52 protein-coding genes and 1 tRNA gene (1 of these 53 running past the window's edge) are annotated in these 57,671 nt (G+C 57.9%); 13 read left to right on the top strand and 40 right to left on the bottom strand.

Annotation, left to right across the window (positions count from 1 at the left end; translation table 11 throughout):
- The 6 genes in view from QP868_RS07505 to QP868_RS07480 are tightly spaced (at most 32 nt apart) and all read right to left on the bottom strand, a layout consistent with a single transcriptional unit that may run on beyond the window.
- Positions 1 to 981: the 5' portion of a SufS family cysteine desulfurase gene (locus QP868_RS07505; protein WP_284925971.1), read on the bottom strand. It extends 264 nt beyond the left edge of the window; the window shows 981 of its 1,245 coding nt (coding positions 1–981); it begins with the start codon at positions 979 to 981; its stop codon lies off the left edge, out of view.
- Positions 981 to 1,730 carry a Fe-S cluster assembly ATPase SufC gene (gene sufC, locus QP868_RS07500; RefSeq protein WP_284925970.1) on the bottom strand — a complete coding sequence of 250 codons (750 nt, stop codon included), beginning with the start codon at positions 1,728 to 1,730 and terminating at the stop codon, positions 981 to 983. Before sufC ends, QP868_RS07505 begins: the two co-directional genes overlap by 1 nt.
- 15 nt (positions 1,731 to 1,745) lie before the next feature.
- Entirely contained in the window at positions 1,746 to 2,048 is a 303-nt protein-coding gene (locus tag QP868_RS07495) for a non-heme iron oxygenase ferredoxin subunit (RefSeq protein WP_005883374.1), read from the bottom strand.
- Positions 2,045 to 3,184, bottom strand: a complete 1,140-nt coding sequence (gene sufD / locus QP868_RS07490) for a Fe-S cluster assembly protein SufD (RefSeq protein ID WP_284925969.1) — start codon at positions 3,182 to 3,184, stop codon at positions 2,045 to 2,047. The genes QP868_RS07495 and sufD overlap by 4 nt, the downstream gene beginning before the upstream one ends.
- 20 nt (positions 3,185 to 3,204) lie before the next feature.
- On the bottom strand, positions 3,205 to 4,605 hold the full coding sequence (gene sufB / locus QP868_RS07485) for a Fe-S cluster assembly protein SufB (RefSeq protein ID WP_473964636.1): 1,401 nt from the start codon (positions 4,603 to 4,605) through the stop codon (positions 3,205 to 3,207).
- A 32-nt stretch (positions 4,606 to 4,637) separates the two neighbouring features.
- The gene (locus QP868_RS07480) at positions 4,638 to 5,363 is read right to left on the bottom strand and encodes a helix-turn-helix transcriptional regulator (RefSeq protein WP_284925967.1); all 726 of its coding nucleotides are present in this window, start codon (positions 5,361 to 5,363) and stop codon (positions 4,638 to 4,640) included.
- Positions 5,364 to 5,483: 120 nt separating this feature from the next.
- Here QP868_RS07480 and QP868_RS07475 point away from each other — a divergent pair, with 120 nt between their 5' ends.
- From QP868_RS07475 to QP868_RS07455, 5 genes are read left to right on the top strand one after another with little or no spacing between them, the layout of a single operon-like run.
- The gene (locus QP868_RS07475; RefSeq protein ID WP_284925966.1) at positions 5,484 to 6,404 is read left to right on the top strand and encodes an ABC transporter ATP-binding protein; all 921 of its coding nucleotides are present in this window, start codon (positions 5,484 to 5,486) and stop codon (positions 6,402 to 6,404) included.
- Positions 6,401 to 7,168 (top strand): ABC transporter permease, encoded by a 768-nt coding sequence (locus QP868_RS07470; RefSeq protein ID WP_284925965.1) that lies wholly within the window; start codon positions 6,401 to 6,403, stop codon positions 7,166 to 7,168. The genes QP868_RS07475 and QP868_RS07470 overlap by 4 nt, the downstream gene beginning before the upstream one ends.
- Position 7,169: 1 nt before the next feature.
- Positions 7,170 to 8,111 carry a COX15/CtaA family protein gene (locus QP868_RS07465; RefSeq protein ID WP_284925963.1) on the top strand — a complete coding sequence of 314 codons (942 nt, stop codon included), beginning with the start codon at positions 7,170 to 7,172 and terminating at the stop codon, positions 8,109 to 8,111.
- A 9-nt stretch (positions 8,112 to 8,120) separates the two neighbouring features.
- Positions 8,121 to 9,845: an ABC transporter ATP-binding protein gene (locus QP868_RS07460; RefSeq protein WP_284925962.1), complete on the top strand. Its 1,725-nt coding sequence runs from the start codon at positions 8,121 to 8,123 to the stop codon at positions 9,843 to 9,845.
- A complete protein-coding gene (locus QP868_RS07455; RefSeq protein ID WP_284925961.1) occupies positions 9,842 to 11,626 on the top strand; it encodes an ABC transporter ATP-binding protein in 1,785 nt (594 codons plus the stop codon). The genes QP868_RS07460 and QP868_RS07455 overlap by 4 nt, the downstream gene beginning before the upstream one ends.
- Here QP868_RS07455 and QP868_RS07450 read toward each other — a convergent pair.
- Positions 11,623 to 12,615, bottom strand: coding sequence for a heme o synthase (locus QP868_RS07450; RefSeq protein ID WP_284925960.1), 993 nt, complete (start codon positions 12,613 to 12,615; stop codon positions 11,623 to 11,625). The two genes, QP868_RS07455 and QP868_RS07450, sit on opposite strands and share 4 nt — an antisense overlap.
- A gap of 170 nt (positions 12,616 to 12,785) precedes the next feature.
- Here QP868_RS07450 and tkt point away from each other — a divergent pair, with 170 nt between their 5' ends.
- Genes tkt through QP868_RS07435 form a run of 3 tightly spaced genes read left to right on the top strand, consistent with a single transcriptional unit; the run spans position 12,786 to position 17,535 of the window.
- Positions 12,786 to 14,864: a transketolase gene (tkt, locus tag QP868_RS07445; protein WP_284925959.1), complete on the top strand. Its 2,079-nt coding sequence runs from the start codon at positions 12,786 to 12,788 to the stop codon at positions 14,862 to 14,864.
- Between the two features lie 29 nt (positions 14,865 to 14,893).
- Positions 14,894 to 16,018, top strand: a complete 1,125-nt coding sequence (tal, locus tag QP868_RS07440; protein ID WP_284925958.1) for a transaldolase — start codon at positions 14,894 to 14,896, stop codon at positions 16,016 to 16,018.
- Complete coding sequence (locus QP868_RS07435; RefSeq protein WP_284925957.1) at positions 16,015 to 17,535, top strand: glucose-6-phosphate isomerase; 1,521 nt, start codon at positions 16,015 to 16,017, stop codon at positions 17,533 to 17,535. Before tal ends, QP868_RS07435 begins: the two co-directional genes overlap by 4 nt.
- Positions 17,536 to 17,575: 40 nt before the next feature.
- Here the strand turns inward: QP868_RS07435 and secG are convergent, their stop codons facing one another.
- The 10 genes from secG to QP868_RS07385 form a co-directional block, all read right to left on the bottom strand.
- Positions 17,576 to 17,821 carry a preprotein translocase subunit SecG gene (secG, locus tag QP868_RS07430; protein ID WP_005883401.1) on the bottom strand — a complete coding sequence of 82 codons (246 nt, stop codon included), beginning with the start codon at positions 17,819 to 17,821 and terminating at the stop codon, positions 17,576 to 17,578.
- Between the two features lie 25 nt (positions 17,822 to 17,846).
- Complete coding sequence (tpiA, locus tag QP868_RS07425) at positions 17,847 to 18,626, bottom strand: triose-phosphate isomerase (RefSeq protein WP_284925956.1); 780 nt, start codon at positions 18,624 to 18,626, stop codon at positions 17,847 to 17,849.
- Positions 18,627 to 18,652: 26 nt separating this feature from the next.
- On the bottom strand, positions 18,653 to 19,873 hold the full coding sequence (locus tag QP868_RS07420) for a phosphoglycerate kinase (RefSeq protein WP_284925955.1): 1,221 nt from the start codon (positions 19,871 to 19,873) through the stop codon (positions 18,653 to 18,655).
- Complete coding sequence (gap, locus tag QP868_RS07415) at positions 19,874 to 20,881, bottom strand: type I glyceraldehyde-3-phosphate dehydrogenase (RefSeq protein WP_284925954.1); 1,008 nt, start codon at positions 20,879 to 20,881, stop codon at positions 19,874 to 19,876.
- Positions 20,882 to 20,956: 75 nt separating this feature from the next.
- Positions 20,957 to 21,940, bottom strand: a complete 984-nt coding sequence (gene whiA, locus QP868_RS07410) for a DNA-binding protein WhiA (RefSeq protein ID WP_284925953.1) — start codon at positions 21,938 to 21,940, stop codon at positions 20,957 to 20,959.
- Between the two features lie 11 nt (positions 21,941 to 21,951).
- The gene (locus QP868_RS07405) at positions 21,952 to 22,956 is read right to left on the bottom strand and encodes a gluconeogenesis factor YvcK family protein (protein WP_284925952.1); all 1,005 of its coding nucleotides are present in this window, start codon (positions 22,954 to 22,956) and stop codon (positions 21,952 to 21,954) included.
- Entirely contained in the window at positions 22,957 to 23,850 is an 894-nt protein-coding gene (rapZ, locus tag QP868_RS07400; protein WP_284925951.1) for an RNase adapter RapZ, read from the bottom strand.
- Positions 23,843 to 25,756 (bottom strand): excinuclease ABC subunit UvrC, encoded by a 1,914-nt coding sequence (gene uvrC, locus QP868_RS07395; protein WP_284925950.1) that lies wholly within the window; start codon positions 25,754 to 25,756, stop codon positions 23,843 to 23,845. The genes rapZ and uvrC overlap by 8 nt, the downstream gene beginning before the upstream one ends.
- The gene (gene uvrA / locus QP868_RS07390; RefSeq protein WP_284925949.1) at positions 25,756 to 28,623 is read right to left on the bottom strand and encodes an excinuclease ABC subunit UvrA; all 2,868 of its coding nucleotides are present in this window, start codon (positions 28,621 to 28,623) and stop codon (positions 25,756 to 25,758) included. Before uvrA ends, uvrC begins: the two co-directional genes overlap by 1 nt.
- 84 nt (positions 28,624 to 28,707) lie before the next feature.
- Positions 28,708 to 31,221, bottom strand: coding sequence for a DEAD/DEAH box helicase (locus QP868_RS07385; protein WP_284925948.1), 2,514 nt, complete (start codon positions 31,219 to 31,221; stop codon positions 28,708 to 28,710).
- Between the two features lie 47 nt (positions 31,222 to 31,268).
- On the opposite strand from QP868_RS07385, the gene QP868_RS07380 reads away from it, so the two are divergent.
- Complete coding sequence (locus QP868_RS07380; RefSeq protein ID WP_284925947.1) at positions 31,269 to 31,559, top strand: YciI family protein; 291 nt, start codon at positions 31,269 to 31,271, stop codon at positions 31,557 to 31,559.
- On the opposite strand, the gene QP868_RS07375 is transcribed toward QP868_RS07380, so the two are convergent.
- The 3 genes from QP868_RS07375 to QP868_RS07365 all read right to left on the bottom strand — a co-directional run bounded on the left by QP868_RS07375 (position 31,556) and on the right by QP868_RS07365 (position 35,141).
- Positions 31,556 to 32,548, bottom strand: coding sequence for a TerC family protein (locus QP868_RS07375; RefSeq protein WP_284925946.1), 993 nt, complete (start codon positions 32,546 to 32,548; stop codon positions 31,556 to 31,558). The two genes, QP868_RS07380 and QP868_RS07375, sit on opposite strands and share 4 nt — an antisense overlap.
- A 136-nt stretch (positions 32,549 to 32,684) precedes the next feature.
- Complete coding sequence (gene uvrB, locus QP868_RS07370; RefSeq protein ID WP_284925945.1) at positions 32,685 to 34,814, bottom strand: excinuclease ABC subunit UvrB; 2,130 nt, start codon at positions 34,812 to 34,814, stop codon at positions 32,685 to 32,687.
- A 54-nt stretch (positions 34,815 to 34,868) separates the two neighbouring features.
- Positions 34,869 to 35,141 carry a hypothetical protein gene (locus QP868_RS07365; RefSeq protein WP_284925944.1) on the bottom strand — a complete coding sequence of 91 codons (273 nt, stop codon included), beginning with the start codon at positions 35,139 to 35,141 and terminating at the stop codon, positions 34,869 to 34,871.
- A gap of 81 nt (positions 35,142 to 35,222) precedes the next feature.
- Between QP868_RS07365 and QP868_RS07360 the strand changes: the two genes are divergently transcribed.
- Positions 35,223 to 35,654 carry an OsmC family peroxiredoxin gene (locus QP868_RS07360; RefSeq protein ID WP_005883424.1) on the top strand — a complete coding sequence of 144 codons (432 nt, stop codon included), beginning with the start codon at positions 35,223 to 35,225 and terminating at the stop codon, positions 35,652 to 35,654.
- Here the strand turns inward: QP868_RS07360 and coaE are convergent.
- The 3 genes from coaE to rpsA all read right to left on the bottom strand — a co-directional run bounded on the left by coaE (position 35,643) and on the right by rpsA (position 39,596).
- Complete coding sequence (gene coaE / locus QP868_RS07355) at positions 35,643 to 36,242, bottom strand: dephospho-CoA kinase (RefSeq protein WP_284925943.1); 600 nt, start codon at positions 36,240 to 36,242, stop codon at positions 35,643 to 35,645. The genes QP868_RS07360 and coaE overlap by 12 nt on opposite strands.
- Positions 36,243 to 36,269: 27 nt before the next feature.
- Positions 36,270 to 38,039, bottom strand: coding sequence for a hypothetical protein (locus tag QP868_RS07350; RefSeq protein ID WP_284925942.1), 1,770 nt, complete (start codon positions 38,037 to 38,039; stop codon positions 36,270 to 36,272).
- Positions 38,040 to 38,129: 90 nt separating this feature from the next.
- Complete coding sequence (gene rpsA / locus QP868_RS07345) at positions 38,130 to 39,596, bottom strand: 30S ribosomal protein S1 (protein ID WP_284925941.1); 1,467 nt, start codon at positions 39,594 to 39,596, stop codon at positions 38,130 to 38,132.
- A gap of 217 nt (positions 39,597 to 39,813) precedes the next feature.
- Here rpsA and QP868_RS07340 point away from each other — a divergent pair, with 217 nt between their 5' ends.
- Positions 39,814 to 40,647, top strand: coding sequence for a class I SAM-dependent methyltransferase (locus QP868_RS07340; protein ID WP_284925940.1), 834 nt, complete (start codon positions 39,814 to 39,816; stop codon positions 40,645 to 40,647).
- A gap of 10 nt (positions 40,648 to 40,657) precedes the next feature.
- On the opposite strand, the gene polA is transcribed toward QP868_RS07340, so the two are convergent.
- Positions 40,658 to 43,261, bottom strand: a complete 2,604-nt coding sequence (polA, locus tag QP868_RS07335; protein ID WP_473964635.1) for a DNA polymerase I — start codon at positions 43,259 to 43,261, stop codon at positions 40,658 to 40,660.
- A 31-nt stretch (positions 43,262 to 43,292) separates the two neighbouring features.
- Between polA and QP868_RS07330 the strand changes: the two genes are divergently transcribed.
- Entirely contained in the window at positions 43,293 to 43,733 is a 441-nt protein-coding gene (locus QP868_RS07330) for a PaaI family thioesterase (protein WP_284925939.1), read from the top strand.
- Here the strand turns inward: QP868_RS07330 and QP868_RS07325 are convergent.
- Complete coding sequence (locus QP868_RS07325) at positions 43,730 to 44,350, bottom strand: ANTAR domain-containing response regulator (protein ID WP_005883436.1); 621 nt, start codon at positions 44,348 to 44,350, stop codon at positions 43,730 to 43,732. The two genes, QP868_RS07330 and QP868_RS07325, sit on opposite strands and share 4 nt — an antisense overlap.
- Positions 44,351 to 44,419: 69 nt before the next feature.
- On the opposite strand from QP868_RS07325, the gene QP868_RS07320 reads away from it, so the two are divergent.
- Positions 44,420 to 44,501 (top strand) — tRNA-Leu (locus QP868_RS07320).
- 43 nt (positions 44,502 to 44,544) lie between these two features.
- Here the strand turns inward: QP868_RS07320 and pyk are convergent.
- The 15 genes from pyk to QP868_RS07245 all read right to left on the bottom strand — a co-directional run bounded on the left by pyk (position 44,545) and on the right by QP868_RS07245 (position 57,605).
- Positions 44,545 to 46,071 carry a pyruvate kinase gene (pyk, locus tag QP868_RS07315; protein WP_284925938.1) on the bottom strand — a complete coding sequence of 509 codons (1,527 nt, stop codon included), beginning with the start codon at positions 46,069 to 46,071 and terminating at the stop codon, positions 44,545 to 44,547.
- Between the two features lie 29 nt (positions 46,072 to 46,100).
- Complete coding sequence (gene lgt / locus QP868_RS07310; RefSeq protein WP_284925937.1) at positions 46,101 to 47,171, bottom strand: prolipoprotein diacylglyceryl transferase; 1,071 nt, start codon at positions 47,169 to 47,171, stop codon at positions 46,101 to 46,103.
- Complete coding sequence (gene trpA, locus QP868_RS07305) at positions 47,168 to 47,962, bottom strand: tryptophan synthase subunit alpha (protein WP_284925936.1); 795 nt, start codon at positions 47,960 to 47,962, stop codon at positions 47,168 to 47,170. The genes lgt and trpA overlap by 4 nt, the downstream gene beginning before the upstream one ends.
- Positions 47,959 to 49,152: a tryptophan synthase subunit beta gene (gene trpB / locus QP868_RS07300; RefSeq protein WP_284925935.1), complete on the bottom strand. Its 1,194-nt coding sequence runs from the start codon at positions 49,150 to 49,152 to the stop codon at positions 47,959 to 47,961. The genes trpA and trpB overlap by 4 nt, the downstream gene beginning before the upstream one ends.
- Before the next feature lie 25 nt (positions 49,153 to 49,177).
- Complete coding sequence (gene trpC, locus QP868_RS07295) at positions 49,178 to 49,954, bottom strand: indole-3-glycerol phosphate synthase TrpC (RefSeq protein ID WP_284925934.1); 777 nt, start codon at positions 49,952 to 49,954, stop codon at positions 49,178 to 49,180.
- Positions 49,951 to 50,229 (bottom strand): HGxxPAAW family protein, encoded by a 279-nt coding sequence (locus QP868_RS07290; protein WP_005885923.1) that lies wholly within the window; start codon positions 50,227 to 50,229, stop codon positions 49,951 to 49,953. The genes trpC and QP868_RS07290 overlap by 4 nt, the downstream gene beginning before the upstream one ends.
- 72 nt (positions 50,230 to 50,301) lie before the next feature.
- On the bottom strand, positions 50,302 to 50,775 hold the full coding sequence (locus QP868_RS07285; protein WP_284925933.1) for a Trp biosynthesis-associated membrane protein: 474 nt from the start codon (positions 50,773 to 50,775) through the stop codon (positions 50,302 to 50,304).
- Entirely contained in the window at positions 50,772 to 52,301 is a 1,530-nt protein-coding gene (trpE, locus tag QP868_RS07280) for an anthranilate synthase component I (protein WP_284925932.1), read from the bottom strand. The genes QP868_RS07285 and trpE overlap by 4 nt, the downstream gene beginning before the upstream one ends.
- Positions 52,279 to 52,617, bottom strand: a complete 339-nt coding sequence (hisI, locus tag QP868_RS07275) for a phosphoribosyl-AMP cyclohydrolase (protein ID WP_005885926.1) — start codon at positions 52,615 to 52,617, stop codon at positions 52,279 to 52,281. Before hisI ends, trpE begins: the two co-directional genes overlap by 23 nt.
- Positions 52,614 to 53,375 carry an imidazole glycerol phosphate synthase subunit HisF gene (gene hisF / locus QP868_RS07270; RefSeq protein WP_284925931.1) on the bottom strand — a complete coding sequence of 254 codons (762 nt, stop codon included), beginning with the start codon at positions 53,373 to 53,375 and terminating at the stop codon, positions 52,614 to 52,616. The genes hisI and hisF overlap by 4 nt, the downstream gene beginning before the upstream one ends.
- Positions 53,375 to 54,877: a carboxyl transferase domain-containing protein gene (locus tag QP868_RS07265; RefSeq protein ID WP_284925930.1), complete on the bottom strand. Its 1,503-nt coding sequence runs from the start codon at positions 54,875 to 54,877 to the stop codon at positions 53,375 to 53,377. The genes hisF and QP868_RS07265 overlap by 1 nt, the downstream gene beginning before the upstream one ends.
- Positions 54,874 to 56,052: a CaiB/BaiF CoA transferase family protein gene (locus QP868_RS07260; protein ID WP_284925929.1), complete on the bottom strand. Its 1,179-nt coding sequence runs from the start codon at positions 56,050 to 56,052 to the stop codon at positions 54,874 to 54,876. Before QP868_RS07260 ends, QP868_RS07265 begins: the two co-directional genes overlap by 4 nt.
- On the bottom strand, positions 56,049 to 56,456 hold the full coding sequence (locus QP868_RS07255) for a PH domain-containing protein (protein WP_284925928.1): 408 nt from the start codon (positions 56,454 to 56,456) through the stop codon (positions 56,049 to 56,051). Before QP868_RS07255 ends, QP868_RS07260 begins: the two co-directional genes overlap by 4 nt.
- 19 nt (positions 56,457 to 56,475) lie before the next feature.
- Positions 56,476 to 57,330 (bottom strand): ATP phosphoribosyltransferase, encoded by an 855-nt coding sequence (gene hisG / locus QP868_RS07250; RefSeq protein WP_284925927.1) that lies wholly within the window; start codon positions 57,328 to 57,330, stop codon positions 56,476 to 56,478.
- Positions 57,331 to 57,341: 11 nt separating this feature from the next.
- Positions 57,342 to 57,605, bottom strand: a complete 264-nt coding sequence (locus tag QP868_RS07245; protein ID WP_284925926.1) for a phosphoribosyl-ATP diphosphatase — start codon at positions 57,603 to 57,605, stop codon at positions 57,342 to 57,344.
- Positions 57,606 to 57,671: the final 66 nt, after the last annotated feature.

The following is a 57,671-nucleotide window of genomic DNA, read 5'->3' as shown; positions in this document are numbered from 1 at the left end:
CACGCCCGGAATCTTCGTCACGCCTTCAACCAACAGCTGAGCCAGTTCGTGCTCATGCTCAGCGATTCGATCCATTCCCACATGCGACAAGTAGTCAGCAGCTGCGCCAAGGCCCACCGCCTGCGCGACCGGCTGAGTTCCAGCCTCAAACCTCTGCGGTGCAGGCAAGAACGTCGACTCCTCCATGGTGACGGTCTCGATCATTGACCCACCCGTCAACACCGGAGGCAACGCGTTGAGCGCGTCCTGCTTACCGTAGAGCACACCAATTCCGGAAGGCCCCAGCATCTTGTGCCCGGAAAACGCAGCAAAGTCCACGTCCAACGCGGGGAAATCCACCTGCATATGTGGAACGGACTGGCACGCGTCAAGCACGGTGACCGCACCAATCTTCTTAGCGTGTTCAACCAACTGCTCAACAGGGTTCACCGTGGCCAGCACGTTCGACACGTGCGTAAACGCCATCACCTTGGTTGAGGCATCAGCGATCGAGTCCAAGTCACTCAGGTCCAGCGTGCCTTCGTCGGTAATCGGAATGTACCGAAGTTCAGCACCCGTCCGAAGTGCTACCTGCTGCCACGGCACCAGGTTGGCGTGGTGCTCCATTTGGGTGATGACAATCGAGTCCCCCGGACCCAATGCGTATGGGCCTTCAGTGGCAAATCCCATCCCCATGGCCACAATGTTGAGTGCTTCTGTCGCGTTCTTTACCCAGCTCACCTGGGATGGTTTCGCACCAACAAAGGCCGCAACCTTGGCGCGAGCATTTTCGAATGCGTCAGTCGCCTCGGTAGCCAAGGTGTGCGCGCCACGGTGAACCGCTGAGTTGTGACGCGTGTTGAACTCCTGTTCAGCGTCAATCACGCACTCGGGCTTCTGAGAAGTCGCACCGGAGTCCAGATACGCCAGCGGTGAACCGGCGACCTCCCGCTTCAAGAGCGGGAAGTCGCTACGCAAACGAGTAAATTCCTGCGTCGTCATCACTTCTGGAAACGGTCGTAGCCTTCAGCTTCGAGCTGGTTCGCAAGCTCTGGGCCACCTTCTTCAGCAACCCGACCGTCAACCAGCACGTGCACGAAGTCAGGTTTGATGTACTGCAGGATTCGCGTGTAGTGCGTAATGAGAAGAACACCTACATCGGTGTTGCTCTGCGCACGGTTGACGCCTTCAGAAACGATGCGCAACGCGTCAACGTCGAGCCCCGAGTCAGTTTCGTCCAGAATCGCGAAACGAGGCTTAAGCAGTTCCATCTGCAGGATCTCGTGGCGCTTCTTCTCACCACCGGAGAATCCTTCATTGACGTTACGTGACGCGAACTCGGGGTCCACTTTCAATTCGCTCATCGCCTGGTTGAGTTCTTTGGCCCACGTGCGCAACTTAGGCGCTTCACCGTCAATCGCGGTCTTAGCAGAACGTAGGAAGTTGGTCACGGTGACACCGGGAACCTCAACTGGGTACTGCATGGCGAGGAACAGGCCGGCACGTGCACGTTCATCCACGCTCAGGTCCAGCATTTCTTCGCCGTCGAGCGTGACGGAGCCACCGTCGATGTGGTACGCCGGGTGTCCTGCAATTGCATATGCGAGGGTCGACTTACCGGAACCGTTTGGCCCCATGATTGCGTGAGTTTCGTTGGACTTGAGTTCCAGGTTCAGGCCCTTAAGGATCTGCTTGGATCCCTTGTCGGTTTCAACGCTGACCTTGAGGTCGCGGATGGAAAGTGTGGACATAAATCTCTTCCTTCTTTAAAGCTTGACGTAGATCTCGCCGTCGCGTTCCGTGCATTCGTACACAGCGACGGGGTCGAAAGCGGGTGGGTTTTGGGGTTCGCCGGTCCGGAGGTCAAACGTGGAGCCATGCAACCAGCATTCGATTGCACACCCCATCACGTCGCCTTCGGACAGTGACACTTCACCGTGGGTGCACAGGTCGTCGATCGCATGCAGTTCGCCGGACTCGGTGCGCGCTACGCACACGTCAATACCGTCAACCTTCACGCGAATCGCGCTCCCCGGTGTCACGTCAGTGGATTTCGCAACCGACTTCACAACACGCTCCGGGAAAGCTCTTCTTCAATCTGTTCAGTGAGCACTTCTTCGATCTGCTCGATGTCGATCTTCTGGATCACTTCGTTGAAGAACCCACGCACCACCAACCGGCGCGCAGTCTTTTCATCGATGCCTCGGCTCATGAGGTAGAACAGGTGTTCTTCGTCGAACCGTCCGGTCGACGACGCGTGTCCTGCTCCCTCAATTTCCCCGGTCTCAATTTCGAGGTTTGGCACGGAGTCCGCGCGCGCTCCCTCAGTGAGCACCAGGTTGCGGTTGAGTTCGTAGGTGTCGATTCCCTTTGCTTCTGGGCGGATGAGAACGTCCCCAATCCACACACTGCGCGCGTCCTTGCCTTGAAGCGCGCCTTTATAAAGCACGTCCGAGGTGGCATTCGGCGTGTTGTGGTCCACGTACGTGCGGTGTTCCAAGTGTTGCCCGGCATCGGCGAAGTACAGCCCCAGCATCTGGGCCTCTCCTCCTGGACCGTCGTAGGACACATTCGAGTTCAGACGCACAATCTTGCCGCCCAAGGTGATAGCGATGTGCGTGAACTGCGCGTCCTTACCAACAACAGCGTCGTGCTGACCGAGGTGCACCGCGTCGTCGTCCCACAGCTGCAGGGTGACGAGCTTCACGCGTGCTCCCGGCCCCACGATCACGCTGAGAAGTTCAGACAGTTGTGCGTTACCAGTGTGCTTGATGACGATGGTTGCGCTCGCGTGAGCTCCTACCGTCACCACCGTGTGATTGTGAACCGGGTTTTCGTTGCTGGCACCTTCTGTTGTGATGAAGGCTGGTGACTCTAGTTCGACACCTTCGCCGATGTCGTAGCGGGTCACGCTGGAAGCGCGGTTTGCTGCGATAACAGCTGGTAGGTCTTCTGGCGAGGGCACGCCCAACTGGCGTGCTTCGTCCAGGCTGATCTGTGACACGTCTACACCGGTTGGAAGATCACGCGTAACTGAAAGTTCCGCTCCACTTTCCTCATCACTCAGCAGCTGGCTGAGCTGTTTGACCGGGGTGAACCGCCATTCTTCTTCGCGCCCGTTCACCTGCGGGAAGTCCGCCACGTTGAAACTCCGGGTGCGTTCGGAACGCGATTTAGCCGGAACGTGTTCTGTTGCAATTGTCATGTAATGCGTCTCCTCTGCGCTTAACCTACCGCGCCTTCCATCTGAAGCTCGATCAGACGGTTAAGCTCAAGCGCGTATTCCATAGGAAGTTCTCGGGCGATGGGTTCGACGAAGCCGCGCACAATCATCGCCATGGCTTCGGTTTCGTCGAGTCCACGACTCATGAGGTAGAAGAGTTGGTCTTCACTCACCTTTGACACGGTCGCTTCGTGTCCAAGCGCCACATCGTCTTCTCGAATATCGATGTACGGGTACGTGTCGGAACGCGAAATGTTGTCAACCAGTAGCGCGTCACACAGAACCGTGTTCGACGAGCCTTTAGCCCCCGGGTGAACGTGAACGAGTCCACGGTAACCAGCGCGCCCGCCGTTACGGGCCACCGACTTCGACACAATCGAGGACTGCGTGTGAGGTGCAGCGTGCACCATCTTGGCTCCAGTGTCCTGGTGCTGACCGTTTCCAGCGAAGGCGACCGAGAGGGTTTCGCCCTTTGCGTGTTCACCCGTGAGCCAGATCGCTGGGTACTTCATGGTGACCTTCGAACCGATGTTTCCATCGACCCATTCCATGGTCGCGCCTTCTTCAGCGATCGCACGCTTGGTGACCAGGTTGTACACGTTGTTCGACCAGTTCTGGATGGTCGTGTAACGAACGCGCGCGTCCTTCTTCGCGATGATCTCTACGACTGCCGAGTGCAACGAGTCCGACTTGTAGATCGGTGCCGTGCATCCTTCGACGTAGTGCACGTAGGAACCTTCGTCAGCGATGATGAGCGTACGTTCAAACTGCCCCATGTTTTCCGTGTTGATGCGGAAGTACGCTTGCAACGGGATTTCGACGTGAACACCCTTGGGCACGTAGATGAAGGACCCACCAGACCATACGGCCGTGTTGAGGGCAGCGAACTTGTTGTCACCAGATGGGATGACCGTGCCAAAGTACTCTTCGAAAATCTCGGGGTGTTCCTTCAGGCCGGTATCCGTATCGAGGAAGATCACGCCCTGACGTTCGAGCTCTTCGTTGATCTTGTGGTAGACAACCTCGGATTCGTACTGGGCAGCGACACCAGCAACCAGACGCTGCTTTTCTGCCTCGGGAATTCCCAAACGGTCGTACGTGTTCTTAATGTCCTCTGGAAGGTCTTCCCACGACTGGGCTTGGCCTTCGGTGGAACGGACAAAGTACTTGATGTCGTCGAAGTTAATGCCACTGAGGTCTGCTCCCCAGTGCGGCATGGGTTTCTTTTCAAACAACTTAAGAGCGCGGAGGCGACGCTCGAGCATCCATTCCGGCTCCTCTTTCAAAGCAGAAATGTTCCGCACAACGTCTTCGTTCAACCCACGTTGGGCGTCAGCTCCGGCGTCCGTTGTGTCATGCCAGCCATACGCGTAATTTCCAATGTCCTTAAGTTCTGGATTCATCTCCAGAATAGGATTGGATTCGGTGGTGTCAGTCACCTTTCTCCTCCTTTTTTAGGGTTGCTTTTCCCATCTTGGGAGCCAAGCAAGGGGCGATTCAGGGTGGATGTGGGAATGTGCGTGGTGCACACATGCGCCCCGCTAGCCAAAGTAGAAAGACGTCGTACGTCCACACCCAGGATCTCGCCGAACTGTTCGAGTTCAGCTTCACAAAATTCGGGATATTCTTCAGCAACATGCTGAATAGGACAGTGCCCTTGGCACAGTTGCATCGCTTCAAGCGGCGTGCCAACTGCTACTGGTGTCGCTGATGCCGCGTAACCTTCTTTGTCCAGAGCAGCCGCCAAGCCACGTGAGCGTGTGGACACGCTTCCGCCTTCTTCCACACGCGCTTCGAGTTTCTCTCTCAGCTCTTGCGCCCGTGTGCGGGCAAAACGCTCAACGGCTTCCCGGCCCAATTCAGAACTCACAAAGTCAAGCGCTTCGACCGCAACTTGATCGTATGCGTGAGATATCTGGGCGTGACCCGCCGAGGTGACAACGTAGTGGCGCGCGGGACGACCTCGGCCGGCTTTCACTCCCGCCAACTCACGCACCTCGATGGCGTTCTCTTTCTCGAGTGCGTCGAGGTGGCGACGGACTGCCGCCGGAGTCAGGTCGACCATGCGGGCGATACCCGATGCACTAATAGGCCCCTGATCAAGCACGATCGCTAGCACTTGCTGGCGGGTGCGAAGATCTTGTCCTGGGCGTGCGCTCACGTAAGTCCTCTCCGAATGCGGGTCGTTCGCTATTCAACAACACTATTGTGCCCTAAATAATTCCCTGTAAAACCAGGGTCGCCTAAGTTCTCCACTTCGAACTCACTACACTGAGGAGTCGTGACCAATCCAAACCACCCCTTAGCCCTTGACGCAGTGAGCGTTAACTTTGGGAACGTCCGCGCAGTCGACAACGTTTCTCTCACTGTCGAACGCGGCACCGTGCACTCGCTTTTAGGGCCCAACGGCGCAGGGAAATCAACAACCATCGCCGCCTCGGTGGGACTTCTTAAACCGACATCTGGTTACGCTCGAATTTTCGGCTACGACCCAGTCAAGGAACACACGTACTCAAGCGCGCTTGCTGGGGTCATGTTGCAAGATGGCGGACTGCCCATGGCATCGAAGCCACTCAAGATTCTGAAAAACCTTTCGCGCATGTACGCCGATCCTGCGGACTACCACGAACTCGCCGAACGCTTAGGCATCACTGCGTTTGCCGACCGCACGATCCGACGCATGTCAGGCGGGCAAAAGCAACGTGTGGGTATGGCAGCTGCACTGATTGGCAAACCCCAGTTAGTGTTTCTCGACGAGCCCACCGCCGGCCTTGACCCCCAGTCGCGCTTAGCGGTGTTCGCAATCGTCGAAGAACTGCGTGAGCAAGGCGTAGCCGTTGTTCTTACAACACACGACATGGACGACGCCGCTTCTCTGTCCGACTACGTCACCATCATTGACAAGGGACGGGTGATCTCTCACGGGACGGTTGCTGAACTCACCGGCGACGGTAGTTCAGCCCTGACGGTCCGCGCCGAACAGCTCAACGAACAGCTCATCGCCCAATTCCACTCATATGGTGACGTGGACATCGCTAAGGACGGAACCGTCACGATCACCGGTGAATTCACCACTGAAAAAGTGCACGCGATCACCGGGCTTCTCAACGACGCTGACGCTCACATCACGTCCCTGTCTCTAGCGTCACGTTCACTTGACGATGTCTTCCTCGACCTGACTGGAAGGACACTGCGCTCATGACTACTCCGCAGATTGCACCCTTGGCTCAGCGAGTGTGGGCACAGTCGCTCTTCGAGCTACGCACCACCCTGTCCAACGCAGAACAGCTCTTCTTGTCCTTCGCCTTGCCCATCGGCGCGCTCCTCGTGCTGGCAACGACCGACGTCGTCACCGTCTTTGGCTACTCCGAGGACCAACGCAACATTATTGCCGCGTCCGCCGGACTGGGCCTATCAATTGCGGCCTCGGCCTTCACCGGGCAAGCAATCGCTACCGGATTCGACCGTCGCTACGGAGTGCTTCGCCAACTAGCAACAACCCCCCTGGGCAGCACCGGGCTGATCCTTGCAAAGATCATCTCCGTCTACATCGTGACCGCCGTGCAACTACTGGTCATGTTCATTGTCATCGCTGTTCTCCCCGTGAACTTGGAAATCACCGTCTCCCTCCCCCAGCTCCTCGGCATCTTCCTCTCGTGGTTTTTAGGTACTGCCGCCCTGACTGCCCTGGCGCTCGCATTCGCAGGTACTGCCCGGGCCGAGGCCGTGCTTGCTGGATCGAACATCCTCTGGGTTGCAGGCGCCGGAGTAGGCGGGCTCGTCGTCAAACATCCCGGCTTGTGGGGCACAATCGCATCGCTCACCCCTTTTGGCGCAATGGGCGATTCGTTGCGTACGGCACTGGTTTCCGGAGGTGTAGACTGGAGTGCTCAACTCGTCTTGTTGGTCTGGGCTGTGCTCGGTATTATCGCCGGAGCCACATGGTTCTCGTTTGAAAGTAAGTGACATGTCGAAGTCGTCTTGGCAAGCAACCGAAGTCAACCGATACGTGTACTGGCTTGCTGTGGGTCTGTTGTTGTTGCAGGCCCTCATTGTGTTCACCGGTGCCGCTGTCCGCTTGACCGGTTCGGGACTGGGATGCCCTAACTGGCCAATGTGTACGGATTCGTCTCTGACCAACACCCCCGAAATGGGTATTCACGGGTTCATCGAGTTCGGCAACCGTGTCCTGGGTGTCGTCCTTGGCCTGTATTCGCTCTTCGTCGTGATCGCCCTGTGGCCCCTTAGGTCCACCCGCTCTGACCTGTTTCGCATGGCCGTTCTACTGTTTGCAGTCGTTCCGTTCCAGGCCATTCTGGGTGGTGTCACGGTTCGCACCCAGCTCAACCCGTGGATTGTAGCTGCCCACTTCATTCCTTCTGCCCTGGCTGTTGCTCTTTCCGCGTACATGGTTAAGCGCACGCGTGACACTGGAGCCAATCCACGTCCCATCGCTTCGCGAACTCTGGTCACGGTCGCGTGGGCAGTAGGCATCCTCTGCGCAATCGTTGTTGCCATGGGAGTTCTTGTCACTGGCGCCGGCCCACACGCAGGTGACGAAATCAGCGCCCGCAACGGGCTGAACACCTTACTCATGTCACGACTCCACGCAATCCCCGTGTGGCTCATGACGGCTGGCACCATCTACGGCCTTGTCCTCGCGCGCAAAGAGAAACTCGCAAGCGCCACACGTGCATTCACCTTCCTGCTCATCGTCGAAGTCGCACAGGGAATCATCGGTTACACCCAGTTCTTCACCGGCCTTCCCGTTCCACTCGTCATGGCACACATCGCAGGCCTGTGCCTCGTCATCACCGCTGCCGTTTTCGTTGTCGACAGCGTCTACCAACGCGACCCGCTCCCCACCTCGGCAAGTCGCAACGCTCAACCGGAGACCACCTCGGCGTAAACTGACTTTGTGCTTTTTGCGATCTTTAAGCGCTACGTCAGCGCTTATCCGGTAGGGCTCATACTCATTCTGGTTTTTACGCTCGCCCAAGTGATGGGATCACTTCTACTCCCTGCCCTTAACGCGCGCGTGATCGACGACGGCATCGCCCAAGGCAACCTGACACTAGTGTGGCAACTGGGCGGGGTCATGCTCATTGTCGCCCTCGCACAGCTTGCAACCGCAGTCATCGAAGTGGCCGCAGGGTCATACGTATCGATGTCGGTCGCCCGCGACATTCGCCGTGACTTCTTCGCAAAGGTCATGACCTTTGGACACCAAGAAGCCCAGACCTTTGGGGTCTCCAGCCTCATCACCCGGTCAACCAACGATGTACGCCAAGTGCAACAGTTCCTCACCATGGCGATGACCATGATGGTGATGGCCCCGGTCATGGCTTTCGGCGGTCTCATCATGGCGTTCGCACAAGACCCCACCCTGTCGTGGGTGATCGTGGTGACAGTGGTGATTCTGGCGGTTGGCATGGCGCTTGCTGTACGCGGCATGGTGCCGAGTTTCCAAGTCATGCAGCGGCGCATCGATGCGATGGGGTCGGTGCTGTCCCAGCAGCTCTCAGGCACCCGGGTGATTCGCGCCTTTGGCAAAGAGGACGTTGAGAAGAAGCGCTTTGCCCAGACCAACCGCGACATGACGCGCGCGAGCCTCATCGTGGGTCGCTACTTTGTTGCGCTGTACCCCATTGTTTTTATTCTCATTAACGTGGGAACCGCAGCCGTCGTGTGGTTTGGCGCACACGGGGTTGAGGCTGGTACTTCACAGGTGGGCACCGTTGTCGCGTTCATCCAGTACCTCATGCTCATCATGATGGGCGTTCTCATGTTCTCGTTCATGTCCATGATGGTTCCCCGCGCCGAGGTGGCGGCCGGCAGGCTTGTCGACGTCATGGATACGCAGGTCCACCTTGATCGGGACAGTGGGCGCGTTGATGAGCTTCCCAGCCCGGGCACGTTCGAGTTTCGGGACGTGACCTTTTCCTACCCGGGTGCGGAACGGCCCGTTGTGCAGGATGTGAGTTTTTCCGCCGAGGTGGGATCCACGGTCGCTGTTATCGGTGCTACCGGCTCCGGCAAGACCACGCTTGCCAAACTTCTCGTGCGGCTCTTGGAGCCCACCTCGGGCAGGGTATTTGTGGGTGGGGTACCCATCCAGGACATTTCCCGCGACACCCTGGGCACCCAGTTTGGTTATGTTGCGCAGAATCCGTACGTGTTTGGCGCAACGGTCGCCCAGAATCTTCGTTTAGGCAACCCCGCGGCCAGCGATGAGGAACTGTGGAATGCCTTGCACATCGCACAAGCAGACGACTTTGTGCGTGAACTCAACGGGCAGTTGGACTTTGAGATCAACCAAGGTGGAAAGAACCTCTCGGGTGGTCAACGCCAGCGCATCGCAATCGCAATGGCGCTTGCCAGACGCGCACCCGTACTTGTGTTCGATGACTCGTTTTCCGCGCTCGACACGGCAACAGATTTGCAACTGCGACAAGCACTAAGCAATGTAGCTGCAACCAGCCTCATCATTACGCAACGTATCTCTTCAGCCCGAACCGCCGACACCATCGTGGTGCTAGATCGTGGACGTGTCGTTGCACAAGGAACCCACGAGAACCTAATGGAGACCTCACCGGTCTACCGAGAGATCGCAGAATCGCAGGCAACCCAGGAGGCGCTGTGAGCGAAGAACAGGAACCACACGAAAAGGCCCAGAACTTCTGGAAAACCGTTGCCACGCTCACCCGCGAGTTTCGGTATGAGCGCGTGCCCATGATTCTTGGTTTCGTGGGCATCACCGTGGGAACGTGCCTCACGATTGCAGGTCCTTACGTTCTGGGACTTGCCACGGACACCGTGTTCGATGGTTTCACTAGCGACACAGGTATTGATTTTGGGTTGCTCGCAAGACTTTTGCTCATCGTGGTTGTGTTGTACTTAATCGCCGAGTCTTTCACTTTCGCTGGCGGCTGGCTCTTCAACGAGGCCATTCAGCGGGTGCTCTACGCTCTGCGTGAGCGCGTCGAAAACAAGGTCCACCGCCTTCCGCTCAAGTTCTTGGACTCCCAAAAACGCGGAGACCTTCTCTCGAAGCTCAACAACGATCTGGACAACATCAACACTGCTCTCAACCAAAACATGGAAACGATTGTGACGTCCGTCATCACCGTGGTGGGTGTCCTGTCCGTGATGTTCTGGATTTCGTGGGAGCTCACACTCGTAGCGTTGGCCACGATTCCGCTCACGGCCGTTGTCATGGCAATTCTGGGCGTGAGGTCGCAGGCCCAGTTCCGCATCCAGTGGTCGGAAACTGGCAAGCTCAATGCCCACATTGAGGAGTCGATCTCTGGGCACGAACTCTTGGCCATCTACAACGCCACGCCACAGGCCACGGAAACCTTTGCCCGCTCAAACACAGAGGTCTACAACGCTTCACGCAAGGCACAGTTCTTGTCCGGGTCAATGATGCCGGCGATGATGTTTGTTTCGAACCTGGTGTTCGTGGGAATCGCCGTCGTAGGTGCGGTCCGGGTTGCGTCTGGTGCGATGACCTTGGGGTCCGTGCAGGCCTTTATCCAGTACTCACGTCAGTTCTCGCAACCGTTGGCCCAGTTAGGAGGGATTGCGTCACAGCTGCAGTCAGCGGCCGCCAGCGCGGAACGCGTCTACGAGCTCCTCAATCAGCCCGAAGAGGTCGCCGACACTGGTCGCCACCCTGACTTCGCTCTCACTCACGGCAAAGTAGAGTTCCGATCCGTGGACTTTTCCTATGACCCAGAGCAACCATTCATCCGGGACCTCAGCCTCACAGTTGACGGTGGGCAGACGGTTGCGATCGTAGGACATACCGGTTCGGGTAAGACCACTCTGGTCAACCTGCTCTTACGCTTCTATGACGTCACTGGTGGCGCTATTTACCTCGACGGCGTGGATATCCGCGACATCGACCGTCATCAGCTTCGCTCCCCCATTGGCATGGTTCTGCAGGACACGTGGCTGTTTAGCGGAACCATCTACGACAACATCGCGTACGGTCGCGAGGACGCCACACGCGAAGACGTCCTGGCAGCCGGTGAGGCTGCCTATGTGGACAGGTTTGTGGCCCACTTGCCTGACGGCTATGACACGGTGATCGACGAATCCGGTGGCAATGTCTCCGCGGGTGAACGCCAGCTCATCACGATCGCGCGTGCGTTCGTGTCCAACCCTGACATTCTCGTTCTCGACGAGGCGACCTCGTCGGTGGATACCCGCACCGAGGTGTTAGTTCAGGAGGCGATGAACCGTTTGCGTTCCGGTCGCACGAGTTTCGTGATCGCTCACCGGCTTTCAACGATCCGCAACGCGGATCTGATCGTTGTGATGGAAGCCGGGCGCATCGTGGAGTCGGGAACTCATGAAGAGCTCCTTGCCCGAGGTGGTAAGTACGCTGACCTACACGCAGCTTCCGTAGGTGAGGCTTAAACGAACGGGTTGAGGAACGGGTCGATCGCAACGGCAAGGAACAACACCGAAAGGTATGTGATCGACCCGTGGAAAACCTTCATAGCGCGCAGGCGTGTTCCGGACAGCCCCTGCTTGGCGCGACGCACGAACGTGTAGCACTCATAGAGGAACCACGCACCGGCCAGAACTGCAACGCCAATGTAGAGCGGCCCCATGGGTGCAAGAGGGATCAACGCCAGGCTGGAAAGAACCATGGCCCAGGCGTACAGAATGATCTGCTTACCTACCGAGGCCGGGGGTACCTTGGACGGCAACATGGGGACACCGGCAGCGTCGTAGTCCCGCTTGTACTTAATGGCTAGTGGCCAGTAGTGCGGTGGAGTCCAGAAGAAGACAACCAAGAAAAGAATGAACGGTTCAAGCGCCAGCGAACCAGTAACCGCTGACCAGCCGATAAGAACTGGCATACATCCGGCTGCTCCACCCCACACGATGTTCTGTGTGGTGTGACGTTTGAGCATGATGGTGTAAAACACTACGTACAAGAGGATCGCAATGGCTGTCAGGCCGGCTGCGACCCAGTTCGTGAATCCACCCATCCAGAAAATGGACCCGATTCCCAATGCAAACGCAAAGACGAGCGCTTCCCTTGGGGTCACCTCGCCTGTGACGAGCGGACGGTTTTCCGTGCGGTGCATCTTGGCGTCGATGTCACGGTCCAAGTAGCAGTTGAACACGGACGCAGAGGCCGCAGCTGCAGATCCACCGACAAGGGTCGCGAGGATCAGCCACCAGTCAGGGAGACCGCGTTGCGCGAGGAACATGACGGGAGCGGTTGTTACCAGTAGCAGTTCAATAACGCGAGGTTTTGTCAGCGCGATGTATGCCCTGAATTTGCTACGCGGTTTGCTGCCTCGTCGACGTTCGTCGATTACGCGTTGGAGCGGAGCTTCTTCAATTGCTTCGCTTCCGGCGGTCCTGACTACGTCACGGTGATGTGAACTCACCCACAGACTCCCTCCACAAGAAGATATGCACGGTGCGCATAGATAGAACAAGTCTACTCGGTTCTCAGCATATTGCCAGTCATAGCGCTACATGTCGTAGAACATCTCACTGACGGCTCAAACCTTGTACAGTTTGAAGTGAAAACCGCCTACAGGAGGAACGCCCTTTCATGAGCTCGCTCAACTGGTCTGACACTGATCGATTGGCGGTCGACACCGCCCGCCTTTTGGCCGCTGACGCCGTTCAAAACGCCGGCCATGGACACCCAGGAACCGCCATGAGTTTGGCGCCGGTTGCCTACTACTTGTACCAGAACGCTCTGACTCACGACCCTTCTGACTCTCACTGGTTGGGACGAGACCGTTTTGTTCTGTCAGCAGGTCACTCGAGCCTCACTCAGTACATCCAGTTGTTCCTCTCCGGTTACGGACTTGAACTTGACGACCTCAAAGCACTTCGCACATGGGGCTCGCTCACTCCCGGACACCCAGAAGTTGGGCACACCGACGGTGTTGAAATCACTACTGGTCCCTTGGGCTCCGGACTGGCGTCAGCAGTGGGTATGGCGATGGCGTCCCGCCGTGAACGCGGACTCTTGGACCCTGAAACCGCGCCGGGTGAATCCGTTTTTGACCACTTCATCTACGTGGTCGCCGGTGACGGAGACATTCAGGAAGGTGTGTCCGGTGAAGCATCCTCGCTTGCCGGGACTCAGCGCTTGAACAACCTCATTGTCATCTGGGATGACAACCGCATCTCGATTGAAGACAACACGTCGATCGCATTTACCGAAGACGTGACCGCACGCTACGACGCCTACGGTTGGCACACACAGCACGTGAGCTTCCTCGACGAAAACGGCGGTTACACAGAAGACATCGACGCGCTTCACTCAGCAATCGAAGCAGCCAAGAAGGACCCCCGTCCGTCGTTCATTCGTTTGTCCACCATCATTGCGTGGCCAGCACCCAACAAGCAGAACACCGGTGCTTCTCACGGAGCAGCGTTGGGTGACGAAGAAATCCGCGCAACCAAAGAAATTCTGAACTTCCCTGCCGACGAAACCTTTGTCGTTGCCCCTGAGGTTCTTGAACACACACGCGCCGTAGTCGACCGCGGCCGTGCTGCACACGAAGAATGGAACACCCGCTTCGAGGCATGGCGCACCGATAATCCTGAACGTGCGCAACTGTTGGACCGACTTACGGCACGCGAACTTCCGTCAGGATTGGAAGACGTCCTCCCAACGTTCGAAGCGTCAGACAAGGGTGTTGCCACCCGCGCGGCTTCTGGTCAGGTTCTCAACGCAATCGCCCCGCTCATGCCCGAGCTGTGGGGTGGTTCGGCTGACCTCGCCGGATCCAACAACACCCTCATCAAGGGAGAGCCGTCCTTCTTCCCCAAGGACCGCAGCTCAACAGCGTTCGATGGCAACGAGTACGGCCGCAACCTGCACTTTGGTGTCCGTGAGTTTGCCGCAGGGCTTGCGTGCAACGGAATGGCCCTCCACGGTCTCACCCGCCCGTACAACGGAACGTTCTTGGTGTTCTCCGATTACATGCGTCCAGCGGTTCGCCTGGCTGCTCTACAGGAACTTCCCGTCATCTTCGTATGGACCCACGACTCGATTGGCCTGGGCGAAGACGGGCCCACCCACCAGCCGGTTGAGCACTTGAGCTCACTGCGTGCCATTCCTGGCCTGGACGTCGTGCGCCCAGCCGATGCCAACGAAACTGCTGTGTGCTGGCTCGAAATGCTACGCCGCACCGACGGCCCTACCGGACTCGCACTCACCCGCCAGGCAGTCCCCGTGCTCGACCGTACGGAACTTGCGGCCGCCTCGGGCGCGACAAAAGGCGCCTACGTCCTTTCTGATGAGGAGAACTTTGACGTCATCCTCATGGCTTCCGGGTCCGAGGTGGCAATCGCCTTGGACGCAGCACAACAGTTGCGTGCGGAAGGCACTCGCGTGCGCGTTGTGTCGATGCCCAGCCACGAATGGTTCGACAAGCAGGACGACGAATACAAGGAAGCGGTTCTGCCGGTTACTGCGCGTGCACGTGTGAGTATCGAAGCGGGAACGGCGATGAGCTGGCACCGTTACGTGGGAACCGAAGGCCGGTGCATTTCACTCGAACACTTTGGCGCCTCGGCTGATTACCAGACTCTCTACCGTGAGTTTGGGATCACTCCTGGAGCTGTTGTGCAGGCGGCCCACGAATCCATCGCAGCAGTTCAGGCACTCTAGTTTCACCCCCCACCACCCAGAGGTAGGTCATGGCAACTCCAGTTCCGTCCCTTCAAGCACTCAGCCATGCCGGAGTTTCCGTGTGGCTCGACGACCTTTCTCGGACCCGGATTACGTCCGGAAGTCTGAACGACGCAATCGAAACGATGTCGGTGGTGGGGGTGACCACCAACCCCACCATCTTCGCGGCCGCTCTTGCAGGTGACGGCTATGACGAAGCTGTCGCTGAGCTCGCAGCTAAGGGCGTCAGTGTCGATGAAGCAATCGACGTACTGACCACGCAAGACGTTGCGGAAGCGTGTGACATTCTGCTTCCTGTGTACCAGGCAACTGGCGGTGAAGACGGGCGCGTGTCCATTGAGGTGCCTCCGCATTTGGCACACGACACGGAAGGCACGGTTGAGTACGCGAAGAAGCTTCACGCGATGGTCGACCGTGACGGCGTCATGATCAAAATCCCCGCAACCGAAGAAGGTCTTTTAGCGATTACCCGTGTGATTGCCGAAGGCATCAGTGTCAACGTGACCCTGATCTTCTCGCTGGACCGGTACCGCAAGGTCGTCGAGGCCTACGTCAACGGTTTGGAGCGCGCGCGGGAACACGGCCACGACATCAGCAACATTCGGTCCGTCGCTTCGATTTTCGTGTCGCGCGTCGACACCGAGATCGATAACCGGATCGACGAGCTGGTGAACAGTGGCGCTGACAAGGAGCTCTTGGAGCTCAAGGGCAAGGCCGGGCTTGCGAACTGCCACTTGGCTCACCGTATTGCCTCCGAGATCTTCGACTCCGAACGCTTCACCGTGCTGGCTGCCGCCGGTGCTCACAAGCAGCGTCCACTATGGGCATCGACGGGAACCAAAAACCCCCAGTACTCCGACACCATGTACATCGACGGCCTGATCACTGCAGACACAGTGAACACAATGCCAGAAAAGACGATGGTGGCTTTTGCCGACCACGGCGAAGTCAATGGTGACACGGTGTTTGGCCAGTACGAAGAGGCCGACCGGATTCTCGACGCACTGTCCGTTGCCGGCGTCCACTACGGCGACGTCATGGAGAAGCTCGAACGCGAAGGTCTAGAAAAGTTCGACGCCAGCTGGAATGAACTCGTTGAAACCGTGACTACTGCACTGGAGAAGGCTAAGTGACCACCACAGCAACCGTCATGAACGATATTCTCGAGAATCGGGTTGCTTCCCGCATCGCCGCACAGGACGCCACCGTGTGGGGTCCAAAAGCAGAAGACGAAGCGAGCAAGCGTCTGGGGTGGGTCAACCTCCACACCCGCGCTCAGGACATCATCGATCAGGTCACGGGGCTTGCCCAAACGTGTGAGCACGACCGTGTTGTGCTGGCCGGTATGGGAGGTTCATCCCTGGCACCTGAGGTGATGAGCAACGCGTACGGAAAAGACCTCATCGTGTGTGACTCCACGCACCCGGACCAGGTCGCGTACACTGCTCAGGACCTCGACCGCACGCTGGTCATTATCGCGTCGAAGTCCGGCTCCACCGTCGAAACCGATTCGGCTCGCCGGTTCTTTACCCAGAAGTTCCGGGACGCGGGAATCGACCCCAGCTCGCGCCTCATCGCAATTACCGACCCTGGTTCACCCCTTGATCAGCGCGCTCAGGAAGAAGGCTGGCTGGCCGTGTTCCATGCTGATCCAACGGTTGGTGGTCGCTACTCTGCACTCACTCCGTTTGGCCTGGTTCCCGCTGGTCTGGTGGGCGTCGACATTGCTCAAGTTGTTGCTGATGCCGCGTCGATTGCACCGCAGCTCGAACAGGATTCAGAAGAGAACCTGGCAGTCCGCCTGGGTGCGCTTCTAGGAGCTGCCCACGAAAACGGCCACGAGAAGCTCGCCTTGGATCCGCATACCGAACAGTTCCAAGGACTAGGTGTGTGGATCGAGCAGCTCATTGCCGAATCCACCGGCAAGGATGGCAAGGGAATTCTCCCCATTGCCCCACAGGACTGCGAAAACGCAACAACCGTGGCCTTGGGAGCTTCGGATGTTCGCGACGCTGATGCTGTTGTGGACCTCCCGTTGGGTGCCCAGTTCCTCCTGTGGGAGTACGTGACTGCGATCGCGTCCTATGTGATTGGTGTGAACCCGTTCGATCAGCCCAATGTTGAGTCCGCCAAGGCAGCGATGCGTGAGCTTCTGGCCGGTGGAGAACAAACGGGTTCTGCCTTGCCGGTTTCGTTCACGGACGGCGCGCTGACCGTATCGGGTCCTGCTGATCTGGTGGAAGGTGCGGAGTCTGCCGCCGAGGTCGTTGACCGTTTGCGTGCTGTTGTTCCGCAGGGCGGGTATGTGGGTCTGCAAGCGTTTGTTGACAGGATCGGTCGTTCTGACCTTGTGAAGTTGCGGCCTCAGTTCGCTCAACGTCTAGGGGTTGCGACCACGTTTGGTTTTGGGCCCCGCTATTTGCACTCCACGGGCCAATACCACAAGGGTGGCCACGCAAACGGAGTGTTTGTTCAGATCACGGACGAAGCAACCACTGACTTTGACGTGCCAGAGACAGGGTTTACTTTTGGCCAGTTGATTGCTGCACAGTCACGCGGCGATGCGAATGTGCTCCACGATGCTGGGCGACCGGTAATCCGTTTCCACGTCACTGACGAAGACGGTTACGCGCAGTTGTTTGATCTGTAAGCCAGTTACTGGTTTCTCTGTAAGCCAGCTTCGAGCCTGTTTAGGCTTGGAAGCTGGCGATCAGACCAAGCAGAACAATCGACGCTGCCCACACGATTGCGATCAGTGTGGTGTACATGTTGAGGTTCTTTTCGGCGACCCCTGAGGAACCGAGGTTAGCGCTCATACCGCCACCGAACATGTCGGACATTCCGCCACCCTTACCTTTGTGCAAGAGGACAAAGGCAATCAGGATGAAGCTGGTAAGGATGAGCACGCCAGTCAGAATCCACGTCAAAATTTCCACGTCGCCTACCTTAGCATTGTTCGGTTCACAAGCGAACCGACGCGGCGATGAGTCGCGCGAAAGTGTCGGGGTCGAGGCTGGCGCCGCCCACAAGGGCACCATCTACGTGTTCTGACTGCATAATCTCAGACACATTTTCAGGCTTCACGGACCCGCCGTACAGAATTCGCGTCGACTCGGCAACTGATGAATCGTAGCGCTGAGCCAACCACCCACGGATCTCCTGAGCCATCTCGTGCGCATCGTTAGCCGTGGCTGTTTTTCCTGTACCGATCGCCCACACAGGTTCATAGGCAATCACGAGTTCTTCAGGCGTATCGATCTCTGCAAGCGCTTCTTCACACTGGCGAAGTGTGAAGGCAACATGTTCACCGTTTTCCCGCTCAGTCAGTGATTCACCCACGCACAAAATAGGGGTGAGCTCATGGTCTAAGGCAGCCCGCACTTTCCGACCCACCAAGGCGTTGTCTTCGTGGTGGTCGCTTCGCCGTTCGCTGTGCCCCACAACCACAAACTCACAGCCGAGCTGTTGCAAGAAGCGACCACTGATGTCGCCCGTGTGAGCGCCTTCCGCATGTTCGGACAGATCCTGGCCCCCATACGACAGTGGAAGCTTGTCGCCTTGAACGAGGGTCTGCACAGAACGAATGTCGGTAAAGGGCACAAGAACAGCAACCTGGGCTGACTCTTTACTGATCTTTGCGTCGCGCAGAGCCCACGCCAATTTTTGGACAACGGAAATCGCTTCCAAATGGTCGTGGTGCATCTTCCAGTTTCCGGCCAATAGCGGAAGGCGGTTCGTCACGGTGTCTCCTCTGTAAGAGTTCTGCTCTAGTCCAGAACGGTCAGTCCGGGAAGCTCTTTGCCTTCGAGGAATTCTAGACTAGCGCCACCCCCGGTCGAAATGTGACCGAAGTCGTCATCACTAAATCCTAGTGCTCGCACAGCGGCCGCAGAGTCTCCCCCACCGACAACGGTGAGGCGACCCTGGTCGACTCCCCCGTGTGCGGTGGACAGGGCTTCTGCCACAGCTTTGGTGCCTGCTGCGAAAGCTTCGAACTCAAAAACACCCATGGGGCCGTTCCAGAACACGGTCTTAGATTCGGCAATGGTTTTCGCGTACGCCTTGGCGCTCTCGGGCCCAATGTCCAGACCAAGTGCAGACTCGCCTGCCGGCGTGTTCTCCAGTTCGTCAACGCCTACTGTCCAGTGCTGGGCATCAGCGGCAAACTTTTCAGCCATCACGATGTCGGTAGGCAACATGATGGTCACGCCCTTGTTCTGTGCGGTCTCGAGGTAACCCTTGACCGTGTCGATCTGGTCTTCTTCCAGCAACGAAGCACCAACGCCCTTACCCTGAGCCTTGAGGAAGGTGTACACCATGCCACCCCCAATAATCAGAGTGTCCGCACGTTCGAGCAGGGACTCGATAACACCCAGCTTGTCCGAGACTTTGGAACCGCCCAAAACAACCGTGTACGGACGCTGAGGGTCTTCCAGAAGCTGGCGGCTCACACGCACCTCGGCCTCAACGAGACCACCTGCGTAGTGCGGGAGCTTCTTCGCAATGTCGTACACACTGGCCTGCTTACGGTGCACAACACCGAATCCGTCAGACACGAACACGTCTGCCAGGCTGGCCAACTGCTGTGCGAACTCATCACGTTCGGCGTCGTCTTTCGACGTCTCGCCTGGGTTAAAGCGCAGGTTTTCCAGTAGCAGAACCTCACCGTCAGTGAGCTGTTCAGCCTTGGCGCGCGCGTCCTCACCCACGGTGTCAGAGGCGAACTTCACGTCGCGTCCCACTTCTTTTGCGAGCTCTTCAACCACAGGGGCCAACGAAAACTCGGGCTTCACTTCACCCTTGGGGCGACCCAGGTGAGCCATCACGATCACCCGGGCGCCCGCCTCGGCGAGATCACGAATGGTAGGAGCCGACGCCTTGATGCGGCCCGCATCCGTAATTGTGTCGCCGTCCATAGGCACGTTCAGGTCACTGCGCACCAAGACGCGCTTACCGGCAAATTCGCCGAGGTTGTCAAGAGTTTTCATTTACTTCTCCAGTTTCGCTGCTACCAGTTCGACCATTTCAACGAGGCGTTCGGAGTATCCCCATTCGTTGTCGTACCAAGCAATGACTTTAATCTGGTTGCCCACCTTGCGGGTGAGTTCCGCGTCGAAGATCGACGAGTGGCTGGCCATGACAATGTCAGAGGACACGATTGGGTCTTCCGTGTATTCCAGAATGTGCCCGAGGTCGCCGCTGGCTGCTTCCTTCACCGCCGCGTTGACTTCTTCGACCGACACGTCTCGGGACGGAACGAAGGTCAGGTCAACCAACGAACCCGTAGGAACCGGCACGCGCACCGCGAAACCGTCGAGCTTTCCGTCCAGTTGTGGCAACACCTTCCCCACTGCCTTCGCAGCGCCCGTTGTGGTGGGAACGAGGTTAACAGCAGCCGCGCGTCCACGGCGCAAGTCCTTATGCGGACCGTCGACCAAGTTCTGTCCGCCTGTGTATGCGTGAACGGTGGTCATGATTCCCGATTCGATTCCACAGAATTCGTCAAGGACCTTAGCAACCGGAGCCAAGCAGTTGGTGGTGCAGCTCGCGTTGGACACAATGTGCTGGTTTTCCGGGTCGTATTCGTTGTCGTTGACACCCATGACGAACATGCCGTCAACGCCCTTACCAGGCGCGGAAAGCACGACCTTCTTGACCGTTTCACCCAAGTGCAGAGCCGCCTGGTCGCGCTTCTTAAACTTCCCAGTGCACTCGACAACCACCTCGGCGCCGGCAGCTGCCCAATCGATGTCAGCGGGGTCCTTGTGGGCCGAGGCAACGATGCGCTTACCGTTGACGGTCAGCGACTCGTCGTCATATGACACTTCACCGTTAAAGCGACCCCACACGGTGTCGTACTTAAGCAAGTGTGCAAGCTGTCCGTTATCTGTCAGGTCGTTGATTGCCACGACCTCTAAATCCAAGTCATTTTCCAAAACGATGCGGAGAAATGAACGTCCAATACGACCAAAACCATTGATGCCAACGCGAGTCATGTCACTCCTGATGAGAGAGATTGTCGTGCTCTTCTATCCTAGTACGCCACGTGTGCGTGGCAGGTGTGTAAAAGGTTAAACGTCTTCTAACATTTCGGGAGTCAAATTAGCTTCGGTGTCCGGGATCCCCAGCTCAGCAGCCTTCTTATCAGCCGTTGCAAGGAGCCTACGGATTCGCCCAGCGATCGCGTCCTTGGTCATCGGAGGTTCGGCCAGCTGTCCCAGTTCTTCAAGTGACGCTTGCTTGTGTTCGAGACGGAGTTTGCCCGCGTACTTGAGGTGTTCAGGAACTTCGTCGCCCAGGATCTCAAGAGCACGTTCAACCCTGGCACCGGCGGCCACGGCGGCACGTGCGGACCTGCGCAGGTTCGCGTCGTCAAAGTTTGCGAGCCGGTTAGCTGTCGCCCGGACTTCCCGGCGCAGGCGGCGTTCTTCCCACACCAGGCGCGTCTGTTCAGCGCCCATCGAGGTGAGAAGAGCCCCGATCGCTTCGCCGTCACGGATCACGACGCGGTCAACGCCACGCACCTCGCGGGCCTTGGCTGAAATCCCCAGACGGCGCGCCGCACCTACCAGCGCAAGGGCAGCTTCTGGCCCCGGACATGTCACTTCAAGGGCAGACGAACGTCCTGGCTCGGTCAGCGACCCGTGCGCCAAGAACGCGCCTCGCCACGCGGCTTTAGCGTCGGTGAGAGAACCGTTGACCACGGCAGCTGGCAGGCCTCGCACGGGGCGCCCTTGAGCATCGATCAGGCCCGCTTGACGGGCAAGTGCAACCCCGTCCGTTCCAACCCGAACCATGAAACGCGAACCCTTCTTCAGACCCGAACCGTTGACCACAATGATTTCGGCAACGTGTCCGTACAGGTCCTTAATTTCAGAGCGGAGCCTGCGCGCTGCCACCCCGGTGTCGAGTTCGACTTCAATGACAATTGAGCCGGCAACGATGTGCAGTGCGGAAGAAAACCGTAGCAACGAGGACACTTCTGCCTTGCGTGCAGCGGTTCGCGGTTCGACGAAACGCGCAAGTTCATCCTTTACTTGTGCTGTCAGAGCCATGCCATTCCCTTCTACCACTGCTCGTTTGTTGGAATCCCCGCATCGGACAAAATGTCACGGTAGCACGCGGCGAGTTTGAGACTGTCGTGTACTCCGGGCGTGCTTGATTCTACTGAGGCGAACCATGTGCGGGCTCCAAAGAGGTTCGACGCGGTGGTTGCCAGTCCGGTCTGCCCACGCGCTGCCTCTTCGTCTGCAATTACGTAGTCGATACGGAGATCAGGGGCGTGTTCATGAAGTACGCGCACAAAATCACGCATCTGCATTCCGCGCCCTTCTTCCGTATCGCCAGGGAGGTTAAGAGTGAGAATCTTGACCGCGTCACTGTCTCGGATCGCCTGCTGCAACTGGGGAACCAGCATGTGAGGCATGACCGAGGTGTACCAGGACCCCGGCCCCAAATTGAGAACGTCCGCGTCGGTGACGGATTCGAGCGTTTCGCGGCGGGCTGGCGGGGACTCGGGCTCTAAGTAAACCTGTTTGACCGTGCCCGAGGTGGTTGCCACGGTGCACTGTCCTGACACCTTTTCAATGTTCCCGTGTCCGTCGTCGACATCAGCGGTAATGGTAAGCGGAATGCTTGACATGGGAAGGACACGCCCTTGAGCGCGCACCAATTGGGCCATCCAATCCAGTCCGTCTACCGGGTCCCCGAGGTGTTGCCACAGCGCTGTGATGAGAAGGTTACCGGCGGAGTGGTCGTTGAGTGGGCCGTCGGAGACGAACCGGTGTTGAATGACGTCGCGCCAGGTTTGTCCCCATTCGCTGTCGCCACACAGCGCTGCAAGTGCCATGCGCAAGTCGCCGGGTGGCAAAACGTCGAACTCTTCGCGTAAACGACCCGATGAACCTCCGTCGTCGGCAACCGTGACAACAGCGGTGAGGTTTTTGGTCAGTAATCTGAACGCACGGAGCGCGGAGTAGAGTCCGTGACCGCCACCAAAAGCGACCACTCGAGGCCCAGCCATTTTTGACCGGGAGAAAAACACTGGCAGTTCGGTTGTAGGTATTTCCATTTATTCCCGCCCCAAGTCTCGGTGGCGCACGGTTACGCGTGCCTGGGTGCGGTCGGCTAAGCGTCGTGCGAGCTGTTCAGAGATGGCTACTGAGCGGTGCTTTCCGCCCGTACAACCGATTGCGACGGTGGCGTACGAACGGTGTTCGCGCTGATAGCCGTGAATGATGACGTCAAGCGTACTCAAGTACCGGTCAACAAATGACAGTGCCCCCGGCTGGGACAGCACGTAACTAGAGACTGCTTCGTCTTCACCGGTTTTGGATCGCAGGTGAGGAATCCAGTACGGGTTTGGAAGAAAGCGCACGTCAACGACGTGGTCGGCATCTTTTGGCAGGCCGTATTTAAACCCGAAGCTCATGACAGTGATTCGCAGGGCAGACACGTTGTCGGTGTCAAAAATGCGCTTCACTTCAGCGCCCAACTGGTGAACATTGAGGTCCGAGGTGTCGATCCGATAGTCGGATTTGCTGCGGATCTCTGACAGCATCGCGCGCTCTGCGTCGATCCCGTCGATAAGTGTCCCGTCTTCTTGCAGAGGGTGTGGACGACGAACGGATTCGAACCGCCTGACGAGCACTTCATCGGATGCGTCGAGGAACAGAATCTTGATGCGCACACCCTGGTCTTGGTAGTCGGCCAAGGAGTTTTCGAGTTCGCTGAATGTGTACCGGCTACGCACATCGGCAACGACCGCGACCTTGGGGAGCTTTCCGTCAGCTCTGGCGACCAATTCCACCAGCGGAATGATCATTTGTGGTGGCAGGTTGTCAACGACGTACCACCCCAGGTCTTCCAGCGTGTTGGCCGCCGTGGACCTTCCGGCTCCGGACATGCCGGTAAGAACAAGAACTTCGAAGTCGCCACCCAAGATTGGTCCGGTCTGTTCAGTCATGCGCACGCCCTTCTGTCGGTTCTTCTACCGTACCCGCATTTTGCCCATCTGGTTGTGCTCGCGCGAAGTGACCATGGATCTTGTCAGCTAACTGAGGACCGATCCCGCGCGCTTGCATCAGATCCTCAACGGACGCGGCTTTGATCTTTTTCACGGATCCGAAATGCTTCAACAGCGCTTTCTGTTTCGTCGCTCCGAGCCCGTCGATCGCGTCGAGTTCAGAGCGCGTCATGGATGCCGAACGTTTCTGCCGATGGTACGTAATCGCAAAACGGTGGGCTTCGTCGCGAATGCGTTGAAGCATGAACAGGCCTTCGGAGTTACGCGGAAGAATGACCGGGAATTCGTCCCAGGGCACCCAGACTTCTTCTAAACGTTTCGCAAGTCCCACAACCGTGATGTCAGGGATGCCGAGGTCGTGCAGGGCTTGCGTAGCTGCGTGGACTTGGGGAAGCGCCCCGTCGACCACGAGGAGCGACGGACGGTATCCGAATCCGGTGTCGTCCTTGCCCATGTTCTCCAGATAGCGTTCAAAGCGCCGGCTGACTACGTTGTACATCGCCGAGGTGTCATCCCGGGCAGCGTCCCCGGTAACCGAAAAGCGTTTGTAGTCCTTTTTCTTGGGCAAACCGTCTTCGAACACGACAAGTGATCCCACCACGTTTTGGCCCGCTGTGTGCGAGTTGTCGATGCATTCGATCCGTAGGGGTGGCTCCGTGAGGTCGAGTGCTTCGTGGATTTCGTTGAGTGCTTGCGAACGGGTAGTGAGGTCCGAAGCACGCCTGGTCTTGTGAAGGGCCAACGCCTTGTGTGCGTTGAGTTCGGCGGTCTCGAGGACTGCTTTCTTTTCTCCGCGTTGCGGGACGCGCATGTCAATCTTGGCTCCGCGCACCGATCGCAGCCATTCTCCGAGCAGTTCTTTGTCAGTGGGTTCGTGACTCGTGAGGATTTCTGTGGGGATCGCGTGGGTGTCCACATCGGTGTACGCCTGCCGGATCGCGTCCTCGATCAGTTCACCAGGCGTTTTGTCTTCCATGCGTTCAATGATCCAGCCCCGCTGCCCCCGGATGCGTCCTCCGCGAATGTGAAATACCTGCACCGAGGCTTCCAGCTCTTCTGCGTAGAGACCAAAGACGTCTGCGTCCGCGTTCTGTGACAGCACCACGGCGTTCTTATTCAGCACGGTTTCTAACGCAGCGATTTCATCGCGCAAACGCGCCGCGGTTTCAAAGTCGAGGTTGGCGGAGGCTTCTTTCATGGCTTGCTTGCGCACCGAAATGAACTTCCCGGAGTTTCCGGACATGAACTCGATAACGCTTTTCACCAGTTCGGCGTATTCGTCCTTTTCGATCTTGCCTACGCACGGCGCGGAACACTTGTCGATGTACCCCAGAAGGCATGGCCGCCCTTGGCGCTGGGCCCGGTCGAACACCGTCTTGGCGCACGTGCGTACGGGGAACGCTTTGAGGAGAAGGTCCAAGGATTCCCTGATCGCCCACACAGCGGTGAACGGGCCAAAGTACTTCACGCCCTTCTTACGCTTACCTCGAGTGACAAACACGCGAGGGTACTCATCACGCACCGTGATCGCTAAGTACGGGTAGGACTTGTCGTCCCTGAACATCACGTTGAAACGCGGATTGAATTCGTTGATCCACGTCCATTCGAGCTGAAGGGCCTCGACCTCAGTTTTCACCACAGTCCAGTTCACACTGGCAGCCGTGTGAACCATGGTGAACGTGCGAGGATGCAGGCCCGCGGGGTCGGCAAAGTACGAATTCAACCTGTTGCGCAGGTTCTTCGCTTTTCCAACGTAGATCACACGCCCGTCGGCGTCGCGAAAAGTGTACACACCGGGGTCGGTGGGGATCTCCCCGGTTTTTGGCCGGTAGAGCTGTGGGTCCACTACAGCCGTTCCCGGATTGCCGGCATATTGGCAAGGAACCTGCCCGTGTGGCTGGCTTCTACCCCAGCAACCTCCTCGGGCGTACCTGTAGCAACCACGGTGCCACCGCCTCGGCCGCCTTCTGGACCCATGTCAATGATGTAGTCCGCAGATGCGATCACATCCAAGTTGTGTTCGATGACGATGACCGTGTTGCCCTTGTTCACCAGGCCCTGCAGAACACCCAACAGTTTGCGAATGTCTTCGAAGTGCAGTCCCGTGGTGGGTTCGTCGAGGACGTAGACGGTGCGACCTCGGGAACGTTTCTGCAGCTCAGCAGCCAACTTAACGCGCTGCGCCTCTCCCCCGGACAGGGTGGTCGCCGGCTGGCCCAAACGGACATAGCCAAGCCCCACCTCAACAAGGGTCGACAGGTGGCGGTGGATGGCAGGGACAGCGGAGAAGAATTCGGTGGCTTCTTCGATGGGCATGTCCAGAACATCGGCGATCGACTTGCCTTTGAACTTCACGTCCAAGGTTTCACGGTTGTAGCGCTGGCCCTTGCACACTTCACACGGGACGTAGACGTCTGGCAGGAAGTTCATCTCGATCTTGATGGTTCCGTCACCGCTACAGTTTTCGCAACGCCCACCCTTGACGTTGAACGAAAAACGACCGGGCTGGTAGCCACGGATGCGCGCGGTTTCGGTTTCTGCAAACAGCTTGCGCACGTGGTCGAACACGCCCGTGTAGGTGGCTGGGTTGGACCTGGGGGTGCGCCCGATGGGCGACTGGTCCACATGAATGACCTTGTCCAGATTTTCCAGGCCGGTCACACGCTTGTGCAGGCCGGGAACCTGTTTAGAGTTGTTGAGCTCATTGGCCATTACGGTGTACAAGATGTCGTTGACCAGGGTTGACTTGCCGGAACCCGACACTCCGGTCACGGCGGTGAACACACCTAGGGGGAAGTCAACGCTAATGTTCTTGAGGTTGTTCGCGCGCGCACCTTCAACCCTGACGATCCGTTTGGTGTCACGTGGTCGCCTGTCCTGTGGAATCTCAATCGATTTAGCCCCAGACATGTACGCGCCGGTGATGGATTTCTTTTCCTTGAGAAGTCCTTTGTAGTCGCCGGAGTAAATGACTTCACCACCGTGTTCCCCGGCGCCGGGACCAATATCCACGATCCAGTCGGCGGTCTCGATCGTTTCTTCGTCGTGTTCGACCACAATGAGCGTGTTGCCCAGGTCGCGCAAGCGTTGCAGAGTTTCGATCAGGCGGCGGTTATCGCGTTGGTGAAGCCCAATCGACGGTTCGTCGAGCACGTACAGTACGCCCACCAGACCTGAACCGATCTGGGTGGCCAAGCGAATACGTTGCGCTTCACCACCAGACAGGGTGCCCGCCGTGCGGTGAAGTGTCAGATACTCGAGCCCCACGTCGAGCAAGAAACGCATACGCGCGCCGATTTCTTTGAGCACTTGCGCTGCGATTTGAGCGTCACGCCCGTCGAGTTCCATGTTCGTCAGGAAGTGGGCGGCTTCGTCCAAAGGCATGTTGCTGACATCAGCAATCGACTTTCCACCCACCAGCACATGAAGTGCTTCTGGTTTGAGACGTGTTCCGCCACATTCGGCACACGGGACCTCACGCATATATGACTCATAGCGTGCGCGCGAGTGTTCCGATTCGGTCTCCTGGTGCTTGCGCAGAATGTAGGCGAAAACGCCTTCAAAACCGGTGGAGTAGGTGCGTTCGCGCCCAAACCTGTTGCGGTATTTGACATGGACTTGATAGTCCTTGCCTTCCAGAATCGCGGTGCGGTGCTTCTTGCTCAGGTCCTTCCACGGGGTGTCCATGGAGAAGCCGAGGTCGTCCGCAAGTCCCTGCAAAAGTCGCGTGAAGTACTTGGCTGTTGTCTTCCCCATGCTCCAGGGGGCGATCGCACCCTGGGCCAGACTCAGGTCTTCGTTGGGGACGACCAGTTGCTGGTCGACGTGGAGCCGGGTTCCGATTCCGTCGCACACGGGGCACGCACCAAAAGGCGAGTTGAATGAGAACGTGCGTGGTTCAATTTCGTCGGTGGTGAGCGGGTGCTCGTTGGGGCACGAAAGGTGCTCCGAAAATGTGCGCTTCTCCCCTGTTTCAACCAGCTCCACATCCACACGGCCGTTGGCCGTAGCAAGAGCTGTTTCCACGGAGTCGGTGAGCCGCTGGTGGATCCCGTCCTTGGCAATCAGGCGGTCGACGACAACAGAAATGTCGTGCTTGTACTGCTTCTTAAGCGTGGGTGGTTCGGTCAGGCTGACGGTCTCCCCGTCGACAACAGCCCTGGAGAACCCTGCCTGTTGGAACTGCTGAAACAGATCCGTGAACTCACCTTTGCGTTGACGCACGACGGGTGCCATCACGATGAACTTAGTGCGTTCAGGGAGAGCACTGAGCTGGTCAACGATCTGTTGCGGGGTTTGGCGTGTAATCGCTTCTCCGCACGTGGGGCAGTGAGGTTTACCGATTCGCGCCCACAGCAAACGCATGAAGTCGTAGACTTCCGTAATCGTTCCTACGGTTGACCGGGGGTTACGTGAGGTGGATTTCTGGTCGATCGAAACAGCTGGAGACAAGCCTTCAATCAGATCGACATCCGGTTTGTCCATCTGGCCCAAGAACATGCGAGCGTATGACGACAAGGACTCGACGTACCGCCGTTGTCCTTCAGCAAAAATCGTGTCAAAAGCCAGCGAGGATTTCCCAGAGCCCGAAAGCCCCGTAAATACCACGAGAGAATCACGAGGAATCGAAACATCGACGTTCTTCAGATTGTGCGCGCGTGCGCCTTTGACCAGCAACGTATCCAGATGCGAAATACCTTTACTCACAGTCATTAGTCTATGCGCTTTCGAATATATATTCGATGTGAGATGCCTGACCTATGCACACCTCAGTGCTCAATTGCGGGGCGACACACCTCAGTTCCCGGTCAGCGGTCCCACATCCAGGATCTCCACAACGACCTCGCCGGCTTCGTCGCTTGCCGGGAGGTCGACACGTGCGGTGATGGCCCAGTCCATGTCCCCTTCAGGGTCGTCGAGGATCTGACGAACTGTCCAAGCTTCGTCTTCTTTGTCGAGGATGTTGAAGAATTTGGGCCCGCGCGAATCGTTGCTCACGCCCAGGTCACCGTATTCGTCGTAGAAGTCTTCGATCGCGTCTTCCCACTTCTTCTGCGTCCAGCCGGATTCGCCGTCCAGGTCACCCAGAGCGTCATATGCGGCTCGTTCGGCCAGAATGACCCTGTGGAACATGGCATTTCGCACGGCCCTCGTGAACGCCTGGGTGTCCGCCGAAAACGTGCGAGACATATCCAAGGCGGGCAACACCTCGGCCTCATCCCCAGCATTCTTGAGCGCTTCCCACTCTTCTACGAGCGAGGAATCCACCCGCATCACGGTGGCACCCAACCATTCGATGATAGCCGTGAGCTCTTCATTACGCAGGTCGTGGGGAACGTTTTGCACGAGCGAGCGATACACGTCCGTGAGGTACCGCAGGAGCCCACCTTCAACGCGCGCCAGCCCGTAGTAGTTGACGAACTGGGAGAAGTTCATCGAATGCTCCACCATGTCGGCAACGACGGCCTTGGGGGTGATGCCGATTTCGCGCAGCCACGGCGCGCTGTGGGTGAACGCGTCGAAGGCTTCTTCAAGAACCTCACCGTTGGGTTGCGGGTAAGTGATTTCGTCCAGAATCTCCATGCGTTCGGCGTAGTCGACACCGTCGGCTTTGAGCGCTGCTAACTCTTCGCGTTTGATCCGGTTGAGTTGGCCTTTGAGCACTGCGTAGGACACCTCGGTGGTCGCTTCGATCACCGACAACACGTCCATCGCATACGTGTCGGATTCCGGGTCGAACAGTTCCAGCGCGGCAAGCGCGAACGGCGACAGCGGCTGGTTGAGTGCAAACTGAGGCCCCAAGTCTTTCACGGGCGCATATTCGACCCGCGCCCCCACCACGCGACGTTCGATCACGCCGGCGTCGAGCAGGTTGCGCCCAATGCGCAGGGCCCGCAGGTACATGTCAAGGGTGTTCTCATCATGGCTGGAGTCGATGAAGTCCTTGACGGTGTCCACGCTGGCGTGGGGACGGCTGAGCAAGTTGATTACCGTTGAGTGGGTCATCCGCATCCGGCTCTTGAGCTCTTCCGGCTTACCTTCTACTAGGTGGTTGAACGTGGTTTCCGACCAGTTCACGAACCCTTCCGGTGCCTGTTTCTTGACTACTTTGCGGCGTTTCTTGGGATCGTCTCCTGCCTTGAGAAGCGCCTTTTTGTTCTCAATGACGTGTTCGGGAGCTTGGGCGACCACAAAGCCTTCCGTGTCGAACCCGGCCCGCCCGGCACGACCCACAATCTGTTGAAACTCACGGACCCGCAAGCGTCGCTGGCGGAATCCGTCGAACTTGGTGAGCCCGGTGAGCACCACAGTGCGGATGGGCACGTTGATTCCCACTCCCAGCGTGTCGGTTCCGGAGATCACCGACAGCTTTCCACTCGACGCCAGGTGTTCAACCAGCCGTCGATACTTGGGGAGCATTCCGGCGTGGTGGACTCCCACTCCTGCCAAGAGCATGCGCTTGAGTGCGACACCGAATCCTTTTGAAAACCCAAACCCGCGGATCTCTTCAGCGATTTCTTCGCGCTGTTCTCGGGTTGCCAGGTTCGCATTGACTACGCTGCTGGCCAGTTCAACCGCCGCCGCTTGCGCAAAAGACACCACGTAAATGGGCGCCTTGTTATCCCGCACCAGCTTGCTGAGTGTTTCGTGGAGCGGTTCTTCTGAATAGGCGTAGCTCAGTGGCACCGGACGGTGGGCAGACGTGATGAGGGAGCAGTCGCGTCCGGTGAGTTCGGTGAGGGATTTTTGAATCGCCGAGGTGTCCCCCAGGGTCGCTGACATGAGGACGAACTGCGCGGCAGGCAGGGTGAGGAGAGGTACTTGCCACGCCCACCCGCGTTGCGGGTCACCGTAGTAGTGGAATTCGTCCATGACGATCATGCCCACATCTAAAGTGGCACCTTCTCGCAGGGCTTGGTTCGCCAGGATTTCTGCGGTTGCGCAGATGATGGGGGCATCCGCGTTTACGGTGGAGTCCCCCGTCACCATTCCCACATTGTCAGCACCAAAGATATGGGTGAGGTCAAAGAACTTTTCGCTCACGAGCGCTTTAATCGGCGCGGTGTAGTACGTGCGTTGTCCGCGACACAGAGCAAAGAAGGCAGCCGCCAACGCAACCATTGACTTCCCTGAACCCGTGGGTGTCGCCATGACTGTGTTGTCGCCCGTGAGGATCGCCAGAATCGCTTCCTCTTGAGCCGGGTACAGCGTGATGCCGGTGTCTTTTGTGTATTCGACAAATGTCTCAAAAAGCGTGTCGGAATCTGCGAATTCTTCCGGGACACGATAAAGATGTGGCAAGGCGAACAACTTTCCATGGATTTCGTCGACACATCGACCCTAGCAGGGAGGCACACATGGCAACTTTTGCCGTTGTTTACGAATACGGACCCGACACCGAGACCCGCATGAACGCGCGTCCTGAACACCGCGCGTGGCAGAAGCGGTTGAATGAAGCGGGCGTTCTGCTCGCCTCCGGACCGCTAGAGTCGGACGACCAGCCGGGTGGGCTCTTGATCTTCCGCGCGGACGATCAAGCGAATGTGGAGGATCTGTTGGCCCAGGACCCCTACGCGGAAATCGGTGTGATTGCGTCCACGCAGGTGCGCCCCTGGAACCCGGTGTTCGGACCGTTTGCTGAGGCTTAGCTGTCGTCGCCTTCGTGATGCGTCATCGAACCGAACGTAATACGGTCCGGGGTACGACGTGCCTTGATCAAACTTGCGATCGTGGCGATGAGCATCGCGGAGACGATAAAGCCCAGTGATACCCACGTGTTGATTTCAGGAACACCAGGGAACCACGTTTCGTGCATCGCGTGCAGGATGAGCTTGACACCGATGAACGCGAGGATTGCTGCGATACCGTACTTGAGGTATTCGAGCCTGTCCAAAAGACCACCCAGCAGGAAGTACAGCTGACGCAGGCCCATAAGAGCAAACAGGTTCGCGGTAAACACAATGAACGGACTCTTGGTAATTCCGAAGATCGCGGGGATTGAGTCCAGAGCGAACATGATGTCGGTAGTTCCGATCGCCAAGAACACGAGCAGCATGGGTGTCCAGTGCTTCACGCCGTTGACTGTGGTGCGGAGTTTGTTGCCGTCGTATTCGTCGGTGTAGTTAATCCGCTTCTTGAGGAATTTCACGAAGCCGGTATCTTCGTCGCTTTCTTCTTCGTCACCAAATGCCTGCTTGAAGGCTGTGTAGAGCAGGAAGATACCGAAAATGTAGAACACGCCTACGAACATCTCGATGATCCACGCGCCGGCAAGAATAAAAGCTCCGCGGAAGATCAAAGCAACAATAATGCCCACCATGAGCACTTCTTGTTGATACTTCTTGGGGACCGAGAACTTGCTCAAGATGATGACGAACACGAACAAGTTGTCGATCGACAGCGAGTATTCGGTGAGCCAACCGGCTAAGAATTCAACACCGTGGTCGGCGTCACCAATCGCGAAAATGAGTCCCGCGAAGATGAGTGCCAAGACCACGTAGAACACCACCCAGCCGGTGGCTTCTTTCATCGAGGGAATGTGCGGTCGTTTGAGGATGATCAGAAGATCGAAGATCAAGAGGAGTACAAGGACGATCAGCGAACCGACCTCGAACCACAAGGGTAGAGCTGTAGACATGCGAGCCTTTCGTTGATTACTCGAAAGTCTCTCCCGCGTGTGTGACGCCTAGACTCCGGGTGTCTGTACACCGTGATGACGAAGTCTTGTTGTGGGATACTCCCCTTCGCAAACCTCTCCAGTGTAGCTGATCCTCTTAGGATTCGCGTTGCATTGTGCGCAGTTCCTTTTTGATGTCTTGGAGTTCATCACGCAAGCGGGCAGCGAGTTCGAACTGAAGTTGTTCGGCAGCTTCGTGCATTTGTTCCGTCAGTTGGGCTGCCAGTTCCGCGAGATTTTCGCTGGGCGCAGTCGTGACATCAGGTTTGAGCGTGTCAGATTTCACGGAGTTGAAGCCACGTTTGCCCTTGCCGTAGTCAAATTCGGTAAGCAGTTCACGCGTGTCAGCATCCTCGCGTTGCAGGCGCTCCGTGATGTCGGCAATCTTCTTGACAAGCGGTTTGGGATCAATTCCGTGCTCTTTGTTGTACGCGATCTGGATTTCGCGACGACGGTTGGTTTCATCGATTGCTTCCCGCATGCTCGGGGTGATGGTGTCCCCGTACATGTGCACTTCACCGTTGACGTTTCGGGCGGCACGTCCAATCGTCTGGATGAGTGACTTGGACGACCGCAAGAACCCTTCTTTGTCGGCGTCCAAGATCGCTACGAGGCTCACTTCGGGAAGGTCGAGGCCCTCACGGAGCAGGTTAATACCCACGAGCACGTCAAACACACCGGCTCGCAATTCACTTAAGAGTTCAACGCGTTTGAGCGTGTCCACGTCCGAGTGCAGATACTGGACTTTGATGTCGTGTTCGAGCAGGTAGTCGGTGAGGTCCTCGGCCATTTTCTTGGTGAGAGTGGTGACCAGGACACGTTCGTTTTTCTCAATGCGGTCGCGGATCTCTCCGAGGAGGTCGTCGATCTGCCCCCGCGTGGGCTTGACGGTAACCTTGGGGTCCACCAGACCGGTGGGACGAATGATCTGCTCGACGACACCTCGGGACCGTTCGAGTTCAAAGTCGCCCGGGGTCGCCGACAGATACACGGTCTGGCCAATCCTTTGGAGGAACTCGTCGAACTTCAACGGGCGGTTATCCAGGGCGCTGGGCAGGCGGAAACCGTGCTCAACCAGCGTGCGTTTGCGGGACATGTCGCCTTCGTACATACCACCGATCTGCGGCACGGTGACGTGGGATTCGTCAATGACCAGCAGGAAGTCTTCGGGGAAGTAGTCCAGCAGGCAGTTGGGGGCGGTGCCTGCCGCGCGCCCGTCGATGTGGCGGGAGTAGTTTTCAATGCCCGAGGTGAACCCCATCGACTGCATCATTTCGAGGTCGTATGTGGTGCGCATTTTCAGGCGTTGCGCTTCGAGGAGTTTGTTCTGTTTCTCAAGTTCCGCCAGGCGCACTTGCAGTTCATCCTCGATCGCTGCGATCGCCTTACCCATCCGGTTTTCGCCGGCCACATAGTGTGACGCGGGGAAAATATGCACGATGTCTTCGTCACGAATCACTTCACCGGTGAGCGGGTGCAGAGTGTGGAGTGCTTCGATTTCATCGCCGAAGAATTCGATGCGGATGGCGAGTTCTTCGTACTGCGGGATGATTTCGACCGTGTCGCCGCGCACTCGGAAGGTTCCGCGGGTAAACGCCATGTCGTTACGGGTGTACTGCATTTCGACGAAACGTTTGAGCAGCTCATCGCGGTCGACCTCTTCACCGACTTCGAGCGAGACCATCCTGTCCACGTACTCTTCTGGGGTTCCCAGACCGTAGATACAGGACACTGTGGAGACCACGACGACGTCGCGTCGGGTCAGCAGTGAGTTGGTTGCCGAGTGGCGGAGACGTTCGACTTCGTCGTTGATGGACGAGTCTTTTTCGATGAACGTGTCGGTTTGTGGAACATACGCTTCTGGCTGGTAGTAGTCGTAGTACGACACAAAGTATTCGACGGCGTTGTGTGGCAGGAGCTGGCGGAACTCGTTGGCCAGCTGCGCAGCCAAGGTCTTGTTGGGCGCCATGATGAGCGTGGGTCGTTGGACCTTTTCGATCAGCCACGCGGTGGTTGCCGATTTACCCGTACCAGTGGCACCCAAAAGCACGACGTCTTTCTCGCCCTCGTCGAGCCTGCGCGCGATCTCCGCAATCGCAGTGGGCTGGTCACCCGATGGGCTGTACTCGCTGACCACTTCGAACGGAGCGACGCGGCGCTGCACGTCGGGGCGGTGCCCAATCGCCGGAACGGGAATGTTGGCAGGAGTGCTCGGCTCAGTGCTCATTCTCCAAGCCTAACGCGTGAAGAGAACCGAGCAGATCACGGCCACACGAACAGACTAGGTTGCAGGAAATGGAATCGGGTTCATCGCGATGAGACCCACCGAGGTCGTGACGAGTGCCGTGATTCCCGTGAGCACCAGCGCTAGCCCGGGTGCGTACTTCCACGACCACAGGAAATATGAACACGTACCAACCGTCGCGCAAATCAGAGGGCCATAGTGCGGAAAACCTGAGGCGAGCATCCACCCGACCAAATACCAGACCAGGGCAAGTAAAACTATGCCCACACATGTAAGCAACCGGGACAACCCTGGCTTCATCACCATCATTCTCCAAGCCTAACGCGTGAACACGCACATCACGCCCGGTGACGTTAGCATGAAAATAGCTCTCTAACAGAAAGGCTTCTTATGTCCGTCATTTCTAAGGCTCAGGCAACATGGACGGGTTCACTTGCGTCCGGCAACGGAACCGTGTCGCTAAGCTCGTCACAGCTGGGCAACTTCCCTCTCACGTGGAAGGCACGTTCAGAAAACGCGCCATCTGCCGACGCCACGACTCCAGAAGAACTGCTGGGCGCGGCACATGCCAGTTGCTACAGCATGGCTCTGGCTAACCTGCTTGCTCAAGAAGGCGTCGCAGTCGAATCAATTTCCACCGGTGCAGATGTCACCTTCGACCCGGAAAAGGGCATCACCAAGATTCACCTGTACACCGTGGGTCGCGTTGAAGGACTCGCAACAGCGAACTTCGAAACGATCGCGCAACGCGCTAAGAAGGACTGCCCGGTCTCACGTGCCCTCAAGGGCGTCGACATTGACGTGACTGCGTCACTCGCGTGAGATAAACCGCTCCCACATCTGCTCGAACTGGGCGCGCAGGTGTTCGATGTCTCCCGAATTGTCGAGAGCAACATCGCACACCGCGCGCCTTTGTTCATCCGTGGCCTGAGCGGCGATGCGTTTCTTCGCGTCTTCGGGATCCATGCCACGCAACTCAGTGAGTCGCTGCATGCGAACTTCAGCCGGGGTGTCAACGAGGACAGTCAGGTCGTAGTTCCCTGCCAAACCGGCTTCCACCAACAACGGAACGTCGTGCACAATCACTGAGTGTTCACCGCGTAGCGCGTCGATTCGCTTTGACGTTTCTGCACTGATGGCAGGGTGCATGATGGCGTTCAGAGCTTCGTGCGACTCAGCGTCCGCGAACGCCACCTCTGCGAGTCGTCCACGGTTGAGCTCCCCATCGGCACCCAGAATAGTATCGCCAAAATACTCCACGAGTTCCGCCAGTGCGGGCTGCCCCGGCTTCACTACGTCGCGGGCAATCGCATCCGCATCGACAATGGGCACGCCCCGCTCTTCAAACAGCTGGGCCACTGTGGATTTTCCCGCACCGATTCCGCCTGTCAGGCCAATGAGCATCACCATGCACACCATGGTAAACGCTCCGCCCACCTACAACCGGATCACGTATACCCCGCCCACAAACTGGACTTGCGCATTAGAAGATTCCGAAAGTACGCGCGCAATATCACTGGCCGGGTGTTTGAGCCCAAAACCGGAGTCCGTCACCGCGACGTACTCCACGCCTCGCCCGCGAAGATCTTCTAACGCTTCACGCACCTGGTGCGTTTCCGGCATGGCGTCACCGTTCATGATTTCGTCCAGCATGGTGGTTTCCGACTGGTACGACACCGGCACGTTATCTCGCGACCCAATGAAGTACCCGTCAACCTGTTTGAACCACATGCCGGACACCGCCTGCCCCACGAGCGACTCGTTGCTGTGCGCGGTTGCAGACGCCACCGGCCGGGGCATCATTTTCACGGTCGCACCCCGCGGAATGTGTTCACGGACCGCATCGTCATAAAAGCTGGGGTAGGCAATGTTGCGTGCTTCTACCGTTCCCGAGGTGGTTGTCACCGCTATGAGGATCGTCGCCACGGCAAGGAGCGGGGTGAGACGCGTGCGGACGGTGTGCCAGGCTATCGCCAACAACAGCGCGAACATGAGCGCCACGTGAACGCTCATGCGCATGGGCAGCACGTTTTCCAGAACCGGCGTGCTTTCAACCAAGCGGAACGGACCGGTGTTCATAGCAGCAGATCCGTTGACAAACATGGGTGAACCCATCGACAAAATGAACATCACAACGGCAACCGCCGCGAATATGCGCACGCGAGCCGACATCGCGTGGTGAATACCAAGAACCACCACGATCACGGCAACCGTCAAGAGCCACGGCCACCCCAGGTATCCCCCGACCTCCGCGTCGTCGATCCCGATCACGCGCTGGATCTCTCGCCCCGCTGATATGAGGGTGAACTTACCTGGTGTCACCGGGTCCAACAGGTCATTGTTCCAGATTCCGTGCGGACGAATAGGGCCTTCAGGCTTCCCCGGAAGAGCGAACATCGTGATCAACAAGGGCAGTCCGCACACAACGGCAACGCCTACTGCGCCCGCGCCACCTACAGCGATGCGACGGACACCTTCGCTAACTTCCTTCCACCGCAGAGCAACCGTAGCCACCAGCAGCACCACGGTCATGAGGAACGTGTGTGCCAAGAGTTCGTTCGACAGGTAGAACTGCCACCCCACCGCACAGCCCAGCACAACAGCGTTGACCCAGGTGCGACCTCGGCCGGTCACTAACCGTTCCACGAACCCAACTACCAGGGGTGGCAACACCGCAAATGCCAGGTTTAAGTGGCCGGCAGACTGGGCGATGACATACGTGGAAAAGCCGTATCCGATTCCTGCGACAAAGGCTGGCCGGCGCGACACAAACTGCGCAGCAGCCCACGCGGCAGACAACGCGCACGCGACCGGGGCACACATGATCGCCACGTTATACGCAACAACCGGACCCCATATCAACGTCACGGGAACCAGCGGCACGGCCAATCCCATGACCGAGGTGTTCCACCCTCCGTTGACCCCAGCTGGGTAATTCATGGAGCTGCTGTAGAGCAAATTGCGTTCCCCAGACCCCAAACCAATCCAAGACAGAACCACGTCAGCGGCGTGAGCAAACCAGAAGATGAACAGGGACGAGTCGTCGTTGCTGGCGAACACCCGGTGCCCCATGTCGCCCACCAAGCGTCCGTATGTGAGAACGGACAACAGAACGCAGACTGCGAGGAACAGCAACCACTCCCGGCGTGAATCAGTAAACCAGGAACGCACCGCTGGACGAGAAGGGATCCATCGGGTGAAAGTCATGGGCACTCCAAGGGGTCGGAGGTGGGCACGAAACTTATGGGACGCAAAAGGCCCCCGCACCGCAGTGCGGGAGCCTTTTACACAGAGCTATTAGTTACCAGCGAGCTTTTCGCGCAGAGCTGCGAGAGCTTCGTCGGATGCCAGCGTGCCTTCGTCAGCTGCTTCTTCCGAGCTGTAGTTAGCCGCAGGCTCAGCTGGAGCTTCAGCAACGGCTTCTGCGTCGGCTGCGATTGCGCGTGCAACCTGCTTCTTGTGCTCTTCCCAACGGGCCTGAGCGGCAGCGTACTGCTGTTCCCAAGCTTCGCGCTGTTCTTCGTACCCTTCCATCCATTCCTGGGTTTCTGGGTCGAAGCCTTCTGGGTACTTGTAGTTTCCGTCTTCGTCGTATTCCTGAACCATTCCGTACAGGGCTGGGTCGAGAAACTCTTCAGCGTCAGGGTCGACACCTTCGTTAGCCTGCTTGAGCGACAGCGAGATGCGGCGACGCTCGAGGTCGATGTCAATGACCTTGACGTACACGGTCTCGTCGACGGTAACAACCTGTTCAGGCAGGTCAACGTGGCGAACGGCCAGTTCAGAGATGTGAACCAGACCTTCGATTCCATCTTCGACGCGGACGAACGCACCGAATGGAACGAGCTTAGTGACCTTACCAGGAACGATCTGACCAATGACGTGCGTGCGAGCGAAGTGCTGCCATGGGTCTTCCTGAGTTGCCTTGAGCGACAGGGAGACACGTTCGCGGTCCATGTCCACGTCGAGAACTTCGACGGTGACTTCGTCGCCAACGGTGACAACTTCGTTGGGGTGGTCGATGTGCTTCCAGGACAGTTCGGAAACGTGAACCAGACCGTCTACGCCACCAAGGTCCACGAATGCACCGAAGTTGACGATCGAGGAAACAACACCTGGGCGAACCTGGCCCTTCTGCAGGGTCTGCAGGAAGTCGTGGCGAACAGTGGACTGGGTTTCTTCCAGCCATGCGCGGCGCGACAGAACAACGTTGTTGCGGTTCTTGTCGAGTTCGATGATCTTAGCGTCGACCTTCTGCCCGATGTAAGGAGCGAGGTCACGGACGCGACGCATTTCAACAAGGGAGGCAGGAAGGAATCCGCGCAGTCCGATGTCAACGATGAGTCCACCCTTGACAACTTCGATGACGGTACCGGTGACGACACCTTCGTCTTCCTTAACCTTTTCGATGTCTCCCCAAGCACGCTCGTACTGTGCGCGCTTCTTGGACAGCATGAGGCGACCGTCTTTGTCTTCTTTGGTCAGAACCAAAGCCTCGATGGGGTCTCCCACCTCAACGACCTCTGCTGGATCTACGTCGTGCTTGATCGACAGTTCGCGCGAAAGGATGACACCTTCCGTCTTGTAACCGATGTCGACCAGAACTTCGTCGCGATCTACTTTGACGATGGTTCCTTCAACGATATCTCCGTCATTGAAGTACTTGATGGTTTCGTCTACGGCCGCGAGGAATTCGTCAGCAGAGCCGATGTCGTTAACGGCAACCTGCGAGTTCTTCGCCGTTTCCGGCGTGGTTGTGGTCATAAAGGTAGGGACTCCGTAAATGGACTTACACCCAGTAATTCACGGTCACTCGTGAGTCACCAGGAATATGGTTGACAACATGGACAATGTATGACGTAAACGGCGCATGTTGCACAGTTCGCGCATACACTACGAAAGTGTAACACTAACTGACAGTTCTTGACAGCGACACTGCCTACCACCTCGGCAGTCATTTGAAGTCCGCGAAAGGTGAAGCGTGAACGAAACCGAAAGTACAGCAGAGATCATTTCCGGGGGCTACATCCCTATTGATGAGGAGACCTCGGTTCGCGCGAACCGCACATACTGGGATGGCTCAGCTTCTGAGTATCTCGCTGAACACGGTAGCTTCCTTGGCGCTTCCGATTTCATTTGGTGCCCCGAGGGCGTTCACGAATCCGAAGCGGGGCTTTTGGGCGATGTGTCCGGCAAGTACGTGCTGGAAGTTGGATGCGGTGCCGGCCAGTGTTCGCGGTGGATCGCCAAGCAAGGCGGTTTTGCCACCGGAGTGGACTTGTCTTCTGGAATGCTCGAGCAGGCGTCGCGCCTCAGCCGTGAGCAACCTCTCACCGGCGGTGCCGTTGAGCCCACGTTCTTGCAGGCGGACGCACGTTCGCTTCCCTTCCCGTCCGGTTCCTTTGATATTGCGTTTTCTTCCTATGGCGCGCTTCCTTTCGTGAAGGACGCCGAGGTCGTGCTCAGCGAGGTTGCCCGCGTCCTGCGTCCCGGTGGGGCATGGGTGTTTTCCGTCACTCACCCTCTGCGTTGGATGTTCCCTGACGTGCCGTCGGAGGCCGGGCTCACGGTGGAGTATTCGTACTTCGACCGGACACCTTATGTGGAGCTCGACAGTTCCGGTAATCCCATTTACGCGGAACACCACCGCACTATTGGCGACTGGGTGAAACTCATTGTGGACGCAGGTTTTGAACTGCGTGGCATCACCGAGCCCGAATGGCCCGAGGACAACCACACGGCGTGGGGTGGCTGGTCGCCACTGCGCGGTGAACTCATGCCCGGAACAGCGATTTTCTCGACTGTACTGCCCTGAGAAGCACCCCTTAGTGTGCGGCGTCTTGCCAGTTGGGGCCAACACCCACGTTGACGTCGAGCGGAACGCTTAAGTCAGCCGCCTGGCTCATGTTCTCACGCACCAGTTTTTCAACCTGGGTCGCTTCACCAGCCCAGATCTCGAGGATGATTTCGTCGTGGACCTGCAGAAGCATACGTGACTTCAGTCCGGCTTCGCGCAACGCGTCGTCGACCCGTTTCATGGCGATCTTCATGATGTCGGCGGCACTCCCCTGGATAGGCGCGTTGAGCGCTGCGCGTTCCGCCATTTCCCTAAGCTGACGACGGTCTGACCGCAACTGAGGCAGGTAGCGACGACGGCCGTACATGGTTTCGGTGTACCCACGCCCGCGCGCTTCTTCGACGACTTGGTCCAGATATTCCTTCACGGCCCCAAAACGTGCGAAGTAGTCGTCCATGAGGGCACTTGCTTCACCCGTTGGAATACCCAGCTGACGCGACAGCCCATATGCGCTCAAGCCGTACACCAGGCCGTAGGACATGGCCTTGACTTTGGAGCGCTGCTGGTCAGTCACATCGTCGATCGCAACTTCGTACACCTGCCCAGCCACGTAGCGGTGAAGGTCCTCGCCGTCTTTAAACGCCTGGATGAGCGCTTCGTCGCCTGACAGGTGGGCCATGATTCGCATTTCGATCTGCGAGTAGTCCACGCTCATGAGGCTTTCGTAGCCGTCGTCTTGGGCTGCCTGGAAAACGGAACGGATACGTCTGCCGGCCTCGGTGCGGACCGGAATGTTTTGCAGGTTGGGGTCCTTTGAGCTCAAACGCCCGGTCGCTGCCACCGTCTGCAGATACGTAGTGTGAATCCGCCCGTCGTCTGCGACAACCTTTTGCAGACCCACCACGGTTTGCTTGAGTTTGGTGCGATCGCGGTGAGCCAAGAGGTGTTCGAGGAACGGGTGCTGCGTTTTGACGAGCAAGTCCGCAAGCGAGTCGGCGTCCGTGGTGTATCCGGTCTTGGTGCGCTTGGTCTTAGGCATGTTGAGTTCGTCGAACAGCACGGTCTGCAACTGCTTGGGCGAATTCAGGTTCACTTCGTGCCCAATCGACGCATACGCCTCCGAAGCACTCTGCTGAGCCGCTGCCTCAAACTCCGTGATGAGCTCGTTCAACACCGGCTGGTCAATGGCGATCCCTGCGATCTCCATACGCGCCAAAACTTCTTGCGTAGGCATCTCAATCTCGTCGAGAACATCCTGCAGATGGCTACGTTCCAGGTCGTGACGCAAACGCGGGTACAGCGCCACTGTCACCCACGCGCGGTGCCCTAACTGTTCTCCCACGTCGGTGAGCAAGTCGCGGTCTTCTTCCAAAACCACGCCAAGGTCGCTTGCCATATCCGCGAGGCTGTAACCGCGTGCGTCTGGGGCGAGAAGGTACGCAGCAAGTTCGGTGTCCATGACCGGCCGAGGTTGTGTAAAGCCCCGCTCGACCCACGCGTGCACCTGCGGTTTGACGTCGTGTGCCACCAACCGCTTTGTGGAAAGAAACGTGTCGAGCGCGTTGAATGCTTCCTCGTCGAGGTCGGTGAGGTCGAGCCAGACCGCGGAGTCGTTGCTGGCAAGCCCCAGCGTGTCATCTTCGAGTGCGAAGCCCACAGGTTCTTCTGCCGCGTCCAACCACGCTGGGAGGTCCGCTCCCGAGGTGGCGACGACCTCGGGCAACTCAACCTGCGGAACCTGCTCAACGTCACCGAAAAACAGAGCGTTCACCCGCTCTGCCAGCTGACGGAACTCCAACTGGTCGAACAGGGCGGTGACCTCGTCGTGATGTGCGCCCTCCCCTACCTGGGTGTCCAGCGGGTCGGTGCTGAGTTCGAGGTCGTCGACGAGTTTGTTGAGGCGGTAGTTGCGCTTCACATCGTCGAGGTGATCGCGCAGCTTCTCCCCCACTTTTCCGCCGATGTCCCCAGCGTTGTCGATGATCGCATTGAGGTCGCCGTACTTCGCTAGCCACTTCGCCGCAGTTTTTTCACCTACCCCGGGGACGCCGGGAAGGTTGTCGGCTTTTTCGCCTACCAGGGCTGCCAATCCGCGGTAGTTCGCAGGTGTGACACCGTATTTTTCTTCGACTGCTTGAGGAGTGAATCGGTTGAGCTCTGTGACCCCGCGTTTGGGGTACAGAATCGTCACAGTGTCCGATGCCAACTGGAACGAGTCTTTGTCGCCGGACGCGATTTTGGTGGTGACACCTCGGTCTGTTGCCTGACGGGCAAGTGTTGCCAGAATGTCGTCAGCCTCGTAGCCCTCCAGCGTGAGAACGGGAATGTTCAGTGCGCGCAGCATGTCCTGAATGAGGTCAACTTGGCCGGGAAAATCTTCCGGGGTGCGGGCGCGACCAGCCTTGTATTCGGGGTATTCGTCGAGTCGGAAAGTTTGTCGCCCAAGGTCGAAAGCGACCGCAACGTGGTCAGGTTTTTCATTTTCGAGCACAGTGAGCAACATAGAGAGGAAGCCGTACACTGCGTTTGTGGTTTGCCCTGTTGAAGTGGAAAAGTTTTCAGCAGGCAACGCGAAATAAGCGCGGTAGGCGAAAGAATGTCCGTCAATCAGAAGTAGAGAGCTCACACTCACACGATAGCTCACAGGCCCAAAGGAGTAGCCCATGCCAATGCTCACACCCGATATGACCCCAGAGGAGTTCGACGTTTTACTGGAGAAGGTCGGCCATATTGGCGAAGACACGATCATGAAGCGCACAGGCATGAAGCTAACGAAGATTGGGTTCGACTTCGCTGAAGGAACCATGCCTGTGGCCGGCAACTTGCAGCCCATGGGCCTGTTCCACGGGGGTGGCCACGTGGTATTGGCTGAGTCGCTGGCCTCAATGCACGCGTTTGCCCGCAACGATGGACAGCCCGTGGTGGGTGTGGACCTCAACGCAACACACGTGCGCGCCGCGCGCGAAGGCACGGTACATGGTCGCGCAGAGGTTATTCACGCAGGACGCACGATCATCAATCACGAAGTGCGCATGACCAACGACGAAGGGAAGCTCTTGTCGATCGTGCGCATCACGAACTTCCTGCGACGCGGGTCGAACTAGTTCTTTTCGATCTGGTTGAGAACCGTTTCGGCGACTTCTCGCATGGTGAGGCGACGGTCCATCGAGGTCTTCTGGATCCACCGGAAGGCTTCGGGTTCCGTCAGCCCCATGTTTGAAATCAACAGGCTCTTGGCACGTTCTACGAGTTTACGGGTTTCGAAGCGGTCGGTGAGATCTGTGATCTCGGCTTCAAGCGCCGTGATTTCAGCGTGACGTGACAGTGCGATTTCTAGGGCTGGAACCAGGTCTGCTGCAGTGAACGGTTTGACAACGTAAGCCATTGCGCCTGCGTCCCGTGCCCGGTCAACCAGTTCTTTTTGCGAGAAGGCGGTGAGCAGGACCACTGGGGCGATACGTGCTTTTGCGATGTGTTCTGCGGCCGTAATGCCGTCCATCTTAGGCATCTTGATGTCCATGACCACGAGGTCTGGTCGCAGTTCATCGGCGAGGTGGATAGCGGATTCGCCGTCGGCAGCTTCGCCCACGACGTCATAGCCAACTTCACGGAGCATCTCCACAATGTCGAGACGAATGACAGATTCGTCTTCTGCTACGACTACTCGTCGGACTGGATGCGATTCTGCTGACACGTTTTCTGAGTTAGACACGCTACTCATCCTAGATCACATTGGTAAGGACCGTAAATCATCTGATAGTGTTACTAAGGTTCTCATCGAGAACACCTTGCCGGATTGGCGGAATTGGTAGACGCGACGCACTCAAAATGCGTTGTCGAAAGACGTGTGGGTTCGAGTCCCACATCCGGTACACATCTGGGCGAACGCCCGCGCCTCCCCAGGCTTACGCCTGTTTACTCCTCACGAACCACTCGTACCGAACCGGTGTGAGGTTCTGGAATTTCACCGTAACCCCCAATCTGATTACGGTCGGGGTCCTCCCGGTACACGGGAGCCACGCCTTTGATGGTGTCGCCAATCGCGTGAACCCGCAGAGCATTCGTGGAACCAGAAATGCCAGGAGGCGAACCCGCCACGATGACACACAGCTGGCCGTCCTCGGCCAAACCTGAACTCAAAAGGATCTCATCAACCTGACGCGCCATCTCATCGGTGTGACGCATGGGGTTGACCAAGAACGTACGCACACCCCACGACAACGCCAACTGGTGGCGCACTCGCACGTCTGGGGTAAACGCCAGAATTGGCTTGTCTGCGCGAATCCGCGACATGCGCCGCACGGAATCCCCTGACTGCGTAAATGTACACAGCAGATCAATTTTGAGCTGACGTGCAATCTGAACAGCCGCCGCCGTGATTGCACCACCGCGTGTGTGTGGTTCGGTTCCCAATGGCGGAACGCGTTCCAGGCCGTGCGCCTCTGTGGACTCAATAATCGCAGCCATCGTGCGCACGGCTTCTTTCCAGTACGTCCCCACAGCGGTCTCACCACTGAGCATGAGGGCATCGGCCCCGTCCAAAACAGCGTTCGCACAGTCGGACACCTCGGCGCGGGTAGGACGCGACTCCTCGATCATCGACTCCAACATCTGCGTGGCAACAATGACCGGTTTCGCTTGACGACGGCACAACTCAATAGCCCGCTTCTGCACAATGGGCACCTGCTCGAGGGGCAGCTCAACCCCCAGGTCACCTCGGGCAACCATAATGCCGTCGAACGCACCCACAACATCACGCAAACAATCCACTGCCTGCGGCTTTTCGAGTTTGGCGATCACCGGAATCCAGATTTGTTCCTCCGCCATGATCTGTCGCACATACGCTGCGTCCTGCGCGTCACGCACGAACGACAACGCGACCCAGTCCGCCCCCATGTGCAAACCAAACCGCAAGTCTTCGATGTCCTTCTCAGACAACGCCGGCACTGACACTGGAACACCCGGCAAATTGATTCCCTTGTGGTTTGACACGTTGCCGGGAACCTCGACTTCGGTCACAACATCGGTGTCCGTCACCTCGACGGCACGCAGACGCACGCGCCCGTCGTCAATGAGCAACGGGTCCCCCACCTCGACATCAGTGGGCAACTTCTTATACGTGGTGCCACAAACTTCACGAGTGCCAACAACATCGCGTGTGGTGATAGTGAACCTGTCGCCGCGTTCTAACGAGATAGGGTCGGGAGTCTCAAACTGCCCCAGACGAATCTTGGGGCCTTGCAGGTCGATTAGGATCGCGATCGCACGGCCAGTTTCTTGTGCCGCACGACGGGCCCAGTCATAACGACGCTGGTGGTCCTCGTGGGTGCCGTGGCTGAAGTTAAACCGAAGAACATCGGCACCTTCATCAATGAGTGAACGGATCGCTTCGTAAGTGTCTTGTTTAGGTCCTAATGTTGCGACAATTTTCGCGTGCCTCATACTGCCACTCTAACCCGAATTGCCCGCACTCAGCGCTTCTGGTCACCCCGTTTATCTGGAACCTGCGGGACAATCGAAATCGTGGACGTGACAGCGCCATAAAAACCAAAGGACTTGTCACTCACAACGTCTTCTTCTTGAACGATTGGCAGCGACATGGTCTGGGGGCCAAAGCCCACTTCGCGCACACCGGGGGCTGTGGCACCGCGTGTGTAGGGCGGGAAGTCTTCCGGATTGTCATGTGATTTCACAGCGACGTCATACGCCACTCGCTCACGCGTGTGGGCAATGTCTTTGCCTGCGCCGTATCGCTTCCGCGACACAATAAACAGAACAGCCCCAAGAGCGAACACCAGAATTGATGTCCACACGTTAAGCCGCAAGCCCAGAATGTGTTCAGCGGTGTCAATGCGCAATGCTTCAATCCACACCCGGCCCAGCGTGTAGTAGCAGATGTAGGCGTAAAACACTTGCCCGTGCTTGAGCTGGAACTTCTTGCCCGCCCAGATGAGCAGTGCAGCACCTATGACGTTCCACACGCTTTCGTACAGGAACGTGGGGTGGAACAGCGTGTCAGGTGGGAGGGACGGATCTGGCCAGTTGGGGCTCGCCGGGTCGATCTGCAGACCCCATGGCAAGGTTGTGGGCGCTCCAAACAATTCCTGGTTAAACCAGTTGCCCCACCGGCCGATCGCCTGGGCGAGGATGAGGCCCGGGGCGGCTGCGTCTATGAAAGAAAGAAACCGGATGCCGTAGTACCTGGCCACAAAGTATGCGACCAAGACACCCAGCGCCACAGCGCCCCAAATGCCTAAGCCACCGTTCCAAATGTAGAGCGCAGCTACCGGGTCACCACCGGGACCAAAGTACGGCGCCGGCGTGGAAAAAACGTGGTACAGGCGCCCACCGATAATTCCCGCTGGCACCGTCCACACTGCAATGTTCCACAAATCATCGGATGTGCCACCGCGGGCAATCCACCGTTTGTTCGTGAGCCACAGGGCAACGACAATTCCCGTCAAAATACACAGCGCATACGCGTGGATCGTCAACGGTCCAAGCGAAAAACCACTCCAGTTAGGTGACGGGATTCCATTCATGCGCTAGGTTCCTTCAAGGTTCCGGTGTACAGTGACGCGGTCAGTTCGCCCACAGCCTCTGGCCCACCGGCCGTGAGCGCCTTCACGAGGGCCGAACCCACAATAACGCCATCGGCGTACTCGGCAAGTTCAGCAACCTGTTGCGCGTTGGTCACGCCCAAGCCCACACACACGTGCTGCGCACCGGCTGTTTTCAACCGTTCAACCAGATCACGCGCGTGCGAATCAACCGTGTCACGCGTACCCGTCACACCCATGGTGGACGCCGCGTACACGAACCCGGATGAACTGTTCACGATCGTTGAAATCCGCTCAGGCGTCGACGACGGCGCAGCTAAGAAGATCCGGCCGAGGTCGTAGCGGCTAGCCGCGTCGATCCAGTCGTGTGCTTCGTCCGGGATGAGGTCAGGGGTGATGATTCCCGCGCCTCCCGATTCGTGCAGGCGCTTAGCAAATGCTTCGACCCCGTACTGGTACACGATGTTCCAGTACGTCATGACCACAGGCAGGGCCCCGGCTTCAGCAACTGCTGAAACCGCGCGGAACAAATCTTCTGTACGGACCCCGTTTTCGAGCGCGGTTTCAGCCGCATGCTGGATGACCGGACCATCCATACCGGGGTCAGAATACGGCATGCCCACCTCAACGATGTCGCATCCGTTTTTGGCCAGTGCAACCATCGCCTCAATAGATTCATCCACGGTTGGGTAGCCCACGGGCAAGTAACCGATCAGAGCAGCATTGCGACCCTGGTTAGCAACTGTGCCCAGTAGTTCACTCACGGCGGTCATGCTTGTGTCGCCCCTTCGTCAATGTAGTTGAACCACTTTGCTGCCGTGGTCATGTCTTTATCTCCACGCCCAGACAGGTTCACCAGCAGTGTGGCCTCTGGTCCCAGCCTCTTACCCACACGCATGGCGCCTGCAAGCGCGTGCGAGCTTTCGATTGCCGGAATGATTCCTTCTGTCCGCGACAACAACTTAAAAGCTTCCATCGCTTCGTCGTCGACCACCGGCTCGTAGACCGCCCGCCCAGTCTCAAACAAGTGCGAGTGTTCCGGCCCCACAGATGGGTAGTCCAAACCAGCCGACACAGAGTGCGACGCAAGCGTCTGGCCGTCTTCGTCTTGCAGGATGTACGTTTTAGAACCGTGCAACACACCGGGACGGCCACCTGAGAACCGTGCCGCGTGTCGGCCCGTTTCAACACCGTCTCCCCCGGCTTCAAACCCGAACAGTTTCACGTCAGTGTCGTCGAGGAAGGCCGCAAAAATACCCATCGCGTTCGATCCACCGCCCACGCACGCGCACACGGCATCCGGCAACTGGCCGGTCGCTTCCAGAATCTGCTCCCGAGCCTCATCACCGATAATCCGCTGAAAACTCCGCACCATGGCAGGGAACGGGTGCGGACCAGCCACCGTACCAATCAGATAGTGCGTATCCGCAACGTTTGCAACCCAGTCGCGCAGCGCCTCATTCATGGCGTCCTTCAAGGTGGCCGTGCCGTTCTTAACAGCAACGACCTCGGCGCCCAAAAGACGCATACGCGCAACATTCAGCGCCTGCCGCTGGGTGTCTTCATACCCCATGTACACGGTGCATTCCAGACCAAAGAGCGCGGCTGCGGTGGCGGCAGCAACGCCGTGCTGACCAGCTCCGGTTTCAGCGATCACACGCTTCTTACCCATGCGCTTCGTCAGCAGGGCCTGACCAATAACGTTGTTGATTTTGTGGCTTCCCGTGTGGTTGAGGTCCTCACGCTTGAGGAACACGCGGGCTCCCCCGCAGTGCTCGCTGAATCGAGTCGCCTCGGTCAAGAGGCTGGGACGTCCAACGTACTCTGCCTGCAAGCGCCTAAGTTTGTCAGTAAATTCGGGGTCGACAAGGGCTTTCTGCCAGATTTCGTCGATTTCGTCCAAAGCAGGCACGAGCGCTTCTGAAATGAAGCGCCCACCGAAATCACCAAAATACGGTCCCATATGTACCTTCCTGACAGGCGCGGACTTACTGACGTCCAGCGCGGGTAAATTCTTCCACCGACGCCCTGGGGTCCCCCGCTTTCACAAGCGCCTCACCACAGAGCACTACGTGGGCACCTGCTTGTGCGTACGTGCGGATATCGTCCACGGATTCCACCCCGGACTCCGCCACCAGCGTGGTTCCCTGCGGGGCTTGGCGCATAATGGGCGCCACCCGCGCGGTATCAACCGTAAGGTCCTTGAGGTTGCGCGCGTTAACCCCAATGAGCCCGGCATCCAGCGCGCGCACCCGCTCCATCTCTTCTAGAGTGTGGGTTTCTACCAGCGCTGTCATCCCGAGGTCGGTGCTGAGTGCGTAGAAATCTTTAAGTTGCGCGTCGTTAAGTGCAGATGCCATGAGGAGAACAAGGTCCGCACCATGGGCGCGCGCTTCGTAGATTTGGTATTCCGTGACGGTGAAATCTTTGCGCAGGATTGGGATGTTCACCGCGACACGCACAGCGTCGAGGTCGTCCAGGCTGCCGTTGAAGCGACGTTGTTCGGTGAGCACACTGATCGCTAGTGCTCCCCCGGCTTCGTACTGTGACGCAAGTTCAGCGGGGTTGCTGATCTCAGCCAAGTGCCCTTTTGACGGTGAAGAACGCTTGACTTCGCAAATCAGCCCAAACTGTTCAACTGGCAGGAACGGCAGAGCCGGCGCTACGTCGAGGGCGCGCTTTTTGCACTCTGATAGAGAAATCCGAGCCTCACGCTCTGCAAGGTCGGCTCGGACTCCTTCAATAATGCTGTTAAGGACGCTCACTTGGATAGCGTGTTGTGGTGCTTCTTAGGTCCCAGGCCTGCTTTGTGAAGGATGGGAGCCAAAATGATTGCCAACACAACCAGTGCTACACCAACCCACACCAGCATGAAGGGGCCAGCCACGAATCCGATGGTTCCAGCAACCGCGGCTAGCATGACCATGCCTGCTGGTATCCAACCTGCAACTGAGTGTCCGTGTCCAGGGTCTTGAATCGCTTCGTAGTCAATTGTTGACTTGTCGAGGTCATAAGCCCCGTTACGGTACTGAGATTTCATTCTTCTCCTTATGCTGGTCTCGCGGACATTGTCTCATGGAGTTCTCAGGTTTAGAAAACCGACCCGCCTGCATCATGTGGGGTCTTCTCCCCTGGTCAGCGCGTCCCAGTCAGAAACAGCGTCGGGTTCCTCATGCGACGCGCGGGCGTCGCGGTCATATTTGTTGCGTGTCGTCCAATTTCTCGACTCGCGTGCGATGAACAGGCTCAGCCCGGCACCCAGAACACCCACGGCGAGGCCTGCCCAGCGCAGTACTCCTGCGTCGGTTTGAGCAACCGCAACAACAGCAAACACAATAGCGCTCAACGCATACATCACGGTGACCACCCAACGGCCAAACCGACCCATCATCGCGAGTAGAACAGCCAAAACAGCAGCCACCGCTGCTAAAGCGATGCCCACCCGATTCGTCACCGTCTCACTGCCCACTTCCTGGACGCCCGCAGGGGTCTGATTCACGACCTCGGCGCCCCAATTCTGGGACCCCAAAACCCACATGATCCCCGCACACACCAGCAGAGCAATGACGGCAGTTGAACGCTTCACTCAGACTCCTCCTGAGACCTGCGCACAACAGATTCCAGAGTGTTCGCCGCAGCGGCAGCGTTAAGCACAGAAGCCGCCTTGTTCTTCGACTCCATGAACTCAGAATCTGGGTCGGAGTCAGCCACGATGCCGGCACCTGCGTACACCGTCAGGCGACCAGCGCGCATAACACCCGTGCGAATCGCGATCGCCAGGTCCAGATCACCCGCAAAACTCATGTACCCCACGACACCGCCATACACGTTGCGGGAGACGGTTTCGAGTTCGTCAATGATCCGAAGCGCCGAAGGCTTAGGAGCTCCAGACAATGTGCCTGCCGGGAACGTGGCTTTCACAACATCCACGCCCGTCACACCGTCACGCAACTGACCCGTCACAGTGGATCCAATGTGCATGATGGTGCTGTATCGCTCAATCTCCATGTATTCGACCACGTCAACCGACCCGGGAGTACACACTTTGGCCAGGTCGTTGCGTGCCAGGTCCACCAGCATGAGGTGTTCAGCGCGTTCCTTCTCATCAGCCAAGAGTTCACGTGCCAGCGCGGCGTCTTGAGCTTCCGTGGTGCCACGTGGGCGGGATCCTGCGATGGGGTGGGTGACAATCGTCGATCCCTTCACCGTTACCAACGCTTCTGGCGATGACCCAATAACAGAAAAGTCCTCACCGTCTACCCCGGGCATGTTCATGATGTACATGAACTGGCTGGGGTTGGTGTTGCGCAACATGCGGTACACATCTAGCGGTGTGGCGTCGACGTCCATGTCGAACCGTTGACCCAACACGACTTGGAAAATGTCACCGTCGACGATCCGCTTCTTCGCTTCGTTGATCGCTGCTAAATAGTCTGCCCGCTCTGTCCTATACGACACCTCAGGAGCGGGACGTGAATGCACTGTCAGGCACGGATCACTAGGCGCGCTGATGTCCTCGAGCAGGCGTTCCACCCGTTCAACCCCACGTTGATAGGCCGCTTCGATTCCGGAATCTTCTCCGTTGACGTTGACCACGTTGGCCACCAACGTGAGCTCGTTGGTGTAGTGGTCCACAATCACCACATCGCCGGGAATCGACATGGACAGTTCCGGTAGTGGGTCCTCGCGCAGCGGGCTGGGCCCAAGCTTTTCGATTCGGCGAATAATGTCCCAACCCAAGTACCCCACCAGGGACGAAATCATGGGTGGCAAGGACGGGTGTGGAGCAGCATGAAGCAGCTCCAACACGTCTTGCACAACTTCCAGCGGGTCGCCGTGCGTGGGTGCCCCCTCAGGCACCTCACCTAACCACACCACTTCGCCGTTGTTATCAGCTGTGATTGTGGCCAGAGGGTTTCGCCCCGCAAAGGAATACCGCGACCATGCCCCGTTTGACGCGGACTCAAGCAAGAACTCACCAGGGTTACCTCGCGTGATCTTGCGGTACACGGACAACGGCGTTTCGTTGTCGGCCAGCACCGTGGCGTACACCGGCACGATCCTGTGCTTTTCGCCTAAGCGGGTGAACTCACTCAGTGACGTGATCTGCATCGAGCCTTCTTCCTGTGAAGCATGTAGGTGTGAGCGTGTGGCATGCGGGACCGGTCTGTTCAACTTCGAGAAGAACGGTATCAGCGTCACAATCCGTGTGCACGCTCACCACTTTTTGTGTGTGACCGGAGGTTTCGCCCTTGACCCAGAGCTGCTGCCGTGACCGTGACCAGTACGTCGCTTTGCCCGTTGTCAGGGTCAGGCGCAGAGCCTCCGCGTTCATCCACGCGAGCATGAGCACGTCCTTGGTGCGCGCGTCCTGCACGACCGCAGGCACCAGCCCGTCAGGGCCAAAAGAAACACTCACGTCACTCATCGCACATCGATTCCTTCACGTGCCAACTCAGCCTTGACGTCGCCGATCGTGAAATCGCCAAAGTGGAACACGCTCGCGGCCAGAACCGCGTCGGCTCCAGCTCGAATCGCTGGCGCAAAGTGTTCGACAGCACCGGCCCCTCCCGAGGCGATCAGCGGCAGGTCAACCACCTCGCGCGCCCGTTCGATCATTTCCAGGTCGAACCCTTGCTTTGTGCCGTCTGCGTCCATGCTGTTGAGCAGGATTTCGCCGGCCCCCAAGTCCTGGGCGCGGGCCAGCCACGCAAGTGCGTCAATCCCTGTGCCCGTGCGGCCACCGTGCGTGGTGACTTCCATGCCCGAGGTGGTAGCTGTTGATCTGCGCACGTCGGCTGACAGCACCAGCACTTGGTTGCCAAAGCGACGGGCGATCTCGGAAATGAGCTCCGGGCGTGCAATCGCAGCCGTGTTCACTCCTACTTTGTCGGCTCCTTCACGCAACATCCGATCGACGTCGTCACAGGATCGGATGCCACCTCCCACGGCAAACGGGATGAAGATTTCTTCCGCCACCTGGTTGACCATGTCATACGTGGGTGCACGTCCGGCACTTGACGCGGTGACGTCCAAGAACACCAGTTCGTCTGCACCTTCTGCAGCGTAGGCTCGGGCGCATTCGATGGGGTCTCCAGCGTCGCGGAGGTCCATGAAGTTCACGCCTTTGACCACACGGCCGTCTTTGACGTCGAGGCACGGAATGACACGGGCTGCAAGTGACATTACAGCCCCAGTGCCCGGTAGCGGTCCAGACGCTGACCGTAGCGCCTGTGGATGGGTTTGCGCATGAGATCGATGATTTCGAACTCGAGCGCAGACGCCACACGTTTGACGAACTCTTGGGGCTCATCGGTCGCGTCCGGTTTTTCCGCAATGATGCGGTCGGCAATTCCGTTGGCTTTTAGGTGTTCCGCCTGGACCTGTTGGTACTGCGCCATTTCAGCGGCGTGTTCGGTGTCGCGGTACACAATGGCTGAAGCTCCTTCTGGTGGAAGTGGCGACAGCCATCCGTTCTGCGCGGTGAGGACCCGGTCGGTTGGAATGAGCGCGAGTGCTCCACCACCTGAGCCTTCACCCATGATGAGTGACACGGTAGGTGCTTTGAGTGTCACCAAGTCTGACAGTGATCGTGCGATTTCACCTGCGAGCCCGCCTTCTTCAGCGGCCTTCGACAGTGCCGCGCCCGGCGTGTCGATGACGGTGACCAGTGGAATGTGGAGTTCACCGGCCAAGGCCATGCCTCGGCGTGCCTGCCTCAGTGCCGCCGGGCCCATGGGTTCGTGGCTACGCTGACGCTGCCGGTCTTGCCCCAACACAATCGCTGGGGCGGAGCCAAAGCGCGCCAGAGCCAGAAGAAGACCTCGGTCGCTTTCACCTTGGCTGGTTCCAGAAAGTGGCACAACGTCACTGGCACCCCATCGCAGGAGTTCCCGCACACCCGGCCGGTCGGGGTTGCGTGACGCGGTGATGATGTCCCATGCGTGCGTGTCTTTAGGCTCAACCTCAGGGGCCGTGTGTGGGTCGGCAACCGGGCTGGGGACCTCACGGGCACCCATGAGAATGTTCAAAACTTTGGACACGGTCTCTGGAATCCGTTCGGGTCCGATGATCCCGTCGATAATCCCGTGGCGGTGCAGATTGTCCGAGGTCTGCACGCCTTCAGGGAACGGCTGATTGTAAATCTGTTCGTACACGCGTGGCCCCAAGAAGCCCACGAGCGCACCGGGTTCGGCCACTGTGAAGTGTCCCAGCGATCCCCACGAGGCGAACACGCCTCCGGTTGTGGGGTGGCGAAGGTACACCAGGAACGGAAGGCCCGCTTTGCGGTGAGCGTGCACGGCTGCGGTGATTTTCACCATTGAGAGGAACGCGACGGTTCCTTCCTGCATGCGGGTTCCGCCCGAGGCCGGCCCAGCCAGAACCGGGAGACCTTCCGCGGTTGCCCGTTCAATCGCGCGTACCAAACGTTCGGCTGCCGCCACTCCGATTGAACCTGCGAGGAAGCGGAACTCACACGCGACCAGGGCTACCCGACGGCCCTTCACCATGCCTTCACCGGTGACAACGGCTTCGTCCACTCCGGACTTCTCGCGTGCCGCCGCAAGGTCAGCTGCGTAGTCTTCGGAAATTCCTCCGGCGGGAACTATGGGTTCTTCGTCCCAGCTTTGAAACGTGCCTGGGTCAACAACAATGTCGAGGAGTTCGGAAACTGATAGTCGTTTCATGCTTCCTCGATCCATGCGCGAATCTTCTCGCTATCCGCGTTGAGAAGAGGAGGTGCTTGGTGCTCAAGGCGCGTGGTTTCGGTTTCGGTGTCCCCGTCCACGTCGAAGAACCGGATTGCTGGACCAGGTAGGTCGATGTCACCCAGCACTGGGTGGTCAACGGAAATCTTGAGGTGCTGCGACAGCGCCTGCTCCCATTCATACACCTCGGGAAGGGTACGTACCTTGCCCGCAGGAATACCGGCCTCTGACAACTTCTCCAGCAACTCCTTTGCCGGGTACTGCCCAAACTTTTCCTCAACGGCCGCGGTCACAGCGGGACGGTTGGTCACACGTTCGGTGTTGGTCGCCATGCCGTCGGCGTTCGCGTCTAGGCCAAAGGCTTCACAGAACTTTTGCCACAGGCGTTCGTTGCCCACGGAAATCTGTACCGCACCGTCTTGGCAGTTGAACATGCCGTACGGCGAGATCGATGGGTGGTGGTTGCCACCGGGTAGCGGAGTTTCGTGCGCCACGGTTGCACGGGTTCCTTGGAAGGCGTGCACGCCCACCATGCCGGAAATGAGCGAGGTGCGCACCACTTTTCCTTGCCCGGTGCGTTCCCGTTCCAACAGGGCAGCCACAACACCCAGGGTTCCGTGAATCCCTGCCAGCAAGTCCGCAATCGGAACACCCACACGTTGCATGTTGTCTTTGTCTGGCCCAGTGAGGCTCATGAGGCCAGCTTCACCCTGGGCGATCTGGTCGTATCCGGCACGCATTGCTTCAGGACCGTCGTGACCAAAACCGGTGATCTGAAGAATCACCAAGCGTGGGTTGATCTCGTGCAGCTGTTCGGTTGAGAAGCCCAAGCGAGCCAAAACGCCAACACGGAAGTTTTCGATGAGAACATCGGCTTTGCGGATGAGCTTGGTGAGGACGTCTTTTCCGTCTTCGCTCTTTAAGTCCAGCGCAATCGATTCTTTATTGCGGTTACACGACAGGAAGTAGGTGGCCTGTGGGTTGTCTTCTGGGCCCACGAAGGGTGGGCCCCATGAACGCGTGTCGTCTCCGGCTGCCGGGTTTTCGACTTTGATCACCCGGGCTCCCATGTCGCCAAACAACTGTCCTGCGTGCGGGCCAGCCAGTGCGCGTGAGAGATCTACAACGGTGTATCCGGTCAGTGGTCCTGTCATTGCTCGCCTTTCGTGTTGGTTTCGATGAGTGTACGCAATCGGTTGATCTCGCTCCGCGCCCGCCCAGCATCTGAGTGTTGGATGGCCATGACCGAGGTGGTTGTTCCGTCGTTGAGGTCCAGGACTGCCCAGGAGGAACTTAAGGGCAGGTGCGCGTCGATGATTTGGTTCCACTCGTAGAACTGGGTGGAGAAGATATTACGCACTGTGAGGCCGTCTGGGCTGGGGCGCGCTTCGATGGACCCGACGCGCCACACCACAAAACCAAAAAGCAGGCCCAGGAGGTTCATCCACACGATGTCGTAGCCGTGCCAGGATTTCCATTCAATGACAGTCAACGCGATCGAAAGGGCCAGATAGGCCAGCACAACAATGGGCGCGAGCGTGAAGCACAGCACGCGCACTTTGCGAGCTCTGAACGGTTTAAATTCTGCAGGCGCCAATGTTTGTCACCAAAATTGCACGAGCCCCCACGTCGTACAGTTTGTCCATGACTGCGTGCACGTTGTCCGCTTGGACCATCGAACGGACCGCACACCATTCAGGGTCCTGCAGGGTTGAAACCGTGGGACTTTCCAGCCCTGGAGTCAGTTCTGTTGCGCGTTCGAGGTCTGTGACCCGAATGTCGTAGTCCATCATGACGTAGGTGCGTGCAACGCTCACGGATTTGAGTCGGCGCAGAAGGACCCGGGCACGTTCTGGCAGATCTTCGTCTTTCACGCCGTCCCGGGCGATGAGAACACCTTGCGAGTGCATGATGGGTTCGCCAAAGGTTTCCAGGCCGGCTTGGCGTAAGGTCGAGCCGGTTTCGACGACATCGGCGATCGCGTCTGCGACTCCCAGTTCGATCGACACTTCAACTGCCCCGTCGAGTTTGACGGTTTCGGCTTTCACCGAGTTCTTTTTCAAGTGCCGCTTCACGAGCGTAGGAAAGCTGGTCGCGATACGTTTGCCTTCCAGATCGTGCACACTGTTGAAGGTTCCTGGCAGTGCTGCGTAGTGGAACCTGGAAGAGCCAAAACCCAGTTCCATGATCTGGTGAGCGTCGGCAGCCGATTCGGCTAACAGGTCACTGCCTGTGATACCGAGGTCTAAGATTCCTGATCCGACGTACACCGCGATGTCGCGTGGACGCAGGTAGAAGAACTCAACGTCGTTTTCGCTGTCACGGTGGACCAGCGTCTTAGTGTTAGATCGCAGATGGTAACCAGCTTCTCGCAGCATGTGCGCGGACGCTTCTGACAACGCACCCTTGTTGGGTACGGCAATTCGCAACATGGGATCTCCTGCTAAAGCTGTTTGTACACGTCTTCTGGGCGTACGCCTTTTGCGAGCATCATGACCTGAAGATGGTAAATGAGTTGAGATGCTTCGGCGGTGAATTCTTCGACGGTTTCGTGTTCGGCAGCCATCCACACCTCGGCGGCTTCTTCTACGATCTTTTTGCCGATCGCATGGACCCCAGCCGCATGTTCTTTTACGGTTGAAGAGTTGGGGTCTCCGGTTTCAACTTTGTGCTGGAGTTCTGCATAAAGCTCGTCAAAAGTCTTCACGCCTTCATGCTAGTACACGTCATCTGAGGTGAATGTGGTGGCCCGAGATGAGGGATGGGTCACCGT

The organism is Brevibacterium sp. UMB1308A (assembly GCF_030230605.1).
GTDB lineage: Bacteria > Actinomycetota > Actinomycetes > Actinomycetales > Brevibacteriaceae > Brevibacterium.
This window is presented reverse-complemented; position numbering and strand designations above follow the sequence as displayed.

Excerpts from the sequence above, each read along its gene's own strand:
- sufC (WP_284925970.1), bottom strand. The coding sequence starts at position 1,730 with ATGTCCACACTTTCCATCCGCGACCTCAAGGTCAGCGTTGAAACCGAC.
- sufD (WP_284925969.1), bottom strand. The coding sequence starts at position 3,184 with ATGACAATTGCAACAGAACACGTTCCGGCTAAATCGCGTTCCGAACGC.
- sufB (WP_473964636.1), bottom strand. The coding sequence starts at position 4,605 with ATGAATCCAGAACTTAAGGACATTGGAAATTACGCGTATGGCTGGCAT.
- QP868_RS07470 (WP_284925965.1), top strand. The coding sequence starts at position 6,401 with ATGACTACTCCGCAGATTGCACCCTTGGCTCAGCGAGTGTGGGCACAG.
- QP868_RS07465 (WP_284925963.1), top strand. The coding sequence starts at position 7,170 with ATGTCGAAGTCGTCTTGGCAAGCAACCGAAGTCAACCGATACGTGTAC.
- tkt (WP_284925959.1), top strand. The coding sequence starts at position 12,786 with ATGAGCTCGCTCAACTGGTCTGACACTGATCGATTGGCGGTCGACACC.
- tal (WP_284925958.1), top strand. The coding sequence starts at position 14,894 with ATGGCAACTCCAGTTCCGTCCCTTCAAGCACTCAGCCATGCCGGAGTT.
- QP868_RS07420 (WP_284925955.1), bottom strand. The coding sequence starts at position 19,873 with ATGAAAACTCTTGACAACCTCGGCGAATTTGCCGGTAAGCGCGTCTTG.
- gap (WP_284925954.1), bottom strand. The coding sequence starts at position 20,881 with ATGACTCGCGTTGGCATCAATGGTTTTGGTCGTATTGGACGTTCATTT.
- whiA (WP_284925953.1), bottom strand. The coding sequence starts at position 21,940 with ATGGCTCTGACAGCACAAGTAAAGGATGAACTTGCGCGTTTCGTCGAA.
- QP868_RS07405 (WP_284925952.1), bottom strand. The coding sequence starts at position 22,956 with ATGGAAATACCTACAACCGAACTGCCAGTGTTTTTCTCCCGGTCAAAA.
- rapZ (WP_284925951.1), bottom strand. The coding sequence starts at position 23,850 with ATGACTGAACAGACCGGACCAATCTTGGGTGGCGACTTCGAAGTTCTT.
- uvrA (WP_284925949.1), bottom strand. The coding sequence starts at position 28,623 with ATGACTGTGAGTAAAGGTATTTCGCATCTGGATACGTTGCTGGTCAAA.
- QP868_RS07380 (WP_284925947.1), top strand. The coding sequence starts at position 31,269 with ATGGCAACTTTTGCCGTTGTTTACGAATACGGACCCGACACCGAGACC.
- QP868_RS07375 (WP_284925946.1), bottom strand. The coding sequence starts at position 32,548 with ATGTCTACAGCTCTACCCTTGTGGTTCGAGGTCGGTTCGCTGATCGTC.
- uvrB (WP_284925945.1), bottom strand. The coding sequence starts at position 34,814 with ATGAGCACTGAGCCGAGCACTCCTGCCAACATTCCCGTTCCGGCGATT.
- QP868_RS07365 (WP_284925944.1), bottom strand. The coding sequence starts at position 35,141 with ATGATGGTGATGAAGCCAGGGTTGTCCCGGTTGCTTACATGTGTGGGC.
- QP868_RS07360 (WP_005883424.1), top strand. The coding sequence starts at position 35,223 with ATGTCCGTCATTTCTAAGGCTCAGGCAACATGGACGGGTTCACTTGCG.
- coaE (WP_284925943.1), bottom strand. The coding sequence starts at position 36,242 with ATGGTGATGCTCATTGGCCTGACAGGCGGAATCGGTGCGGGAAAATCC.
- QP868_RS07350 (WP_284925942.1), bottom strand. The coding sequence starts at position 38,039 with ATGACTTTCACCCGATGGATCCCTTCTCGTCCAGCGGTGCGTTCCTGG.
- rpsA (WP_284925941.1), bottom strand. The coding sequence starts at position 39,596 with ATGACCACAACCACGCCGGAAACGGCGAAGAACTCGCAGGTTGCCGTT.
- QP868_RS07330 (WP_284925939.1), top strand. The coding sequence starts at position 43,293 with ATGCCAATGCTCACACCCGATATGACCCCAGAGGAGTTCGACGTTTTA.
- QP868_RS07325 (WP_005883436.1), bottom strand. The coding sequence starts at position 44,350 with ATGAGTAGCGTGTCTAACTCAGAAAACGTGTCAGCAGAATCGCATCCA.
- pyk (WP_284925938.1), bottom strand. The coding sequence starts at position 46,071 with ATGAGGCACGCGAAAATTGTCGCAACATTAGGACCTAAACAAGACACT.
- lgt (WP_284925937.1), bottom strand. The coding sequence starts at position 47,171 with ATGAATGGAATCCCGTCACCTAACTGGAGTGGTTTTTCGCTTGGACCG.
- trpA (WP_284925936.1), bottom strand. The coding sequence starts at position 47,962 with ATGACCGCCGTGAGTGAACTACTGGGCACAGTTGCTAACCAGGGTCGC.
- trpB (WP_284925935.1), bottom strand. The coding sequence starts at position 49,152 with ATGGGACCGTATTTTGGTGATTTCGGTGGGCGCTTCATTTCAGAAGCG.
- QP868_RS07290 (WP_005885923.1), bottom strand. The coding sequence starts at position 50,229 with ATGAAATCTCAGTACCGTAACGGGGCTTATGACCTCGACAAGTCAACA.
- trpE (WP_284925932.1), bottom strand. The coding sequence starts at position 52,301 with ATGCAGATCACGTCACTGAGTGAGTTCACCCGCTTAGGCGAAAAGCAC.
- hisI (WP_005885926.1), bottom strand. The coding sequence starts at position 52,617 with ATGAGTGACGTGAGTGTTTCTTTTGGCCCTGACGGGCTGGTGCCTGCG.
- hisF (WP_284925931.1), bottom strand. The coding sequence starts at position 53,375 with ATGTCACTTGCAGCCCGTGTCATTCCGTGCCTCGACGTCAAAGACGGC.
- QP868_RS07265 (WP_284925930.1), bottom strand. The coding sequence starts at position 54,877 with ATGAAACGACTATCAGTTTCCGAACTCCTCGACATTGTTGTTGACCCA.
- QP868_RS07260 (WP_284925929.1), bottom strand. The coding sequence starts at position 56,052 with ATGACAGGACCACTGACCGGATACACCGTTGTAGATCTCTCACGCGCA.
- hisG (WP_284925927.1), bottom strand. The coding sequence starts at position 57,330 with ATGTTGCGAATTGCCGTACCCAACAAGGGTGCGTTGTCAGAAGCGTCC.